The sequence below is a fragment of the Pseudomonas sp. GM18 genome, assembly GCF_000282195.1.
GTDB lineage: Bacteria > Pseudomonadota > Gammaproteobacteria > Pseudomonadales > Pseudomonadaceae > Aquipseudomonas.
This window is the reverse complement of record NZ_AKJT01000126.1, coordinates 1-46,889: the sequence shown is the minus strand read 5'-3', so window position 1 is coordinate 46,889 and position 46,889 is coordinate 1. Positions and strand designations below refer to the sequence as shown.

Genomic DNA, 46,889 nt, shown 5'->3' with positions numbered 1-46,889 from the left:
CCCACGCTCTGCGTGGGAATGCCTCAATGGACGCTCTGCGTCCGCTTCTGGGACGCGGAGCGTCCCGGGCTGCATTCCTTTGCTGCGCGTGGGAACGATCATCAGGCCGGCTCCGGCCGATACGCCCGCATAAACAACCCCACCACATCCTGCAAATGGGCTTCGGCAGCGTCCCCGGTTACCGGCTCGCCGCAGCCATACAGCAGCCGGAAATTCCCCGCGCCCTTGAGCAGGCAGAAAAAGTGCTCAGCGGCATTGCGTGGTTTGTCGATGCTTAGCACGCCACTCTGATCGATCTTGCTCAGCAACCGCTCCATGCCGTGCAGCATGCGTTCTGGCCCAGCCTCGAAGAAAATCTGCGAGAGTTTCGGGTCCTGGCTGCCCAGCGTCATCATCAGCCGGTGCAGGTTTACCGATTCATCGCTGTTGATCAGTTGATGAAAGCCGCGCGCGATGTTCAGCAGCACGGTTTCCACCGCTATGCCGTCCGGCAATTCAAAAAACAGCGGTGGCAGTTGCTCTTCGCATTTGGCCATCACGGCGGCGGAGAACAGCGTCTCCTTGTCGTTGAAGTGGCTGTAGACAGTCAGCTTCGACACGCCGGCCTCAGTCGCTACGGCATCCATGCTGGTGTTGGCGTAGCCCTTACTCAGAAACAGGATTTTCGCCGCATCGAGGATTGCCTGGCGCTTGGCCAGATCCTTGGGGCGGCCCGGACCGCTGGGTGGGGAAAGATTGTCAGACATTCTTCGCTTTAATACTGGACTGGTGAGTTTGCTATTAATAACATACTGGTCAGTATAATTATTCCAAGCACCATTAGCGAAAGGTCCTTCACCATGTTCCGCTATGTCTTGCCCCTCGCGTTGCCGGTCAGTCTGGCTTTTTTACTGTCTGCGTGTGGCCACGAAGAGGCGCCTCAAGTCACCGTCCGCCCGGCTATGGTCGTGCAGCCAGAGCCCTCGGCGCAGGCAATGGAAAGTTATCCCGGTGAAGTCCGCGCGCGGTATGAGCCGGACCTGGCCTTCCGCATTGGCGGCAAAGTCAGCCGACGACTGGTCGAAGAAGGGCAGCGGGTCAAGGCTGACCAGCCTCTGGCGGAACTCGATCCTCAGGACGTGCGCCTGCAACTGGAAGCCACCCGTGCCCAGGTCGCGGCCGCCGAGGCCAATCTGAGCCTGGTGCGCGCCGAGCGTGATCGCTACAAGACCCTGATGGAACGGCAGATGGTCAGCCGTTCGCAGTACGACAACGCGGAAAACCTCTACCGCTCCGGTGAGGCCCGCCTCAAGCAGATCAAAGCCGAATTCAACGTCTCGACCAATCAGGCCAGTTACGCGGTGCTGCGTGCGCCGCAGGATGGCGTGGTGGCCAAACGCGCGGTGGAAGTCGGGCAAGTGGTGGCGGCCGGGCAAACGGTGTTTACCCTCGCCACCGATGGCGAGCGCGAAGTGTTGATCAGTCTGCCGGAACAGAGCTTCGGCCGTTTCAAGGTCGGTCAGCCGGTCTCGGTGGAGCTCTGGACCCAACCCGACCAGCGTTTCCCCGGGCACATCCGTGAGTTGTCGCCTGCCGCCGACCCCAAATCCCGCACCTTTGCCGCCCGTATCGCTTTTACCGCCGGCAAGGTTCCCGCCGAACTCGGCCAGAGCGCCCGGGTGTTTATCCAGACAGCCGAAGTGGTGCCGTTGTCGGTGCCGCTGTCGGCCCTCACCGCAGAAAACGGTGCCACTTACGTGTGGGTGGTCGGCGCCAACAACACCTTGAAAAAAGTCCCGGTGCGGGTCGGTGCATTCGGCGAGAAAACCGTGCCGGTGCTCGAGGGCCTGAACGCCAGCGACTGGGTAGTGGCGGCCGGTGTTCATGTGCTTCACGACGGGCAGCAAGTGCGCCCGGTGGATCGCTCCAACCGCGTGGTCAATCTGGCGCACAAGGAGTAATCCCCGATGGGTTTCAATCTTTCCGAATGGGCGCTGCGTAACCGCCAGATCGTACTGTTCCTGATGCTCTTGCTGGCTGCGGTCGGCACGTTGTCCTACACCAAGCTCGGCCAAAGCGAAGACCCGCCGTTCACGTTCAAGGCCATGGTGATTCGCACCAACTGGCCGGGGGCCACGGCCGAGGAAGTGTCGCGCCAGGTCACCGAGCGTATTGAAAAGAAACTGATGGAAACCGGCGAGTACGAACGGATCACTTCGTTCTCCCGTCCGGGCGAGTCCCAGGTGACATTCATGGCTCGGGATTCGATGCACTCGGTGGAAATCCCGGACCTCTGGTATCAGGTCCGCAAAAAAATCAGCGACATCCGCCAGACCCTGCCACCAGGCATCCAGGGGCCGTTTTTCAACGATGAATTCGGCACCACCTTCGGCAACATCTACGCCCTGACCGGCGACGGTTTTGATTACGCGGTGCTCAAGGATTACGCCGACCGCATCCAGATTCAGCTGCAGCGGGTCAAGGATGTGGGCAAGGTCGACCTGCTCGGGCTGCAGGACGAGAAGATCTGGATCGAGCTCTCCAACGTCAAACTGGCCACCCTCGGGTTGCCGTTGGCGGTGGTGCAGCAGGCGCTTGAAGAGCAGAACGCGATGTCTACCGCTGGCTTCTTCGAAACCACCAGCGAGCGTTTGCAGCTACGGGTCTCGGGGAATTTTCAGACGGTCGACGAGATCAAGAACTTCCCGATCCGCGTCGCTGATCGTACGTTCCGCATCGGCGATGTGGCGAACGTTCGTCGTGGTTTCAACGACCCACCGGCGCCGCGCATGCGCTTCATGGCTGAGGACGCCATCGGTCTGGCGGTGGCCATGAAGGACGGTGGCGATATTCTGGTACTGGGCAAGGCGCTGGAAATCGAGTTCGCCCGGATCCAGCAAAACCTGCCGGCCGGCATGCAGTTGCGCAAAGTGTCCGATCAACCCGCCGCGGTGAAAACCGGTGTCGGCGAGTTCGTCCAGGTGCTGGTGGAGGCCCTGGCGATTGTGTTGCTGGTGAGCTTCTTCTCCCTCGGCGTGCGCACCGGCATGGTCGTGGCTCTGGCGATTCCGCTGGTGTTGGCGATGACCTTCGCCTGCATGTATTACTTGGGGATAGGCCTGCACAAGATCTCCCTCGGCGCGCTGGTGCTGGCGCTGGGCTTGCTGGTGGATGACGCGATCATCGCCGTGGAAATGATGGCGATCAAAATGGAGCAGGGCTTCGACCGGATCAAGGCCGCCAGCTATGCCTGGACCAGCACCGCGTTCCCGATGCTCACCGGTACGTTGATCACCGCTGCCGGTTTCCTGCCGATTGCCACCGCGCAATCGGGCACCGGTGAATACACTCGCTCGATCTTCCAGGTGGTGACCATCGCGCTGCTGGCGTCGTGGGTGGCCGCCGTGGTCTTTGTGCCTTATCTGGGGGAAAAACTCCTGCCGGACCTGGCGAAAATTCATGCCGCCAAACACGGCACCGGCGACGGCCAACCCGACCCTTACGGCACGCCGTTCTATCAGCGCGTCAGACGGCTGGTGGAGTGGTGCGTGCGCCGGCGCAAAACGGTGATCGTGTTGACCATCGTGATGTTCGTCGCGTCCGTGGTGCTGTTCCGTTTCGTGCCGCAGCAGTTCTTCCCGGCTTCGGGACGGCTGGAATTGATGGTTGATCTGAAACTGGCCGAAGGTGCCTCCCTGAGCAACACCGCCGAGGAGGTCAAGCGTCTCGAAGGCCTGCTCAAGGATCACGCCGGGATCGACAACTATGTGGCTTATGTCGGCACCGGTTCGCCGCGCTTCTACCTGCCGCTGGATCAGCAACTTCCGGCCGCCAGCTTTGCGCAGTTTGTGGTACTGGCCAAGACCATCGAAGACCGCGAAACCCTGCGCACCTGGCTGATCGAAACCCTCAACGAACAATTCCCGGCCCTGCGCTCGCGGGTCACGCGGCTGGAGAACGGCCCGCCGGTTGGTTATCCGGTGCAGTTCCGGGTCACCGGTGAACACATTGCGGACGTCCGCGCCCTGGCGCGTAAAGTCGCGGCCAAGGTTCGCGAGAATCCACACGTGGCCAACGTGCATCTGGACTGGGAAGAACCGAGCAAAGTCGTGTACCTGAACGTCGATCAGGACCGCGCGCGGGCACTGGGCGTGAGCACGGCGAACCTCTCGAGATTCCTGCAAAGTTCGCTGACCGGTGCCAGCGTCAGCCAGTATCGCGAAGACAACGAATTGATCGAGATCCTGCTGCGCGGCACGGTGCATGAGCGTACCGAGCTTGCGTTGCTGCCGAGCCTGGCCGTGCCGACCGACAACGGTCGCAGTGTGGCGCTGTCGCAGATTGCCACGCTGGAATACGGCTTCGAAGAAGGCATCATCTGGCACCGTAACCGCCTGCCCAACGTGACGGTTCGCGCCGACATTTACGGCAAGGAACAACCGGCGACGCTGGTGCAGCAAATCATGCCGACCCTCGATCCGATCCGCGCCGAACTGCCGGACGGCTATCTGCTGGACGTCGGCGGTACGGTGGAAGACTCGGCCCGTGGGCAGAACTCGGTGAAGGCCGGCGTGCCGTTGTTCATCGTGGTGGTGCTGACGTTGCTGATGCTGCAACTGCGCAGTTTCTCACGCACTGCCATGGTGTTTCTGACGGCGCCGCTGGGGTTGATCGGGGTGACGCTGTTTCTGATGGTGTTCCGTCAGCCGTTCGGTTTTGTCGCCATGCTCGGGACCATCGCCTTGTCCGGGATGATCATGCGTAACTCGGTGATTCTGGTGGATCAGATCGAGCAGGACATCGCTGCCGGGCTCAAGCCCTGGCAGGCGATCATCGAGGCGACGGTACGACGTTTCCGGCCGATTGTGTTGACCGCGCTGGCGGCGGTGCTGGCGATGATTCCATTGTCGCGCAGTGTGTTTTTCGGGCCGATGGCGGTGGCGATCATGGGCGGGCTGATTGTGGCGACGGCGTTGACGCTGCTGTTCTTGCCGGCGTTGTATGCGGCTTGGTTCAGGGTCAAGAAAGAGCCTGTTTGATCTTGGCGGCCTTCGGGCCGACCATTTGCTCCGGTATCCATCTGGGGAACGAGTGGATCAAGATCAAAAACCGGATCAAAAGATCCGCCTATGATTTCGAACGCGGCCCGAGCCTGCGGTAGCTCCTACGTCTATTTCAGAATCTTCTGATATTGAGTCAGAGGGTACGGAGTGCTGTACTCGAGACTCGGTTTCGTGAGTTTTTGAGACAGCAATGATGAAAAAGCCGCCCATGCTAAAGGGCAGATCCGACCCGGTGTTCGATCGGTTGGGGCAATCGCCCAATAAGGAACGCCTCTCGGACTACCTCGCACTGCTCAAGCCTCTGGACGATCAGGGGCGTTACCTTCCGTTCGATGACTTACGCTACCGCTGGGCGCCGGGGCTGGACTCGAATCTGTGCTGGGCCTTGGTCAAAAAAGCCCGGACCGCCCAGTACTCAACCCTTCTGCCATTGGGCGAGCCTGTCCAATGGGGCCGCTTCGTGCTCACGCCGCTGGCGCAGAAAGCGATTTCTGCCGTCGATCGGCAAGCGACAACGGCAGCGCTGGAACACATGACCAACCAGATCGGCGAGCATGCGCATTTCAGCTACCTGCTCAACGATCTGATCGAAGATGAAGCAATCAGCAGCAGCCAACTCGAAGGTGCAGCGACCACTACCCGAGTGGCAAAAGATATGCTCAAGCGCAAGCGGCTGCCGCGTACGCCGGATGAGCGGATGGTCATCGGCAACTACAAAATGATGAACTTCGCCTGGGAAAAGCGTTATGAACCCTTGAGCGTCGAGCTGATTACGGCGATGCATCGTGTCGGCGTCGAGGGTATCGACGACACTCAATATTCACCTGGGGCTTTCAGGGCCAACGATGATGTGGTGGTGCAGGATGGCGAGGGCAACACCGTGCATACACCGCCACCCGCAGCGGGGCTGGTGTCACGGCTGCAGGTGCTGTCGAATTGGATCAATCAATCCCACAACGACCCCTATCAAGTGGATTATCTTCATCCATTGATAAAAGGCATCGCCCTGCATTTTGCCTTGGGCTATGAGCATCCTTTTCGCGACGGCAACGGCCGGGTCGCACGGGCGCTGTTTTACTGGTTCATGTTCAAGAATGACTTCTCGGCCTTTCGCTACATAGCGATCAGCATTTTGTTGCGCAATGCGCCGGTGAAATATGGCCGCTCGTATCTGAATACGGAAGCTGATGAGCTGGACCTGACTTATTTCATCGATTTCCAGTGTTCAGTGATTCTGCGTGCTGTAGGTGGTTTTACTGAGGCTTATCGGAAAAGTCTGGCTTATGCCGAGAACTTTGATCGATGGTTGTTGGAATCCGGTTTTTTCGACCAATTGACCGAGAGACAGCGCGCGGTATACCAAGTGGCCAAGAGTGGAATGGCCAAGGAATTTACGGCGGTCAATGTGAAGGAGAATCTGGACTGCTCTTACAACACCGCGTCGGCGACCTTGAATGGGTTGGTTGAGTTGAACGTGTTCGAGAAGAGGAAAATGGGCAGGGAGTGGGTGTTCTTCTTGCGCGGGGCAGGCCTGTGACATAAATGAAAAGCCCGCTGACCCCTTAAAGGTCAGCGGGCTTTTTGTTGAGCCTGATTATTCCCAACACATGGAAACGATCAAGCTACGGCTCAGAACAATATCTTCGCCACATCCGCAAAGCGCTTGGCAAAGTGCACGGTAATCCCTTCTTTCAGGTATTCCGGCAACTCTTCAAAATTACCGCGGTTCGGCTCCGGCAAAATCAGTTCATTGATCTTCTGCCGACGCGCCGCGATGACTTTCTCGCGCACGCCGCCAATCGGCAGTACATGCCCGGTCAGCGTCAGTTCACCGGTCATGGCCACGCCTTTTTTCGGCGGCTGGTTGCGGGCGAGGGAGAGCAGGGCGCTGGCCATGGTCACGCCGGCGCTCGGGCCGTCTTTTGGCGTTGCGCCTTCCGGTACGTGGAGGTGGACGAAGGCCTCATCGAAGAATGTCGGGTCACCGCCGAATTGCTTCAGATGGGAGCTGACGTAGCTGTAGGCAATTTCTGCCGACTCTTTCATCACGTCCCCCAGTTGCCCTGTGAGTTTGAAGCCTCGGTTGAGGGTGTGAATGCGCGTGGCTTCGATCGGCAGGGTCGCGCCGCCCATGCTGGTCCAGGCCAGCCCGGTAATCACGCCGACGCCGGACAGCACTTGCTCGTTGCGGAACACCGGTCGGCCGAGTGAGGCTTCCAGGTCTTTGGGGCCGAGTTTGATCACGGCTTTCGGTTCGTCGAGCAGTTTCATCACCGCTTTGCGCACCAGTTTGCCGAGGTTTTTCTCCAGCTGACGGACTCCGGCCTCACGGGCATAGCCGTCGATCAGTGATCTGAGGGCGTTGTCGCTTATGGACAGGCTACCTTTGGACACACCAGCCTTTTCCAGCTGTTTCGGCCATAGGTGACGCTTGGCGATGGCGACTTTTTCTTCGGTGATGTAACCCGACAGGCGAATCACTTCCATCCGGTCCAGCAATGGGCCGGGAATCGAGTCCAGGGTGTTGGCGGTGCAGACGAATAGCACTTTCGACAGGTCCAGGCGCAAATCCAGGTAGTGGTCGAGGAATTCGACGTTCTGTTCCGGGTCGAGGGTTTCCAGCAGCGCCGAGGCCGGGTCGCCCTGGTAGCTCTGGCCCATCTTGTCGATCTCATCGAGCATGATCACCGGGTTCATCACTTCGACGTCTTTCAACGCCTGGACGAGTTTGCCCGGTTGCGCGCCGATGTAGGTGCGACGATGGCCTTTGATCTCGGCTTCGTCACGCATGCCGCCGAGACTGAAGCGATAGAACGGCCGCCCCAGGGATTCGGCGATGGATTTACCGACGCTGGTCTTGCCCACGCCCGGCGGGCCGACCAGCAAGACGATGGAGCCGCTGATCTCGCCTTTGTAGGCACCGACCGCGAGGAATTCGAGGATGCGGTCCTTGATGTCGTCGAGGCCGGCGTGGTGTTTATCCAGCACCTTGCGCGCGTGCTTGAGATCGAGTTTGTCCTCGCCGTACACGCCCCACGGCACCGAAGTCGCCCAGTCGAGGTAGTTGCGGGTCACCGCGTATTCCGGCGATCCGGTTTCGAGGATCGACAGTTTGTTCATTTCCTCAACGATGCGTTTCTGCGCCTGGGGCGACAACACCTTGCCCGTCAGGCGTTGCTCGAACTGTTCGATGTCGGAGCTGCGATCGTCCTTGGTCAGCCCCAGCTCTTGCTGGATGACCTTGAGCTGTTCCTTGAGGAAGAACTCGCGCTGATGCTCGCCGATCTTGCGGTTAACTTCAGCGGAAATCTCTTTCTGCAAGCGCGCGACTTCGACTTCCTTGCGCAGCATCGGCAGGACTTTTTCCATGCGCTTGAGCATCGGCACGCAGTCGAGCACTTCTTGCAGTTCGCTGCCCGTGGCCGAGGTCAGGGCGGCGGCGAAGTCGGTCAGGGGCGACGGATCGTTGGGGCTGAAGCGGTTGAGGTAGTTTTTCAACTCTTCGCTGTACAGCGGGTTCAGCGGCAGCAGTTCCTTGATCGCATTGATCAGCGCCATGCCGTAGGCCTTGACCTCGTCGGTCGGCTCGGTGGGCTGGTGTGGGTATTCGACTTCCACCAGGTACGGTGGGCGATGGTGTTTGAGCCAGGTTTTGATGCGCACCCGGGTCAGGCCCTGGGCGACGAATTGCAGTTTGCCGTTTTCGCGGCTGGCGTGATGGACTTTGACCAGGGTGCCGTATTCCGGCAGGGCCGAGGTGTTGAAGTGGCGTGGGTCTTCCTGGGGGGCGTCCATGAAGAACAGGGCCAGGGAATGGTGGTCGGACTGGCTCACCAGTTCGAGGGTTTCGGCCCACGGCTCTTCGTTGACGATCACCGGCAGTACTTGCGCCGGGAAGAAAGGCCGGTTGTGGATCGGGATGATGTAGACCTTGTCCGGCAGGTTCTGGCCAGGCAGGGTGAGGCCTTTGCCGGTTGAATGGTGTTCGTTTTTGTCTGTTTCGGCGTATTCGCTCGGGTCTTCGGGGAATTCTTGCTGGTCGGTCATGGGGCACCTGCGCAATAGGGTATGGATCTTAGATGGGGCAGGTGGGGGGTGGTTTCAATGGTCCTGGCTATTTCAGAGTGTGTGTTCAGGGTTTTGACAGGTCTTGGATCTCCAAAGGGCCCGCACTACTGTAGGAGCAAGCCTGTGGTGAGGGGGCTTGCTCCCACAAGGGGTTAGCTGTGCGGCGCAGGCTTCGGTACGTCGACGTTATCCAACACTCGATTCACTGCCAGCTCGGCGAGCATGATGACCTGCTGAATCGCCAGGAGCGTATGCCGCTGCGGAGCATCGACATAGGCGGCAATGTCGCTGGTCATGACGCTGGCCGACGCCAGTGATTCGCAGACATGAGCGAGCAGGCTTTCGTTGTCCATGTCCGGCGCAACCAGAAACATCTTGCTTGGCTTGCGGCCTTCGGGTTGTTTGGGAGGTGGCTTGAGGTAGTGGTCGAGCGCGCGGTCAGCGGCTTCGTTGAGTTTTTTTGAATCGGGTGATTCGTAAGGGGAAACATCGTCGGTTGCAGGGGGATTCGGTGTGGCTTTGAACATGGTGAAACTCCATTCGAGGATTTGGAGTTCGCCACCACTGCGACCAAGCAGGAGGGGGGCGAACCGTACGCAGGTTGGTCGACCAGGGAATGGAAACCCGGCAGGGCCAAAGCCCTCCCACGCACAGTTCGCCATGAAGCCAGCACGAAAAGTGCACCATTCTAAACCTGGGCGACCAAGCCCGGTCGCTGAATTTGCAGCGACCCCCAAAGCCTATCCACGCCACTTCCGAGCGACAACCGTCAAAACCTGTCGGAAAGTTCTCAAAAAATCACCACGTCTGTAGGACGGGGGAACCTGAAAAAACGAGCACAAAAAAGGCGACGCCCCTCACAGGGCGTCGCCTTTGTTTTAACTGCCGCTACCGCTTATTCCGACAGTTTGTACGCAATCACGTAGTCACCTTGCTTGGTGCCCAGCGATCCGTGACCACCCGCAACAACGAGCACGTATTGCTTGCCGTCTTTACCGGTGTAGGTCATCGGTGTGGTTTGCGCGCCGGCTGGCAGGCGGCCTTCCCACAGCTGCTTGCCGTTTTTCACGTCGTAGGCGCGCAGGTACTGGTCGAGGGTGCCGCTCAGGAAGGCCACGCCACCGGCGGTGGTGAAGGTCCCGCCCAGGCTTGGTACGCCCATGCTCAGAGGGATCGGAACCGGCGAGCTGTCACGCACGGTGCCGTTCTTGTGCTTCCAGATGGTTTTGTTGGTGGTCAGATCGACCGCCGCCACGTAGCCCCATGCCGGTGCCTGGCACGGCAGGCCCATCGGCGACAGCAGCGCTTCGAGGATCACCCCGTATGGCGCGCCTTTGTTGGGCTGCACGCCTTCGGTTTCGCTGACGCGTGGGCCTTGTTTGGCGATTTCGGCGGCCGGGATCAGTTTCGATTTGAACGCCATGTAGCTTGGGTTCACGAAAGCAATCTGACGCACCGGGTCAACCGACATGCCACCCCAGTCGAACACGCCGAAGTTACCTGGATAAACGATCGAGCCTTGCAGCGACGGCGGCGTGAACATGCCGTCGTAACGCAGGGATTTGAAGTCGATCCGGCACAGCATTTGATCGAACGGGGTCACGCCCCACATGTCGCGTTCCTTGAGGGTCGGCGGCACGAAGTTCAGGTCGGACATCGGTTGGGTCGGCGAAGTGTGGTCGCCTTCCACCGCGCCTTGCGGCACCGGGATTTCATTGATCGGTACGATCGGTTGGCCGTTGCTGCGGTCCAGCACGTAGATGCTGCCTTGCTTGGTGGACGCGAGCACCGCCGGTTTCACACCGTCTGCGGTTTTCAGGTCCATCAGGGTTGGCTGGCCACCGACGTCCATGTCCCACAGGTCATGGTGAGTGAACTGGAAGTGCCAGCGCACTTTGCCGGTGGCGATGTCCAGCGCGGTCAGGCCGGCGGCGTGCAGTTCCGATTCCGGGGTACGCGTGCCACCGAACTGATCCGGAGTCTGGTTGCCCATCGGCAGGTACAGCATGCCGAGTTTTTCGTCGACGCTGAACATGGACCACATGTTCGGCGAGTTGCGGGTGTAGACCTTGCCTTCGGCAATCGGCGTAGTGTCGTCCGGGTTGCCGCTGTCCCAGTTCCACACCAGTTTGCCGGTGTGCACGTCGAACGCGCGAATCACGCCGCTTGGCTCGTCGGTGGAAACGTTGTCGGTGACATGGCCGCCAATCACCACCAGGTCTTTGGTGACCGCCGGTGGCGAAGTGGAGTAGTAACCACCAGGGGTGAAGCCGCCGATGTTGGCGGTCAGGTCGACCTGGCCACCGTTACCGAAGTCTTCGCACATTTTGCCAGTGTCGGCGTTCAGGGCGATCAGGCGGGTGTCAGCGGTCGGCAGGAAGATCCGGCGCGGGCAGACGCTGGTCACTGGCGGGTTGGCAGTGCCGGTCGGGCTCTGCTCGGACGCGTAGGTGGCATCATCGTGATAGGTCACGCCACGGCAGGTCATGTGCGCCCAACCCTTGAAGTTCGCCGCCTTCTGCGTGGAGAGCTTCGGATCGAAACGCCAGATTTCCTTGCCGGTGTCCGGGTCCAGCGCGATCACCTGGCTGTGCGGCGTGCAGACATAGAGCATGCCGTTGGCTTTGAGCGGGGTGTTTTCGGCGGTGGTTTCGCCCGGATCGTTTGGCCCCGGCAGGTCGCCGGTGCGGTAGGTCCAGGCGGGGACCAGTTTGCTGACGTTCTGCGGCGTGATCTGTGCCAGTGGCGAGTAACGATCGCCATGGGCGCTGCGGCCGTAGGAGTTCCAGTCACCGTCCGGCATGGCCGGGGCGGTGTTGCTCATGCCAGGCACGGCGTCGCGATCCAGATGGCCTTTGATTTCACCCGGGTTGGTGAACAGGCTGGCCAGCGCGGCGATACCGGCGATGACCACGGCAGCGCTCAGTGCGCCGGTGCCGACCGGGTTGAACTCACCTCGATGCAACGGGCGGCGAACCCACGGCAGCAGCAGGACGATGCCGAGGGCAAAGAACAGCGCCAGGCGCGGCACCAACTGCCACCAGTCGAGGGCAACTTCCCACAGCGCCCAGACGGTGCTGGCGAACAGCACGGCTGCGTACATGCCCAGTGCCGAGCGGCGGGCAGCGATCAGCAGACCCCCGGTCACCGCCAGGCCGATACCGGCCAGCACGTAATACAGCGAGCCGCCGAGCATGCTCAGCTTGATCCCCCCGGCCAGCAAGGCCAGGCCCATTAGTAGAAGCAGAATGCCGAGCAGGGTCGGCAATAGACGGCTTCGACTCAAAGCACCATCAGTGCTCATAGTGTGGTTCTCCGTGACGTTTTAAGTAGTCCCGCGCAGTAGTCACTGTAGATGACGATCTGGTGTGGGCATGGTTCATATAAAAAACTGTTTGACGCCGCATTCCCTTGTAGGAATTGTGGTGATTCTTAGAACGACGATTGGATCTTGATCCCGCCAATCAGCGCGTCGTCGACCTTGTCCACGCCACCGGGGTGGCGGATGTATTGCAGGTTCGGGCGCACGGTCAGCCAATTGGTGACGTGTACGCCGTAATAGAGCTCGCTGCTGTATTCGGTGTCTTGCGGTGGCAGGAACGACGGGTCGTCGAAGTCCTGGACGGCGCGGGCCTGATTGGTCGCCGCGGCGTTCTTGCGGTAGGCCGGGTTGACGTGGACACGGGCCAGCGCGAAGCCGATATCGTCTTTGGCGCGGGCATCGAACAGGCCTTTGTAGACGACGCCGGCCTGGACATAGTTGTCGATGGCGTTGGTCTTCTTGTCGTGCATCGTGGCGTTGGCGAACACACTCAGGCCGCGTGCGTTGTCGCTGGCGCGGCTGGTCAGTTGCTGCTGAACACCAAGCCACACGCCATGCTTGCTCGATGCACTGCGGTAAGCCTCGCCGCTCAGGGCGGCCGGCTGGCCATTGCTGTCCTTATAGACGTCGCTGGCCTTGGCGCTGCTGTAGTAGTAACCGGCGCGGTATTCACCCGGCAGGCCATTGAGCTTCGGGGTCCAGACCAGTTCCACCGGCAGGATTGCGCCCTGAGTGCCGCTGCCGCTGAGCTTGAAACCGTTATCGCGATCCAGATTGGACGGGTTTTGCTCGTAAGCCCCGACTTGCGCGTAGAGCTCTGGCGTCAGGTGATATTTGACGCGGATGGCCCACTGGCTGACCGGCCAGTTGTACCAGATGCCACCGACCCAGTTACCGACCTGGGAGCCGCAGAACGCCAGGTTCTGGAAGTCGCAGGGGAAGCTGTTGAAGTCTTCGCCTTCGCCGAATCGGCCGACCTTGATGTCGAGCTTCTGGTCGAAGAGTTTCTGCTGATACCACATCTGCGTCAGGCGCCAGGTCTGGCCACGGCCCCAGACTTCCTGAGCCGAAGTGAAACCGCCAACACGCGGGTCGTTGATCCGGTCGTTGCTGATGTTGTTGCCGTTGCGTTCAGTGATGGTCAGCTGAAATTCAGCGTCGTCCCAACCCAGAATCTTCTGCAAGTCCAAATGGCTGCCAAAGCCAAACTGGTCGCTGTAGCGCGCGGTGCGGTCATGGTCGTAGCCGCCGTGCAGGTTGCTGCCCATTTCACCGGTGTAATCGACTTTGAAGTCGTAGCCTTTTTCCGAAAGTTCGGTGCGAGTGCCGTTCCAGTCACCCAGCATCCACGGCGAGTCGCTATCGAAGGCTGGCGCGGCCTGAGTGCAGGTGGCAAGGCCCAACGCGGTGAACCCGCTGATCAGGTTCAGGGCTTTTCGATTGGCCGCAGAGGGAAAGACAGCGCTGTCTCGCGAAGTTTGAACATCAGGCATAGAGAAGGAATTCTTGGTTTTTTAAAGGGGGGTGAGCTGAACGCAGCAGGAATGCAGCAGGGGGAGAAGCGTTTCAGCTAGACGGGCGTAAGGATAATGTTCTGTAACACATTGAGAAAGGGCTTTTACTGACATGGATCCTTTCGAATTTGGTAACAGTCGGCTGCGACCGGTCGCCGCAGTGCCAGTGGGGGCCAAAAAAGGGCGGACTGAAGCGTCCGCCCCCGTATGCGTCAGTACCGTTAATTCAACAGATAGACCGGGAAACATTCACACAAATGCATCACCCGCCGACGCACATTATCCAGCAGCGCTGCATTGGTCGGTTGCTCAAGCAGGTCGGCAATCAGGTTGGCCACTTCGGCGCATTCGGCTTCACCGAAGCCCCGCGTGGTCAGGGCGGGTGTGCCAATGCGAATGCCGCTGGTGATCGCAGGTTTTTGCGGATCGTCGGGGATCGCGTTCTTGTTCAAGGTGATGTGGGCGCTCTCGAGCAACGCCTCGGCATCTTTTCCAGTGATGTTCTTCGCGCGCAGATCGAGCAGGAACATGTGGCAGTCGGTGCCCCCTGACACCACCCGCAGGCCCCGTCGAGTAAGGATGTTCGCCATGGTCCTGGCGTTGTCGATGACGCGTTGCTGATAGTGCTTGAACTCATCACCGAGGGCTTCGTTGAACGCCGCGGCCTTGGCAGCGATAACGTGCATCAGGGGGCCACCCTGATAGACCGGGAATATCGTCTTGTCGAGCAACGCCGCATGTTCGCGTTTAGCCAGGATCAGACCGCCCCGTGGGCCGCGCAGTGTTTTATGAGTGGTCGAGGTGACGAAGTCGGCAATGCCGACCGGCGAGGGGTACAGGCCGGCTGCGATCAGTCCGGCGTAGTGCGCCATGTCGACCATCAGGTACGCCCCGATTTCATCGCAGATGTTGCGAAAACGCTGGAAGTCGATGGTCCTGGAATACGCCGAGGCACCGGCAATGATCATTTTCGGTCGGTGTTCCCGGGCCAGGGCTTCCATCTCGGCGTAGTCGAGGGTTTCGCTGTGTTTTTCCAGGCCGTAAGAATACGCGGTGTAGAACTTGCCGGAGAAGTTTACCGAGGCGCCATGGGTCAAGTGGCCGCCATCGGCCAGGGACATTCCCAGAATCGTGTCGCCAGGGTTGAGCACAGCGAGGAACACGGCCTGGTTGGCCTGGGAGCCGGAGTGCGGCTGGACGTTGGCATATTCGCAACCAAACAGTTTGCAGGCACGTTCGATGGCGAGGCTTTCAATCTCGTCGACCACTTTACAGCCACCGTAATAGCGCTTGCCCGGGTAGCCTTCGGCGTACTTGTTGGTCAGCACCGAACCTTGGGCTTCCAGCACTTCTTCGCTGACGTAGTTTTCCGAGGCGATCAGCTCCAGGTGGGTTTCCTGGCGGTTGCGTTCGCGGCTGATCAGGCGTGCGAGGGTGGGGTCTAGATTCTGCAGGCTCATGGGGGCATTCCTTTAAATAAGTGCTTCGGCCAAGGGGGCTGGCGCGTGATGCGGCAACACCCGTGACTGGCTTTTGCTGGTGTCGGAAAGAAAAATGGACGTGTCTTTCAGGCCGCTGCCCGTGATCAACACCACGGCGGTCTGCGGCGTGTCGGGGTGTTCTTCGGCGTACTTGAGCAGACCGGCGAAGGCGCTGGCGGCCCCGGCTTCGGGGAAAACGCCGGTGCTGGCGGCCAGTTTCGATGCCGCTGCGACAATGCTCGGGTCACTGACACAGATGAACTCGCCCTCGCTGGCGGTTACCGCGCGCAAGGCCTTGAGACGATCGCGCGGCAGGGCCACATTGATGCTGCTGGCGAGGCTGGTGGGTGCAATGCGTTCGGTTTGCTGCATCGGCTGGTCGCTGCGCCAGGCCCGATACATGAAATTGCTGTTTTGCGCCTGTACGCCGATCAGCCGAGGCATGCGCTCAATCCAGCCCAGTTGCAGCAGATCGAAGAAGCCTTTGTACACCGAGCCCAGGATGCAGCCATTGCCGACAGGGACAAACACCAGGTCCGGGACTTGCCAGGCGAGCTGTTCGCACATCTCGAAAGCCACGGTTTTCTTGCCTTCGCTCATGTACGAATTGATGCCGGTGGTGCGGTTATACCAGCCATGGGTTTCGCAGGCGTCGAAGCATTGTTCGAACGCTTCGTCGTATTGCCCGTCGACCAGTACGATCTCGGCGCCGTAGCCCAGCATTTGTGCGAGTTTCTCGCGGGGAGCACTTTTTGGCAGGTAAATCACGTTGCGCAAACCCAGGCTCGCGCTCATTCCGGCCAGCGCCGAGGCTGCGTTGCCAGTGCTGGCGACGGCGATGGTACGCGCACCGGTTTGCATCGCGTGGGCTACTGCCAGGGCGCTGGCGCGATCCTTCAATGAGCCGGTAGGTTGCCGGGATTCATCCTTGATGAATACCTTGATCGGCGCGTCTTTGCCGAGCAATTCGGGGCGTGAATACAACGGCGTGTTACCCACCAGTAATGGGGGAATGAACTGCGTGGAGTTCAGCGGCATCAGCCGGTCATAGCGCCACATTCCCCGGGCATGGTCGTGAGCCAGGCTATCCCTTGACCATTCGCGCGCCAGTGTCGGGTAATCGTAGAGCGCATCGAGAGCGCCATCGATTTTGCAATGGGGGCAGTAGTAGCTGACTTCATGTGGCTGGTAGCTGCGTTCGCAAGCCAGGCACTGCAATACATACTCTCTGTAAGACTTCTTCATGGCCAACCCTTGAAAGTACGCTTCCCTGACAACGTCGGTTCAGCGCAGAACCGCGGATCACTCCAATGCGCCGGACCGACGGGTACTTCGCTATCTGAAGGTTTTTTTTCAGACCACCATGATGGCGTCGATGGCGACCAGGGTATTGCGCGCCAGGGCGCTGGCGCCGGCGGTGGTGCGGGCTGGATAAGGCTGGGTGAAATACTCTTCCATGACCCGGTTCAGGGTCGGGAACTCGCTCAGGTCCGTGATGAACGCAGTGACCTTGACCACGTTCGCCAGGGTGCCGCCCGCGGCTTCGGCCATCTGCGCCAGATTGTCCAGGGTCTGACGCAGTTGCCCTTCGAAATCCTGAGCCAGCACTTCATTGTTCAACGCCGAGACCGGGGTCTGTGCCGACAGGTAGATGGTCTGCCCGTGACTGACCTTGATGCCTTGGGAGTAAGTGCCCAAGGGCAGCGGGGCCTTGTCGGTGAAGATGACGTTTTCTTCGCCCAGGAAAGGTTTGGCCAAGGGCTGGAGTTGAGCGTTGGTCTGCATGATGACGATCCTTGTTAGTGGGTTGAGGGGTTAGTGCAAATCGGCAACCTGTCGCACGGCCAGGGCCGAGAATTCCTCGTCGCGGCAACGCGCCGGGGAAAAGTGCTGGTAATTGAGGTGCAGGGCCGCCAGGTCGGACGGCATCGCGCTGCCCAGTGCGGCGTGGCTGCACAACCGGGCAATGGCCGGTGCGGCCTGAATGCCGTAGCCGCCCAGTGCGGCAAGCCAGATGAAACATTCCTGCAACGGGTCCTGGCCCAGTACCGGCGAACGGTCGGCAACAAAGGTGCGCAGGCCTGCCCATTTGTTGATGATCGAGCGAGGGCGCAGCCGCGTCGTGCTTTGCAGGCGATCCATGGTGATGGCCAGGTCGAGTTCATCCGGCAGGGCATCGCAAGGCAATGACGGGCTTTCATCGCAAGGCGAGACGATCAGGCGTCCGGCTTCCGGCTTGATGAAAATGTCTTCGTCGACCGTTCCCAGGTACGGCGTGCGGTGCACGTCGCATTGCGGATCGACCGCCAGCACCGTGCGGCGCAGTGGCCGCACACCGACCTTCGGCAAACCGCAGCGCTCGGCGAATTCATCGGCCCAGGCGCCGGCGGCATTGACCACAATCGCGGCCTCGAGGTGCTGGCCATCCTGGGTGTGCAACGTCCAGTGACCGGCACGGTATTGGCCTCGCTGCACCTCGGCCTCGCGTTTGACTACACCGCCGCGGGCGCGCAGGCCGCCAAGATAGGCGCTATGAAGGCCGTGTACATCCAGATCGAAGGCGCTGGGTTCGAAAATCCCCGCACTCCATGCGCCCTCTGCCAAGTAAGGCACCAGTTCAAGGACTTGTTTCTCGTCGAGGAACTGCGCCGTTGGCACCTGCCCGAGAACCGCGGTGAAACGGGCGGCCAACTTATCCACACGTGCTGCCTGGGCCACGATCAGCGCACCCCGCGGTGCCCACAATGGATGTTCGGCGAGCCCCTTGGGCGGATTCTCGAAAAAGCTCCGGGAAGCACAGGTCAGCGAGCGGATCTGCTGGTTGCCGTAGCTTTCCATGGAGATCGCCGCCGAACGCCCGGTGGTGTGGTAGGCCAATTGCTGTTCGCGTTCAAGCAGGCAAACGCTGCCGTGAGCCGCCAGTTCATAGGCGGCGGATACCCCGGCAATCCCGCCGCCGACCACGATGAAGTCGTAACGATCGGTCATGGTCGGCTGCCCTCGGCGACGGTGGCGGCTTTGCTTTCCCGGGTGTAGGTCAGTACGAAATGTGCCACGAGCCCGAAGATCAGCCCCCAGAATGCAGCGGCCAGCCCCAGGAAACTCATGCCCGAGGCGGTGACCAGGAAGGTGATCAGCGCCGCTTCACGCTGTTTCTCGTCAGCCATGGCGCCGGTCAGCCCGGCGCTGATGGCACCGAACAGGGCCAGGCCGGCGAGGGAGGCGATCAGCTCTTTAGGCAAGGCAGAAAACACCGAAGCCAGGGTCGCGCCGAAGGTGCCCATCAGAATGTAGAACACTCCGCAGGCGATCCCGGCCATGTAACGTTTGTCGCGATCCTCATGGGCTTCGCGACCAGTGCAGATAGCGGCGGTGATGGCCGCAAGGTTAAAACCATGGGAGCCGAACGGCGCCATCAAAATTGAACCGATGGCCGTGACCGAAATGATCGAGCGCGCGGGGGTGTTGTAGCCTGAGGTACGCAACACCGCCATGCCCGGCACGTACTGCCCGGTCAGGGTGACGAGGGCCAGCGGCAGGCCGATATTGATGATCGCGTGCCAGCTCCACTGCGGGGCGATGAAGATCGGGTGGGCGACATCGATGGTGATCGAGCCTGTGTTGAGTTCACCGAACGAGGCGGCCACGGCGCAGCCGACAATCAATACCGACAGGATGGCGTAGCGCGGTGAAAAGCGTTTGAAGATCAGGTACGCCGCGATCATTGACAGCACCAGGCTCGGCTGCAGCTTGATCGAGGTGAAGAGTTCGGCGCCGAAACGAAACAGGATGCCGGCGAGCATGGCGGCGGCGATGGCTTTTGGCAGGCGACTCATCAGTTTGTCGAACGCACCGGACAGGCCGACCACCGCGATAATCACCGAAGCCACCACATAGGCGCCGATGGCCTCGGGCAGGGAGACCGTGGGCAGCATCGACACCAGCAACGCCGCGCCCGGTGTCGACCAGGCCGTAATCACCGGAACCCGCAGACGCCAGCTCAACAACAGACCGGTAATGCCGCTGCCGATGGAAATGGCCCAGATCCAGGACGACACTTGATCATTGGGCAGGTGCGCCTCCCGGGCCGCCTGAAACACGATGATCAGCGGGCCGGCATAGGAAATGATCACGGCGATGAAGCCTGCAATGACCGCTGACAGGGATAAATCCTTTCTGAGTGTGTCCATGATGTCTCGACTTGGCGTGGCGGGCACGCGGTGATTCAGAATTGAGATTGAGTCGATTGATTCGATTCGAGATGAGTGTATTTGAATGAATTGAGTTGATTCAATAGGTGAGGAGGTTGTTACGAGATGTTTTTTTGCTATCAAGGGGCGTTTATCAGGTTTTTTTCAAATAACTATTTGATTTATAAATAAATATTGCTTTTGAAAAATATTTTGCATGAAAGATGTTTTTCGATTCAATCGCCGAATCAATCGACTCAATTTATTGATTGAGTCCATTTATTAGTTGCCTAACCACCATGTGATATGCTCGGATATTCATCATTTCTACGATGGGTAGCGATCATTCATGTGGGTTCCTCAGCTAAGCGAGTTCAGCCAGCCGATGTATTTGTCGATTGCCGACGCGTTGGCGCGCGATATCAGCAACGGCGTGTTGAACGAAGGTGATCGTCTGCCGACCCTGCGGGAGCTGGCCACCACGCTGAATGTCACGCCCGGTACCATCAGCCGTGCTTATAGCGAAGCCCATCGGCGGCGTCTGGTGCAGGGGGAAGTGGGGCGTGGCACTTATGTGCTCAACCAGAAGCAGTTGGAACTGCCGGCCAGCAACAGTGCCGTCTCGCTGAATCTGGGACAGTCTGAATTACTGGATCTTTCGATCATCAAGCCTTACAGCGAAACCCTGGAATACTGGTTGCGCGGAGCCTTGGTGGGCATGGCCAAAAGCACGGATTTTGCCCATGCCCTCGATTACGCCCCCGATGGCGGTCATCCGGCTCATCGCGAGGCGGGCGCGCAATGGCTGCGTCATTCATTGCCCGATGCGCAATGGCAGCAAGTGGTGATCACCGCCGGCGCACAGCATGGTTTGATGGTCGCGATGAGTGCGCTGACCAACGCCGGTGATCTGGTGCTCTGCGAGGCGCTTTGCTACCCCGGCATCATTTCCCTTGCCCATGGACTGGAACGACGTTTGCGCGGCGTGCCAATGGACGATGAAGGGATCATTCCCGAAGCGCTACGCGAACTGTGCCAGCGCGAGAAACCGGCGATGCTTGTCTGTGTGGCGACCTGTCAGAACCCGACGGCCGCGATCATGTCGCAAAAACGCCGGGCGCAAATCGCGGCATTGGCCGAGGAGTTCGACTTCATCATCCTGGACGATGACATCTACGGTTTTCTGGCCACCGACCCGTCGATCAAACCGCTGTCGGCGTTTGCCCCGGATCGTTCGGTGTACCTGACCAGTCTGTCGAAGTCGGTCATGCCGGCCCTGCGGATTGGCTATCTCTATAGCCCGCCGAAACTGCTGTCGCGCCTGACCTCCATGGTGCGCAGCAGCGTCTGGATGCCGTCGCCATTGACCGCTCAGTTGGCCAGCAATGTGATCACGGAGGGGTTGGATAAAAAGCTGATCCGTATTCAGCGCAATGAAGCCGCCGGGCGGCAGGCTATCGCTCAGGAAATCTTCGCCAATTTCGAGCTCAAGACCCAGCCGTATTCCTACCACGTCTGGTTGACGTTGCCCGAGCCCTGGACCAGCGACGAATTCACCATGCTGGCCCGTGCCAACGGTGTGCTGGTCCTCAGCGGCACCCAGTTCCAGGCCGAACGTAGCGGCATTACCCGCTGCGTGCGATTGGTGTTGATGTCGCCCACCAGCCAGGACGAATTGAGGTTTGCCCTGACCAAGCTGGCCAGTCTGATCGATTCGGACCCGCGTCGTTATTACTGAGCCCAGGCGCTATCCGCTGATGTTTGTCCCTCAGAGGATGGCCAGCTCGCCTACAGTTAATTCAGCATCTGACGAATGCCTCTGTCCGGAGCTCTTCCACCGGACGAACGCCTCCGCTAAGGTGCGCGGCTTCTCATCCTTTCATCGCTCAAAGGCCCGGCATGACCGAACAGAACACCAATCCCCTGCACGGCGTGACGCTGGAGCAAATCCTCAACGCCCTGGTTGAGCACTACGAATGGTCAGGGCTGGCCGAGCGTATCGATATCCGCTGCTTCAAGAGCGACCCGAGCATCAAGTCGAGCCTGACATTCCTGCGCAAAACCCCGTGGGCGCGGGAGAAGGTCGAACGCCTGTACGTGAAGCTGATGCGCACCAAGCGCCCGGTCTGAGCATGGTCATACCCTCGACCGCGAGGCGTCGTTGTGTTGCCGTCGCGGCGATTCTGGGCTGGGCGGGCTTAAGCATTCAGATGTACCTGATTCTTTATGCCCGCTGGAGTATCTCGGCCAGTCTGCTGGGCGGGCTGGTGAGTTTTTTCAGCTTTTTCACTGTGTTGACCAATACGCTGGTGGCGGTGGTGCTGACCTGTGAATTGACGTCCCGCGAGTCAGCGGCGCGACGCTGGTTTTTGCAGCCGTGGGTGAGCAGTGCAATTGCGGTGAGCATCGCCGTGGTCGGTTTGGCGTACAGCCTGCTGTTGCGCCATTTATGGCATCCCGAAGGCTGGCAATGGCTGGCCGATGAGCTGATGCATGACGTCATGCCGCTGCTGTTCCTGGTGTATTGGTGGTTCTGTGTGCCCAAGGGAACGTTGCGGCTGCGGCACATTGCGTTGTGGGCGATCTATCCGCTGGTGTACTTCGGCTATTCGCTATGGCGTGGGCATCTGCTGGCGGTTTATCCCTATCCGTTCATTGATGTCGACAAACTGGGTTATCCACAGGTGTTCGTGAATGCCGGGGGATTGTTGGCGGGGTTTGTGCTGATTTCACTGCTGGTGATCGGGCTGGATCGGTGGCACACGTATCGCATGTGAACACTGATTGTGGCGAGGGAGCTTGCTCCCTCACCACAGAAAGCATGCACAGCGGTTACTCCTCGTCGCTGTTATCCAGCCGCCAATAGCCGACAGCCTTCACGAACTGCTCGTTCAGCCCATGCTCATCGAGCAATACCCGGCGAATCTGCCGCGACACTTTGGTTTCGGTCGCCACCCACGCATACAGATTGCCAGCGGGCAGCTTGATCTGTTGCACGGTAGTCAGCAGATTGTTTTTGCTGCCCTCACGCAGCACCCAGATCACATCGACCTGCGCGGCGCTTTCCAGGCGTTGCTGTTCGGCGCCGTTTTCCACTTCCACGATCACCAGCGCACGTCGATTGGCGGCCAGGCCTTCGAGGCGGCGGGCGATGGCGGGCAGGGCGGTTTCGTCGCCGATCAGCAAGTAACTGTCGAAGATGTCCGGCACGATCATCGAACCCCGAGGCCCGCCGATGTGCAGGAACTGACCGGGTTTGGCCTGCTCGGCCCAGGTCGAGGCAGGGCCGTCGCCGTGCAGCACGAAGTCGATGTCCAGTTCCAGCGTATCCAGGTCGTAACGACGAGGCGTGTAGTCGCGCATCGCCGGCATCGGCCCGTTGTCCTTGCCGGCCCCGAGTACCAGGGTTTCCAGCGCTGCTTGTTCCGCTGCGTTCTGCGGGAACAGCAATTTGACGTGATCATCCGTGCCGAGGCTGACGAAGCCCGCGAGCTCAGGCCCACCCAGGGTAATCCGGCGCATGCGCGGGGTCAGGTCGACCACCCGCAACACTTGCAGACGACGGCGTTTGATTTCGTGGCTGACACGGTGAATGGATTGGGTTGGCACGATAACGTCGATCATTCGGCTTCCTCTTGAGCGGGTGGAACGACTGGGCCATCGACGATGGCTTTGGCCGTATTGTTGAGCAGGTCGCGTACCCGCAGGATTTCTTCCGGGCTCCAGCGACCATGGTGCATCTGCAAGGCGTGACGCAGGTTGTGCACCGCTTCGTGAATTTCGGCCGGGCGGTCCTGGCCGCGCAACGAGCGCTTGCTGACTTCGATGCGCATGCGCACGCCGTCCAAAGCAATCGCCTGCTCGCTTAATGACAGACGTCCGGCGTCGGTGATGCTGTAGCGTTTTTTCCCGCCCTCGGCGTCGCCCAGGATCATTTCGCTTTCTTCAAGGAAGGTCAGGGTCGGGTAAATCACGCCGGGGCTGGGGCTGTAGGCGCCGTCGAACATGCCTTCGATCTGGCGGATCAGGTCATAGCCGTGGCAGGGCTGCTCGGCGATCAGCGCCAGCAGCAATAATTTCAGGTCACCGGGGGCGAATACCCGTGGGCCTCGACCGCCGCGTTCTCGGCCGGGGCGTTTCTCGAAGCCGTCGCGGCTGTCGCCGTGATCGCGGTGGGGGGAATGATGGTCTCTCATTTTTGCCTTCTCTCGTCGTGTTTAGATACAACTTAAGATATATCTTACGGAAAAGGCAAGCGGACAGGACCGGCGGTCGATGTCACCGTAATGCCGGGCGCTGCCTTCGAGAATGCGTCATTCGCCGCTTGTTATTTTAGAGTGTTTGATCTATTCATGAGACGCGAACGGCACTATCTTGCTTATATAATAGTTGCCCTGTAGTCCATCTCTTACGGACTTATAGTTAACTTTCGCTGTGTGCTTTTTTAGTTAAAACTGTGTGTAGTATGGTTCTGACGGTCAAACAGTTTGATTGCTGTTTTTCATCGTTTTTTCCGGGTGGTTGTGGGTGGTTGTTACTACGTGTGCTTCGGAAGTTACGTACTTACTTTCTCAGGAAATTGGCCGATCATTCTCTGGCGTTGAAAGTTGATAAAAGTTTTTCTGTGCACAGCAGTTGCATGGATTGCTCATACTTTCCTCGGACCAATCCTTTGAAAAAACAGGTACTCAATAATGTTCAAGAAGTTTGCAATCGCCGTTCCGATGACCCTCCTGGCCCTGAGTTCTTCGATGGCGTTCGCTGCGGAGGAGTCGCGCACCTCCATCAACATTACCGCTGAAATCCCGAGCAGGTCCTTCCATGCTCTGCCTGTAAACCCAGACTTCGGTAAAGACGAAAGAATGCACTACGACGTCAGTAGCCGTAGCCTGACTGATGTCCGTGGCACCTTTGATGTCAAACACACCAATGGCTCTGTGGGTGCTTATGTCGTAGGAGGTCCTACACCTCTATTCAACGGTGATCCGGCTGCGATCATTCCCCTGACCTACACCTTCAACGGCAAGGTGCTGACTGCCACCTCTCAGGAAGTGGTCGGTGATGAAGAGTCCAACTACGGTATGCGTGCAGACCTGGTGATCACTGCCGGCAAGGTGTTCGATAATCACGTGGGGCTCTACACCGCCAACCCAGTCGTCATGTTTGATGCCATTCCGCGCATCTAAACCAGAACGCGTTCTGTAAGTAAGTTCTGTCTTACTTGGCAACGTTCACCGATCGCCAGGGCCGCCTCCCTGTCGATCGGGTTCCACCGTCTTTATCCATAGAGTATTTCTTTCATGTTCCCGATGACTCCCATCGCGACGGCGCTTGCCCTGTGTTTTTGTGCAACTGCCCTGGCTGCGCCAACGGACAACGGCCATACACCCCGAAGTTTGCTCGCGCAATCCAAGGGTTTGCCGAGCGAATTCGAAGAGCATTTCTTTGATGTTCCGCTGGCGGTGCGCGTGGAACTTGATCAACAGTTTCTCGGTGAGGCGATGGTGGTATTAACCCGCGACGATCGCATCACCCTCGTTGACTTCGCCGATGTCAGCGACAGCACGATCAAAGCCAGTGAGCGCGACATTTGGTCGAATTATTTAAAACAAGGCGTGGTGCTGGGTGGCTGCGAGGCGAAATGCCCCGAGCAACTGCTGGCCGTGCATTACAGCCTAGAAAATTCACTGGTGTCGATCCTCACGGAAAACGCCGAGCGCGACGAACAGGTGCAGCGTTATTACAACCAGCCCGAAGGAGGCAGCACCGGGTTGATCGTGCGCAACCAGTTGAACCTCAACGGCGGCCAGAACCAGGACCTCGGGGGGCGTTACGGCCTGGAAGCCAGCAGCAGCCTGGGCAACTGGACCCAAGCGGCGAACATGCAGTTGTCCCGCCTGGGCGGTGTCGATAACAAGCTCTATCACGCCATGCACGAGCTCTATACCCAGCGCGAACTGGAAGGCAATTTTTTCCGGCTGGGCTTATTCACGCCCACCTCGGAAGGCCTGAGCCGTCAGCCGCGCTCCTTTGGCGCCAGCCCCGACACGGCGGTGGGCGTCATGTATGGCAGCTCCGACAGCCTGGCCATCAACAACCCGAAACCGGCGGTCTATCCGATCTACGTCACGGCCAATCGCCAGGGCTCGGTGGAAATCTATCGCGACGGTTTGCTGATCAACACGCAATCGATGCCGGCCGGGTTGCAAACCCTCGATACGCGGCCGCTGCCCGGCGGCATTTATGAGGTGGAAGTGCGCCTGATCGAAGACGGCCAGATCACCTCCAGCACTCAGGAGCTGGTCTACAAACCCAACAACTGGCGCAATCATGACGAGCGCTGGCGCTACAACCTGTTCGCCGGGCGTGAATCGAAACTGCTCAGCAACTGGAATGAGCAGGCCGACGGCGACATGACCGCCGGCGCCGCGTTCAACTTCCTGCTGCACCCGCGGGTGATCCTTGGCCTGTCGGGTCGCCAGGTGAAAGACACGCTGCAATACGGTACGTCGGTCGACTGGGCCATCGTCAACAACGCCAGCGTGTACGCCAACGTCTATCAAACCCAGGACTACGGCACCGGCCTCGATGTGCAGGGGCTTTACTCCTATGGCAGCGGCAGCATCGTCGCCAGTCATAACCGCAGCTGGCTCGACACCACCCGGCTCTACGACACCCTGCCCGACGGCACGCGGGTGCGCCAGCGCAACGTTTTTATCGGCCGGACCAGCAACTCTTCCTTATCGGTGAATCATCGACTCACCAGCAAAAGTTCGGCCAATGCCCGGGTGTCCCACAGCGAAGGCAACACCGAAGGCGTGGGCGTGGATTTGGGGTGGACCCAACGCACGCAACTGTTCGGCAGTGACGCCAATTGGCGCTTGTCGTTGTTCGACAGGCCGGGCAGTTTCAGCTCGGGAGATGATCGCAATCGTGGCCTTGATCTGAGCGTGAACATCGCGCTGGGTGGCCCGGGCGAGCAGCTGTCCGGCAGCATCGGCACCCGTACCGATCGCGACGGCGGGCGCGATAACAATGCCTCGATCACCTACCGCAAAACCTTGCAGGATCACCTGCTGCAAAGCGTTTCCGCCACGGCCATCACCGACACCTATGGCATCGGTTTGAACGCGCTGGCGACGATGCAATCGGACCTGGTCAACGGCGATGGGTTTATCCAGCGCTCGTCCTTCAACAACGACCTGACCGGCGGCCTGAACCTCGATAGCACCGTGGCGGTTGGCGGGCAGAAAATGATCATGACCAGCCAATACCACCGTAACGGTGCGGGCATGATCATCGATGTCGAATCGGACATCGACGACATCACTTTGCGCGCCGACGATTTGAGCGGCGGCAGCGCGGTCCTCAAGCCCGGGCGCAATTTCGTGCCGATCACGGCGTACAAAAGCAGCTCCGTCAGTTTCGATTTCGAAGGCAACCACGTTCCTGCCGCGACCATCCAGCCGGCCCGTTCCAGCTATCACCTGAACAAGGGCGGCGTGGATTATCGCCAGGTTCGCGTGATGCGAACCCTCACCGTTCTCGGTCGCCTGATCGACCCCCAGGGCAATCCGCTCAAGGGCCATCACATCATCAACCACGCCAGTCGCGGGGTGAGTGAGGTGGACGGGTTCTTCTCCATGGAAATGAACGCCGGTTCACCGACCCTGGAAGTGCGCCACGGCAACCAGTTGCTGTGCCAGTTCCGACTCGATCCGGGCAGCGGGCGCACGGAAAACAACGTGCTGATGATCGGCGATTTGCGTTGCACGCCGGATACGTTGGCGGACCTGACGCTTGAGGCGCCGACGGCAGGCTGATGCCCGGCAAAACGCACTTTTTCTATTGAGGTAAATGACGATGAAACGTCGGTTGGCACTGATTGGTTTTTGTTTGTTCACCCAGACGGCGCACGCCGGGCCGAGCATCAATATCGGCACGGTTTACGACTACCTGGACGGCGACAAAAGTACGTTCTTGAAACGCGTCTTCAACGGCGGCGACAGCACTGCCTTCGTCAAGGTCAACATCCTTGAAATCCTCTACGACGCCGATGGCAAGTCCCAGGAAATACCGCTCAAATCCAGTGCCGACGGCACCACCCGAGACGGTTTGATGGCCAGCCCGGCGCGGCTGATCGTGCCCGCCAGCGGCATGCAAGGCACGCGATTGCTGTACATGGGCGAGCGCGACAAGGAACGCTATTTCCGCGTGCGTTTCGTTCCGGTAGTGCCCGAGAAAGAAGACGAGTTCGCGGTTTCCGGTGAGGAACGTGAGGAATACAAGAAAACCCTTTCCGCCGGGGTCACGGTGCTGGCCGGTTATGGCGCGGTGTTTTTTGTCCGCCCCAAGGACACGCGCTACGTCAGCGTGATCGAGAACGAGGCGGCCAGGTACCGGATCCGCAATAACGGCAACACCGTGGTGGTGATCGATGAGTTCAAGGATTGCTCGGTCAAGAACGAGCAGGACTGCCAGCCAACCACCAAGCATCACATTCTGGCCGGGCGCAGTTTCGAGTTCGAGAAACAGGCCGGCCGCGAATACCGCTTCACCCTGGTTGAAGGCGAGAGCCGCAAGAAACTCGATGTGAAGGGCTGATGACCATGTTCAGAAAACTGACTGTGCTGTTGATGCCTGCATGGGCCCTGTGGGCCAGCAGTTCGGCGTTTGCCGCCCGTGAAGTGCAGCACTTCGAAGTGTTCGTGACAATCCCGAGCCAGGCGTTCTACGTCATTCCCGCCGACCCCGACTGGATTCACCGCGAACAGCGATTGCCGTGGAATCTGGCGACCTCGACCCTGGGCGGCTTGCGCAAGTATTTCGATGTGAAGAATGAAGCCGGCTCCATCGAAGCCCGCCTCGAGGGCAGGCCCTACTTGTCCAACGGGACGGATGCCCATGACATTGGTTTGCGTGTCCTGTTCAACGACAAGTTGTTGAGCGAGGGGGAAAGCAGCGAGGTGGTTTCGATGGGTGAAGCGGCGCAGGGCAAGCGGGTTTTACTGGAAGTGGTGCCCGTGCCACCTGGCGATGGGGTTTATAAACCGGGCAGCTATTTCGGTAGCGTCAACATGGTGTTCAACGCGGTGCTGCCGGGTGCGTGATGTCAAGCGGGCCGGAAACCGAGAGCAGACCTCAACTGTTTCAGGGGGAAAAATGATTCTTTTGCGGGTTTTTCTTCCAGTGATGCATGTGTGCGTCGCTGCGGGATATTTACTGGGGATGACAGGCACTTCGGCTTGGGCGGAAGAAGTATCGATTCTGGCGTCGTTCAGACCGGATTCTGCAAACCCTCAACAGAACAAATTCAAGAATGACACGCCTCCCAGCGGTTATTGCGCGAGTTATCCTGCGCAGTGCAGCGACAATCAGATGTTCAGCCTGCGCGTGCCCATTCAGTTCAACTCCAATGCACCGATTGAAGCAAGGCATGATTCGCCTCGCCAGGGCGCAACTATCCAGGTGCCTGCTCAGTGGCGGGAATTGTCCGTGGTCCATGAAGCGACGGGTGAACCCGAGACGGTCAGGGTCCGGATTGCAGGTGTGGGCTCTACGTATGTCACGGAAGATGTCATCAGTCTTGTCGGTGGCGGGAGCGACTATCGACTCGCCCACAATCAACTGTGGGGCGCCAGTTGGGTGAATGCGCCTGCCCCCTGCCTGTACAGCGGCGTAGGTTTTTACGGTAATACGCATTACGGTTTTTTTTGGAAAACACCGACGGAGGGTAGCTGTTCGAAGCAGGCACAGTTCGACGTGCCCTGGTTGCGTTACGACTATCTGGATTTCGCTTATGAACTGGTCACCCCCAACCCGTTGGGCATGTCTTCGGGCCGTTATTCGGGAAGCCTGACCTACAGCATCGGACCGCACGGCGATTTCGACATGGGCGATGTCATGGAGCCGACCGATTCGGCGTTGACCTTGAATTTCATCCTGGAAGTGCAACACACGCTCAAGGTCGAAATTCCACCGGGCGGCAATCGCGTCGAACTGGTCCCGCAGGGCGGCTGGCAAGCCTGGCTGACGCAGGGGCGCAAGCCGACACGGCTGTTTCGTGATCAGACGTTCAATCTCTCTTCGTCGAGTCGTTTCAAGATGAACCTGGATTGCCAGTACAGCCTGGATGGCAATCGTTGCTCGGTGCGCGACCCGGTTTCAGGGCATGTCGTGCCGCTCGACGTCAGCGTAACCCTGCCCAATGGCCTGGTGGATGCCGCCGCACAACCGGTCAGCCGCCGGCCGTTGCGGCGCGACGGCAGTGGTACCGAGTTGTTCCAGCCGCGCTTTTATGTGGATCGCAAGCCCGGAACGTTGCACTTCGAGATTGCCCGGGACCAGGTCGACGAAATGCTCAAGCCCGGTGTCGCCCGATCTTACTCGGGTAATGTCACGGTGATTTGGGATTCGGAAGTGGGTTAAGGGTTGAACCCTGATGCATCAGCTGACGCATCAGGGTTTGCCGATTACGGCTGTGCGTCTTTTTGCAGCGCTGCGCGGGTCAGTTTTCTGCTCAGCTCTTTCTCTTCGTAGCCCATGTCCTGAAGCAATCGGCCATAGACCTCATCGCTCATGTCTTCATCGGTAAGCACCACGCTGTCATCGACATCCAGTCGCCGTGCGAGGTCTTGCAGGCGCTGTTTAAGCGCTCGTCGCTGCGCAATCTGCTGGCCTTTGGAGCTGGCCCAGGCGTGTTGAGCTTCGCGCAACTCATCCAGCAAGTCGCTCTTGGTTTCGTACAACCGGGCATTGCGCCTGAACTCGTTCGGGTAAGTGTCATGCAAGTATTTCTGCCAGAACGGCATATCGATCATGTCGTTGATCAACCCGTCGCCGGCCTCCATCGACATCACCGTATCGAAGGCGGTGTCGAGAGTTTTGGCCTTTACGCCGGCCAAGGGGCGATACAGCATCGATTCCGATTGCCACGGTAAACCGAGACGCTGGGCAAGGCCGGTTTCGTAGGCAAGGTACACCTCCACCTCATCGGGATTGCCCGGCCGGCTGCGGACATCGGCGCGGGCAATGTCATCCACCCGCGCGAGGCGAGCGGCACCTTTGGCCAGGTTCACCAATTTGCTTTCAAGCACGGCGTTGGACGTCGACAAGGCGTAGGCTTCGGACGCGAGCACCTTGATGCCCATATGGTTGAACACCTGAGCCCCGGCATCGGCGCAGGTGGTGGGCGCCCTGGACATTTCGAACAGTTCCTTGCGCAGTTCGGTGTCCAGGTCGATGGCTTCGACCATGCGCCATACCCGGCTGCTGAGCTGTTGACGCAAATCACCACCGGCCCGGTAATCGGCCGAGAGCGTCTGTTTCTGGATCAAGGCAAAAAAATCTTCAGAGCCAGGCTCGGTCATCAAATCGTGCCAGGCTTCCTCCCGGAAAGTACCCAGCCCCGAGACCTCGGCACTCCACCACACGGAATCATCCTTTGTTGGCCACAGGTTCATCGCATCGGTCGCGGCATCGGCGTAGACCTGCTTGGGAGCGATGCCGACTGACCGTCGATAGGCTTTGAAAATAACCAGGTTTGCATCCGAGAGTTGCTTTTCGAACAAGCGGGTCCGCGCCACGAGGAAGGCATCCTCCGAGCCGGGCACGACGGTTGGAATGAGGTCGATCGGGTTTTCCTGCAGATCCAGAAAGAAGCCACGCGGTCGACGCTTGTTGAAAGGCCCGAACAGGCCATCGGGCCAGGTGGTTGCCCCGGTGTTGCTCAAACTCAGGATTTTCAGTTTGGGCATGCGCCCGACGTCGGGGAGCCTGCCCAGCCGCGTGTTGTCATCGAGCCTGAGTGTTTCCATGTGGGTCAGGTTTCGCAGTTGCTCGACAGCCGACGGCGTCAAGGTGATGTCGTTGTTCATCAGCCGCAACGTACGCAGGTGGTGCATCTTGCCGATGGTTTCGGGGAGTCGCGTCAACCCGCAGTTCCGGGCGCTCAGTTGCTGAAGATGAGGGAAGTCGCTCAACAGGCCGGAAGTGTTTTGGGAAAAGTTCGTGCGGTCCAGGTTCAAGGTGCTGATCTGATCGAGGTAGTGCTTGAGATCCGGCAGCTCCTTCCACCAGCGTTCGAGATCGGGCTCATCGAACTCTACGGACAGGTCCAGCGCATAACCGCCGTCGGCAGTGATACTGCGTTCACCAAATACAGTGGGCTTTCGTTTGAAACAATCGATGAGCCGTTCGGCAATATGCAGCCCGCCACCGCGCACGAACCCTTTTCGATCTGGCCCCCAGGTATCGGGTCGCTGGTTTTGCCACCGATTGAGCAGCTTTTGAAGGTCATAAAGCTCTCGGTCCAGCCTCGCCAGTGTTTGATGCCCTTGCTCCTGCGAGCCCAGAGAGCGAACGAAGGTATTGACCTCCCGTTCGTTGAAGTGGGGGTATATATCCTGCACCCGTTCGGTGAGCGTGGCGGCGACGGTCGAGAAGCCGGGACCGCGCAACAGCGTCATGTCTTCATGGTTCGCCATCGCACGGATCGGCGGTGCGGCGAGTGCGGTGCGGCGCTGCGCAGGTGTCTCGGTCTTTGCCATCACCCATTGCTTGAAAAATTCACCCTGGCCCGGCCGATAGCCCAGCTGCGCTCGCTTGTTTTTCGGCAAGGCATTGAGCACGGCTTCGTAAAAGTCAGTGGCTTCGTGCAGTTTGTGGTTTTCGGCGTCCCAGACTTCGAACCGGTTCACGTCATCCTTGACCAGCACCCGAACGGTCGAGGCGTCCTGCGCACCCACGCTGCTGCGCAGGGGGCCGGCATCGCTGCCTTCGCGAACCTCGATGCGCAACTCAGCGAACGCGTCGGTATGAATCCTCAGTGCGTTCAGCACCAGGCTTTCGGTTTGCGCCACCCACTGCGCACCGTCATGAAAACCTTCATAGGCATGATTCGTCTGGGCTTCGAAGGCGGCTTCACGCGCGCGGCTTTTGAGGCTCAACGGTAGACGCTGCTCCTGGTTCATGCGTTTGAGGTCGGCAGCGTCGGCACTGTTCAGCAACGTCTCTGCCGCACGGGTCGGCAGCTCGGGAAAGGTCTGGCGAAGGAGTCGGATCTGCGAATCGTCGGACGCTTCTGCGCCCTGGTAAAGCTGATTGACGATGTCCGCGTTCATTCGATTGGCTTCGTCTGCCAGCCGATTGCGCAACGTTTGCACTCGTTCACTTTTGGCGGTTGACCGGCCGAGCATCGCTTGCAGTTCTTCTTCGCTGAGAAACTCGACAAGGCTGGGCGCGAATTGCTCGCTCATGAGGTTGGACAAACTGGTGGACAGCGTCTGCTGGTCGGTTGCGTCGGCATTACCGTACTGACGGAAGCGGCCGCTCATGTCAGCGTTTTGGTAAACCTTGAGCGCTTTATCCGCAGGCCAGCCGTCCAGATAAGTCACCAGCGGTTCAAACCAATAGGAGGAAGGATCCAGGGGCTGACCCGAGCGAATCCGTTCAATGGCCTGGCGGGCCTGGCGCTGGATTTTCAAGCGCGTGAGGCTGTCGTCCAGCAGCGGTGGCGGCGCCGTGTTGTCGACGTACATCCGGCGCAGCGCAGCGTCATCGGTGCCGCTGGCGATACGAACGGCCTCGAGTTCCGCGTCGCTGAAGCCGTCCACGGAGTGGCCGAGACGACGCATCAATGTCGGGCTGTCCCAGGCTCGCGGGTTTTCGGCTTCGTGGGTCCAGGCGCCGAGGTCGTTGTGTTTCAACTCGGGCAGATAAGCATTGTCGCGATGAGGGTGTTTGACGCGGTAGTTGCCGGTTTGCGGGTCCTTTTGCACGGCATAGTGCTTGTCATCCAGTGGCAGAATGTCCTGGCCTTCGTGGGCGTGAAGCCCCTTCGTGTCAGGGCGGGATTCAGCCGGTAGCTTTACATCCGGCATCTCATACGGTTTGAGGTCGGGATGCCACAGCCGTGGTTTGCCATTGGGCAGTGTCACCGGTTTCATGCCTTCGATCAGCGGCGACAGTTTCAAGCGCGCAACGTTGCCAATCTTCGCACCGGCGGCAAACGCCACCAACTGAAGAAAGTTAGTGACCGCACCGAGAATATGTTCGCCAGCTTCGATTCTCAGCCCCAGGGTCAAGTCGACGATGCCTTCGATGACGTCGCTGGTCATCTGGTACACGGAGTAGACCATCATCAATTCGCCCAGCCCCGGAACGAACGGCGTGACGACCATCAGGGCGATGTTGAAGAGGTCGGAGACTATTTGCTTGAAGTTCTCCCACCAGGCCCATCGGGCATTGGTATCGGCATCGGCGGTGGACACGGCGATGTGTCGGGCGTCATTGAGGACCTTGTTGAGCTTTTGCTCAAAGAGGTACTCCCAGAGCTCATCGGGGATCGGTGCGGCTTTGAAATGCAGATTGGGATTGGTGACGGCAACTTCCCGCCAGCTCGGCCCCTGCTCCAGTGGCTCTTTCTGATGCCATTTCACTTCGAACAGGCGTTGTTGCAGCCCGCCGAAAAAATGCCCGCGATCGGATTGATCGACGAACCGGCTGAAGTATTGCTGGTAGGTCATGCCGGTGGAAGACACGACGTCGTTGTCGCGCAGCTGGCGCGTCAGTTCATTCATGAAGGCGACGGTCGAGGGGTACTCTTTCAATGGGTGTTCAGGGTCTTGCGGGACGTAAACAATCACCGGGGTAACGTCACGAAGGCGTTGTTCCAGCCTCGGTGTGATCAACACGATTCCGGTCAGCAGGCTGTCGAGGATGGACAATTCGGCGAATTGCATCACCCGGCCTTTACGGGTGAGGTTGCGCTGGCCATCGAGCATCTTCAGGATCAGGTCACTGGCATCGGCGTCGATGTCGCCCGTCAGAACGGCCAGTTGAGCGGCTGCCTTAAACGCGGCTTTCTCGCTCTCGACGATTTTGAGTTTCAAATAACCCTGGGCGAGACCGTCACGGGGCAGTAGCTGTTCTTCGAGGTATTTCCTATAGCGGGCGCCAATGTCCAGCTGGCGACACAGGGTCTGGAACTGGGTGATGGACATTTTGCGTTTGATCGGCAGGATATCGAAGTGCCCGCGCGCATCGGGCTGGCTGATGAAGTTCGAGCCTGCCTCGCAGGTTTCTGTACTTGCGAAGTTGTGCAGGGCCGCGTCCAGCAGTGAAACGGTTCGGGTCACAACACCGCCCAGGTCGCTGGCATACCAGGGAAGCTTTTTCGGTAGATAAAGATATAAGTAAGTTGTTGTTACATCAACGTCGACACCGAACTGTTTAAGTAACGCCTCGGTCAGTAACGGTTCGGCGAATTCATAAACACCTTGTACCTTATCCATGACCCGGTCGACTGTGTTTTGAGCGGACCAGAGTTTAAAGTTGGCTTCTTGTAACGGCGTGTGATCAAAGTCAGTGGCGGTCTTTATCCATGGTCCAGAAGCCGTTCGTGTGAGGCTCAGCTCCCGAATCCGTTGCACGGAAGCGCCTTTGAACGTGGGGTGGATCCGGCTCTTGATAAACTCGTAGTGGCGACCTTTATTGTCGCCCGCCTGCGGTGGTAGAACAGAGTTACTTCCTTGTAAATCAGGCATGCTTTTTATAAACCTTGAGCATTAATAGGAGTCACCAGCCTAACTCCCGAGGCTCAAAGTAAAAGTCTGAATTACTGCTGATTAACCAAGTGTTCGCGCCCATAAAGCATTGGAATTATCAATGCCGAAAATAATTAATTACCACCCGTTTTAATTAACTCGCGACACTTCCACAGGCAGGCACTGCGTATGACTTCCCGGTTGGAGATATGGCATCAGAATCGGAGCCATGCCCTTGAGCACTTGCACCGGCAACGCCGAGGTAAATTTGAAAGCTTCGGCCGTGCGCCCCGGCACGTAGGCGGTCAAGGTGCCGAAATGGTTATCGCCGATGTAGAACACGAACGTTGCGGTGCGGTTGATCGATTTCGAGCTCAGGATCCGGCCACCTGGACCAATGGCTTCGATGCGGTTGTCGCCGGTCCCGGTTTTGCCACCCATGGCCAACGGGGTGCCGTTGGCCAGTTTGAAACTGCCTGCCACGCGTTTGGCCGTGCCGGCATCCACCACTTGCGACAACGCCTCGCGCATGGCGGTTGCCACCTCGGAAGGCATCACGCGTTTGCCGACTACCGGATTGTTGATCAGTTGGGTTTCATAGGGCGTACCGGCCGCGAAGTGCAGGCTGTCGATACGCAGCGTCGGCAGGCGTACACCGTCGTTGAGGATGGTGCCGATCAGCTCTGCCAGCGCGGCGGGGCGGTCACCGGAGCTACCGATGGCGGTGGCCAGCGAGGGCACCAGGTGATCGAACGGATAGCCGACTTTCTGCCAGCGCTGGTGAATATCAAGGAACGCCTCGATCTCCAGCATCGTGCGGATGCGGCTGTCACGGGCGCCCTTGTGGCGGCTTTTGAACAGCCAACTGTAAACCTCCTGGCGTTCAAATTCGCTGGCTTTGACGATCTGGCTGAACTTGGCGTCGGGGTTGTTCAGCAAGTAGCCGATCAACCACAGATCCAGCGGGTGGACCTTGGCGATGAAGCCCTGATCCGGCAGGTCGTAGCTGCCTGGGCCGTAACTCAGGTACAGGCGTTCGAGGCGTTCATCGGTGAGTTTTTCCGTGAGCTTGGCGCCCTTGAGGTGTGAGCGCACGAAGGTGTTGAAGCTCTCCTGGTCGGCCTGCGGGAATAGGTAGCGATGCACGGCAGCCATGCGAATCGGTGTCGGGTGCATGCTGTCGAGGAAGGTCTCCAGGCGTGTCTGGGTGTCTTTGTTCTGATACTTCTTCCAGAACCGCAACAGGAATGCGGTGCCTTCGCGGTCGGCGAACTGGGCCAGGTATTCCTGACGCCGCGGGTCGCGGTCGTCCTTGAGCAATTCGGCGCTGCTGTTGGGGCCTGCGTAGGTGCTGTAGCGCACCAGATCGCGCATCAGCCGAATGAACGGCAGGTTGATCGACTCACGAATGGCATCGCGCAGGGTAGGCATGCGGCCGTTGTCTTCCTTGCGGAAGTTAACGAACGTGTGCAGCCCGCCACCGGTGAAAAAGGCCTCGCCGGGGCTGGCGGAATATTTGCGATCCAGTGCGGCGCCGAGCATTTTTGGCAGGCTGCGGTCGGTGTTCTGAATCATGTAATCGACAGCCCAGCTGCTCAGGCGATCCTGTTCGGCGACTTCGGTTTTCTTCAGTTCGGCAACGGTCATGGCTGCGTAGCGATCGTGCAATTCGGAGATGATCTGCAGGTAAGTTGTGAGCACGCGCATTTTTGCGGTGGAGCCCAGTTCCAGCTTGCTGCCTTCGTTGATGTCGAACGGTTGGTCGGTGCTGTCGGTCTGCACCCGTACCCGCGAGCCGTCCGGGGTCAGTTCGAACAGGGTGAAGCTGTAGCGCACCTGCGTGGTGCTGGTGGGGGTGAGCAGGCGCTCGCCGATCAGGCCGATTTCCGCTGCATAGGCCGGGTCGGCCAGATGCTTGAGGTACGCGGTGGCCTGGGTTTGTAGCTCGCCTTGCAGGGTGCTGGTGGCGGAAAGGTCGAGGCGGTCGAGGTCATACAGCGGACGGTTGAGCAAACTGCCCAGGCGACTGCGCGCGACACTGATGCCTTTGTTGGTTTCGATCGGTTGGATGGTGGGCTGCGTCTGCCAGTCGCGATAGGTCACTTGGCTGGCCAGTGCCGCCGCCGCGAGCGGCGCATCGATCACGCCATTTTGTGACAGCAGGCGAATATGGCTGTCGGTCAGACTGGCCAATTCATCGCGGCCCTTGGTCAAGTAATGGGAAGGGCGGCGCTGAGCAATCATCAGCGACAGCATTTCACGCAGGGCCAGGCCTTTTTCCGCCAGGCTTTTCTGATCGGTATCGGTGCTGGCCAGCCGTTCGTTGGCCTTGTTGAAGTCGGCGCCGTACCACACACGCAAACCTTCGGCCATGCCATGCACTTCACCGTGGCCCGGCACCGCCGACAGCGGAACACTGTTGAGGTAATCACGAACCACATTTTGCCGTACCTGGAGGGTTTCCGGCCCCGTCTGATAGGCCCGCACGCTGGCGGAAATCATTTGGCGGATTTTTTCCGCGCCCGACACCGTCAAGCCATCGGGCGAGTGTCGATATTTCTCAAGTTGCGTCGCCAACGTACTGCCGCCCGCCGACTGGCCGGGCAGGCGCAACAGCTTGGCCACCTGGGACCATGCCGCCATGCCGAACCTCGGCCAGTCCACGGCGGGGTTGGCCAGGGGTTGGCGCGGATCGAGCAGAAAGCGGTTTTCGATGAACAGCAAGCTGTTGACCACCACCGGCGGGATCGCGGCAAAGCTTGAATAAAGTTGTTGTGGATATTTGAACTGGTACAGCGGGGCCGCGCGGCAATCGGTGATCGACAGCCCGGCCTGGATTTTCTCTGTATAGGGAATGAAAAAGCCCTTGTCGCTGTACTTCAGCAGTGCTGGCGAAAAGCGGGTTTGTGACGCCACCACGTAATCGCGCTTGAGCAGGCGCGGCAGAAATTCATCCAGGGCGCTGTAACCCAGACGCTGATCGAACGGGCCTTCGCCAGGGTAGCGAATCGCGTCGCTGGGGCCGGGTTGCAGTTCATATTTCAGCGAGGCGGCATATTTGCTGATTTCCCGGGCTTGAAACTTGGAGGTGCGCATTTCCTTGGCCGCGGCCAGGCCCAGGACAATCAGGATAATCAGCAGCAGTAACCAGAACGCCCCCCAGCCGTGCCGTGAGCGACGGGGTTTTTCAGGTAAAGGCGCTTCATCCTCACGTTCAGTCGGAACCACAGTGTCACTCGAATCGGTTTGCCACAAAGCGCCCATAGTCGACTGATCCATTCACGCAGATTGATCGGACTTGTTTGAAGCTTAGACGGTGGTTGGCGTTGGTGAAAAAATTGTGAATAAGGTTGTCACGAGTTTTCTGGATCCACCCTGACTCCCTGTAGGAGCTGTCGAGTGAAACGAGGCTGCGATCTTTTGACGTTGCTTTTTGCGGCAGCACTGAAGAGCAAGATCAAAAGATCGCAGTCTCGTTTTACTCGACAGCTCCTACACAGCTCCTACAGGGGCAGCGGGTGGTGTAGTTGCTAGAAAGGCTTGAAATAGAGCCATCGTGAAGCAAATCTTGCTTGGGCGGGGGCATGACGATGCACCAATGCTGTGCAATACTCGGCGCCGTTTCAGCCGCGAGTAAACGCGGGGAAAGCCAGTTAATGCCCCTCCGCAAACCGGGCTTTTCCCGAGAGCTCTCGCTGAATGTTGCGATGTATACAGTGAAAAACCCTGTCGCGAGCTTTTTATACTGCACGCCCCGCTGATCTTGCAGGTTTTGTCCTGCAAGACGGTTCTGCCCACGAAGCAGGTCCGGTTTCAGGCAAGCACTGGCTTATCGGTCGGTGCTTCGACACTCGGTGGTCATATCCAATAACAAGGAGGTTGTACCCCTATGCCTGTCGGCAATCACCTGCCTCACGGCGAGACCGCTCAGGGCGGCCCGCTTAAACGCGAACTCGGCGAACGGCATATTCGCTTGATGGCGCTCGGTGCCTGCATCGGCGTCGGCCTGTTCCTCGGTTCGGCCAAGGCCATCGAAATGGCCGGCCCGGCCATCATGCTCTCCTACATCATCGGTGGTCTGGCGATCCTGGTGATCATGCGCGCCCTCGGCGAGATGGCCGTGCACAACCCGGTCGCCGGCTCGTTCAGCCGTTATGCCCAGGATTACCTCGGGCCTTTGGCGGGCTTTCTGACCGGCTGGAACTACTGGTTCCTGTGGTTGGTGACCTGCGTTGCGGAAATCACCGCGGTGGCGGTGTACATGGGCATCTGGTTCCCCGACGTGCCGCGCTGGATCTGGGCACTCGCCGCGTTGGTCAGCATGGGCTCGATCAACCTGATCGCGGTGAAAGCCTTCGGTGAGTTCGAATTCTGGTTCGCCCTGATCAAGATCGTCACCATCATTGCGATGGTTGTCGGCGGTATCGGCGTGATCGCGTTCGGCTTCGGCAACGACGGCGTCGCCTTGGGGATTTCCAATCTCTGGGCCCACGGCGGCTTCATGCCCAACGGCGTGCAAGGCGTGCTGATGTCCCTGCAAATGGTGATGTTCGCCTACCTCGGCGTCGAGATGATTGGGCTGACCGCTGGTGAAGCGAAGAACCCGCAGAAGACCATCCCCAACGCGATCGGCTCGGTGTTCTGGCGGATTCTGCTGTTCTACGTCGGCGCCCTGTTCGTGATTCTGTCGATCTACCCGTGGAACGCCATCGGCACCCAGGGCAGCCCGTTCGTGATGACCTTCGAGCGTCTGGGCATCAAGACCGCCGCCGGCATCATCAACTTCGTGGTGATCACCGCGGCGTTGTCGTCCTGCAACGGCGGCATCTTCAGCACCGGGCGCATGCTCTACAGCCTGGCGCAGAACGGCCAGGCCCCGGCCGGTTTCGCCAAGACGTCGAACAACGGCGTGCCCCGTCGCGCGTTGCTGCTGTCGATCGGTGCCTTGCTGCTGGGCGTATTGCTCAACTACCTGGTGCCTGAGAAGGTCTTCGTCTGGGTCACTGCGATTGCCACCTTCGGCGCGATCTGGACCTGGGCGATGATCCTGCTGGCCCAACTCAAGTTCCGCAAAGGCCTGAGCGCCAGCGAACGTGCCGGCCTGAAATACCGCATGTGGCTGTACCCGGTCAGTTCCTATCTGGCGCTGGCCTTCCTGGTGCTGGTGGTCGGCCTGATGGCGTACTTCCCGGATACCCGTGTGGCGCTGTATGTCGGGCCTGCTTTCCTGGTATTGCTGACGGTGTTGTTCTACGTGTTCAAGCTGCAGCCGACCCATGTGCCGCAAGGCGCGGTGCGTTCGGTTTCGTAAGTTGTAGCGCCAGCCATACACAAGCCCCGGTCAGAATGATCGGGGCTTTTGCATTTGGAAGATCTTTTGCTTTTAAGCTGCCACCACCATCGCGCGATTCAACCGCTTGTTGAAATCCAGCCAGGCCCCCAGCAATGCCATCAACCCGACCCCCAGCATCGCGCTGAATAGCTGCATCGCCAATACGTTCCCGCCCAAGGCATTGAGCATGTCCGCCAACGGCGCCAGCAACACACCAAAACAAAACACCTCCAGAGAATATCGGCCCATGCGACAGCTTTGTCGCGCCAGCCAGTGTTGCGTCCAGCCCGTGTCCGGCAACAACCTGGCGGTGACGTAGGCGAGGGCGAGGAAGTGCAGCAGGCGCGCCGGCGAGAGGTTGGTCTTGCTGATCGGATAGAGCCATTCGCCGAGCCATTGGGGCATGAACGCGTCATGCACGGTCGGCCATTTCCACGACAGCGCGATCATCCCGGTCATCACCAGATAGGTCAGAGCCGCGATGAAAACCGGCTGCCGAGTCAGCGGTCGGGGTTGCGGTGCCCGAGGCCTTTGTCCGTGAATCGCCGCCGCGCCCCCGAGAATAAACAGCAACTGCCAGGCCATCGGATTGAAAAACCACACGCCTCCGTCGGTACCCGCCAGGTTCCACTGCAGCCATGGCGCCAGCAGATACAACAGCACCGACAGCCCCACCACGTATTCAGCCTTGCGCAGCAGCATCGGCAGTACCAGCGGCAGGCCGAGCAACAACAGAATGTACAGCGGCAACGGGTCCATCAGGTTTGGCTTGAAGCGCAGCAGCAACTCATCCATCAACGCCTGCTGCGGATGGCTCAGGAAATACTGCAAGCCCATTTCCTGTACCAGATCGCGGGTTTCCACGTGGCTGTTGGCGAAAAACACGATGCCCATCAGCAGCGCCAGCAAAAAGATATGCACCACATAGAGCACCCAGGCGCGTCGCAGGATTTTCACCGTGGCGACCATGAACCCGTCGCGCCGAGCGATCTTGCCGTAGGCCAGTACGGCCGCGTAACCGGCCAGGAACACGAAAATCTCCGCCGCATCGCTGAAGCCAAAGTTACGCACCGTGAACTGCGCGAGCGGGTTCTGTGGCACGTGGTCCCAGAAGATGAAAATCAGGGCCAGGCCGCGGAAAAAGTCGATTCGGTGATCGCGTCCAGACGTCATGAAGGCGGGCTCTTGAACGGGGTTGTTGGGTAGGAGCGAGCGGCGCGCAGGGTGCCGTGATTCACCGGTAATTGCAAAAGGCTGGATATTACCGAATGTCTCAGCTGCTTATAGCGAACGGATCGAACGGCGTGGCCGTCGGTCTGCCGGACTGTTCGCGCACCAGAACTCCCCATGATGGCATCTGGCGAGCATCTACACTTCGGTTCTCAGGAGTGTGAAACGTGAAGGTTTCGCTGATCGTTCCGGTATTTAACGAAGAGCAGGCGATCAGTCTGTTCCACCAAGCGGTGCGCCGTGAGTTGAAACTTGACCCTTATGAAGTCGAGATCGTGTTCATCAACGACGGCAGTACCGACCAGACGGCTGAGCAGGCCAAGGCGCTGGCCCAGGTCGATGAACAGGTATTGCTGATCAATTTCTCGCGCAACTTCGGCAAGGAGCCGGCGTTGTTTGCCGGGCTGGAATACGCCACCGGCGATGCGGTGATCCCCATGGACGTGGACCTGCAGGATCCGATCAGCGTCATCCCGCGGTTGATTGCCGAGTGGCAGAAGGGTGCCGATGTGGTACTCGCCAAACGCCGGGATCGGGCCAGCGACGGTTATCTGAAACGCCACAGCGCGGCAATGTTCTACCACCTGCTGAACAGGATTTCCTACACCCGTATCGAAGAGAACGTCGGGGATTTCCGGCTCATGGACCGTAAGGTGGTCAATGTGATTCGCGCACTTCCCGAGCATCAGTTGTTCATGAAGGGCGTTCTGTCGTGGGCCGGTTTCACCACCGTGGTGGTGGAGTACGAGCGGGCCCAGCGAGTGGCGGGACGCAGCAAATTCAATGGCTGGAAGCTGTGGAACCTGGCGCTGGAAGGCATTACCTCGTTCAGCACCGTACCCTTGCAATTGTGGACTTACATCGGTGGCGGCATTTCAATCTTCGCGGTGCTGTATGCGGTGTACATGGTGCTGGACAAGATTTTCTTCGGCAACAGCGTCCCCGGTTACCCTTCGTTGATGACGGCCATATTGTTTCTCGGCGGTGTGCAACTGATCGGCATCGGCATTCTTGGTGAGTATGTCGGTCGCATTTACATCGAAGCCAAGCATCGGCCCCGGTATGTGATCAAAGACGTCATCGGCGGCAAAGACCGGATCGGGCTTTAGCATGGGCAGATTGAGCGATTTTTTCAGCGGCGAAATCGGGCGTCGTCGGGTCTGGCTGTTTTTCCTGATCGCAGCCCTGATTTATGTCATTCCGCTGATCCTTGCGGACTATCCCTACATCGATGACAACTGGCGCTCGCTGTCGGCCGGTACTGCCTGGGCGGAGCAAGGACGGATGTTCACCGAGCTGTTCTACAACGCGCTGACCTTCAGCGATGCCGCACTGAACATCTTTCCGTTGCCGCTGTTGATCGCCACGCTGGCCATGGCCTTTGCGTTGACCAGCCTGACGTTCCACTACTACCCGCAGCCGACGATATCCTGCTGCCTGGTGGTGTTGCCGCTCTGGTACAACCCGTTCTTTCTGCAGAACCTGTCGTATCAATACGACGGGCCGGCCAATGCCTTGAGCCTGGTGGCGGTGATCTACGCGATCACGTTTCGTCATCCTTCGCGCATCCTGCAATGGCTGGTGCCGGCCTTCCTGATTGCACTGGCGCTGGGGCTCTATCAGGTGAGCCTGAATGTGTTTCTGGGCCTGTGTTGCCTGGAACTGCTCAGGGGCGCGAATGACAAATGGGCCTGGCCGCAATGGTGCGAGTTGATCGGCTGGAAAATCGCGCAGGTGGTGCTCGGCGGGTTGATCTACAGCGTCACGGCTTATCCGTACATGAATCAGAACCGCGCCTTGTTCCTGAACTGGGCGGCAGCGCCCTGGCTGCAGCTGGAAATCAACATCGGCCGCGTGCTGGAAAAAGTCGCTCTGCTGTTTCACGGGGGATTCGTCTGGGTGTCCGCCGTGCTGCTGTTGTGTGCCATCGCGGGCTGCGTCCGGCTGGCCGGGAACGTGGTGGCACGCCAGGACACGGCGTTGAAAAAAGTGCTGATGGGCCTGGCGTGTGTGCTGAGCGTGCCGGCCGTGATCTTGCTGGTGTCGGGGACCGTGCTGTTTTTCCGGGATTTCAATGAAGGCGCCAGAACTCTGATGGGGTTCGCGGTGCTGTTGGTGCTGCTGTTCTATTTAAGCCATCTGGCGCTGGCACGCATTCATGAGCGGCTGACGCTGCTGTTGATGGTTCCTCTGTTGGCCATGCTTTCGCTGTCCTACGCCTATGGCCGGGTGCTGGCGGTGCAGAACACCTTTGCCTCCAGCGCGTTGTTTTCCCTGGGGCATGACATTGCATCCCATCGGCAACTGCGCGAGGCCAAGCGCATTTACATGTCGGTGAGTTATTCCGATCACTGGCTGGTGGAGGCTGCGGGCTCGTTCAAGCAGATGCCGGTTTTGCATTATTTGCTGAACATCAATTTCTACATGCTGGCGGAAAACCTGCCGAAAGCGGGCATCACCAACGTGGTCGCGGAGAGGGAGCGACGCAATGCGACGCTGGTGGGTTATCAGGGTTATCCACCGCTGGTGGAGAGCAAGTTCTACAACCTTTATCTGTTGGGTGACTACGGTTTCATCGTGATGAAAGAGCCGACGCCGATCGCCGCGCTTGCGTGGTGAAACCGGTGAGCGCCTCTTCGATCGATCTCAAAAGCGTTCCATCCAGGGTGGCCGAAGGGGCCGGTCTGCTGGCGGTGCTGGCGATCGCGCTGTTCGCCAGGTTTCACGTCATCACCGTGCCGGTCATCTGGTACGACGAGGCCTACAGCATACTGCTGGCCGAGGGCTCGCCTGCGTACATCTGGGCCACGACGGCTCGGGATGTTCATCCGCCGCTTTACTATGTCTTGCTGCATTACTGGATGTTGCTGTTCGGCCATGGCGTGTTGTCTGCGCGGTCCCTGAGTGCACTGGCCGATGTCGGCACGCTGTTGCTGGGCATTAAATTGATGAGCCTGTTGGCGACGCGAAGGGCGACCTGGATCGCAGCATTGTTGTTGGCGTTGCTGCCGATATCGGTGCGCTACAGCCAGGAAGTACGAATGTACACCTTGCTGGGGTTCTGGCTGATGGGCGCGACCGTGGCGCTGGTGTGCTGGGTCAAGGCGCCGGATCAACAGCGTTACCCGGTCTTTTACGTGCTGCTGATGACGGCGGCTTTCTACACGCACTACTTCGCCGCATTGTGCGTGTTGGTGCATTGGCTTTTTTGGTGGCGAGTGCGCATGGTCCAGGGCACGGTACCCGTACGTGCGTGGATACAGGCCAACAGTGCCATCGTCGTGTTGTACCTGCCGTGGGCACCGCCTCTCATCAGTCAATTATTGCGAATGGACGGGCTCGAATGGATACCGCCGCTCACCTGGCCAACGGTGCTGACTTTCGTTTGGCAACTGGTGGTGATGGAAGGTTCGCCCAGTAACTTATGGCGCATGACTCCCTTGGTCTTGATCCTTGTCTGCGCCGCTGCGGTACTGCTCAAGGCACACAATGAGCGACCCTTCAGCATTTTGCTGGTGGGCTATTTTTTTGTGCCGGCGCTGACCGTGTTTCTGGTGTCGCTGATCGTTCCGGTTTTCAATGCCCGGTACCTGGTGTTCGCCGCCGCTGCGTTGCCCCTTATCGTTGCGCTCGCGCTGGACGAATTGAGCCACCGCCACGCCGCCCTCGCTGCTGTCGCCATGGTTTTTATTGTGTTGGTGGAACTCCACGGGCTGTCGGCGATTTACGCACAAACGGATGAGATGAACGGCACCAGTATTCGCAGAGACGCGAAGCTGGATGCCGTGGTCGCCGGCCTCGGCCGTGAAGCCCATCCGGGTGACGAAATCGTTGTGGATAACCTGTATTGGTACTTGCCGTTCATGTACTACAACTCGACAGGCATTCAGCCGAGGCTATACGTCTTCAAAACAGCGACCGGCACCCTGTGGGGAACCGCCGAATACGGTGGCTGGGCACTCATTCCCCGCCACCTGCACTCGATTTTCTTCAACGATTTTTCGACCCTGAAGCTGAATACCAGGAGAGTCTGGTGGGTAACGGGTACGGCTCGTCCTGAACATGACGCCTTGTTTCCCAGAGACTGGAAACAGGTGCTGACGCTAAGGGAAGGGGACAGTGAGGCTCGTTTGTTCATCGTGGAGGACGCGCCAATCCCTGAGATTGGCGCGCAAACACACTCTATGCGGCAGCCGCATCATTAGGCTCAAAACTGTCCGCCCGCGCCATCTGCCACATCCGCGAGTAAAACTCGCCGTTCACTTCACCGGTGAGCAACTCCCCCGGTTTCAAGAACACATGCAACTGCGAGAACAGTTTGATTTCGGTCGCCGACATGCGTCGTACCAGATGCTTGGCCGACAGCTGTGAAGGATGATCGAGACCTGCGGCGGCGAGCATTTCGGCCAGGGCCTTCAGCGTATTGCGATGGAAGTTGTACACGCGCTGGGCCTTGTCCGGAACGACCAGCGCGCGTTGGCGCAGGGTGTCCTGAGTGGCGACGCCGGTCGGGCATTTGTTGGTGTGGCAGCTTTGCGACTGGATGCAGCCGATGGCGAACATGAAGCCACGCGCCGAGTTGGCCCAGTCGGCGCCGATGGCCAGGACGCTGGCGATGTCGAAGGCGCTGACGATTTTGCCGCTGGCGCCTAGTTTGATCTTGTCCCGCAGGTTCAGGCCCACCAGGGTGTTGTGCACGAACAACAGGCCCTCGCGCATCGGTACGCCGATGTGGTCGGTGAACTCCACGGGGGCGGCGCCGGTGCCACCTTCCTTGCCGTCGACCACGATGAAGTCCGGGAGGATGCCGGTTTCCAGCATGGCCTTGGCGATGCCCATGAATTCCCACGGGTGGCCCAGGCAGAACTTGAAGCCCACGGGTTTGCCGCCGGACAGTTCACGCAGTTGCGCGATGAAGTGCATCATTTCGATCGGCGTGGAAAACGCGCTGTGGCGCGACGGCGAAATGCAGTCTTCGCCCATCGGGATGCCACGGGTTTCGGCGATTTCCTGGGTGACTTTGTGCTTGGGCAGAATCCCGCCATGGCCGGGTTTGGCGCCTTGGCTCATTTTGATTTCGATCATCCGCACTTGCGGGTTCTGTGCCTGGGCGGCGAAGCGGTCCGGGTCGAAACGGCCATCGGCGGTGCGGCAGCCGAAGTAGC

Annotated in this window: 31 protein-coding genes; 15 read left to right on the top strand and 16 right to left on the bottom strand. The window is 59.2% G+C overall.

What is annotated here, in order from left to right; genetic code table 11:
• Positions 1–101 precede the first annotated feature (101 nt).
• Positions 102–746, bottom strand: coding sequence for a TetR/AcrR family transcriptional regulator (locus PMI21_RS01870; RefSeq protein WP_007941734.1), 645 nt, complete (start codon positions 744–746; stop codon positions 102–104).
• Positions 747–839: 93 nt separating this feature from the next.
• Between PMI21_RS01870 and PMI21_RS01875 the strand changes: the two genes are divergently transcribed.
• From PMI21_RS01875 to PMI21_RS01885, 3 genes are all read left to right on the top strand, one after another.
• Positions 840–1,940 carry an efflux RND transporter periplasmic adaptor subunit gene (locus tag PMI21_RS01875; protein ID WP_007941733.1) on the top strand — a complete coding sequence of 367 codons (1,101 nt, stop codon included), beginning with the start codon at positions 840–842 and terminating at the stop codon, positions 1,938–1,940.
• A 6-nt stretch (positions 1,941–1,946) separates the two neighbouring features.
• Entirely contained in the window at positions 1,947–5,018 is a 3,072-nt protein-coding gene (locus PMI21_RS01880) for an efflux RND transporter permease subunit (protein ID WP_007941732.1), read from the top strand.
• 217 nt (positions 5,019–5,235) lie between these two features.
• Positions 5,236–6,579 carry a Fic family protein gene (locus tag PMI21_RS01885; RefSeq protein WP_033064252.1) on the top strand — a complete coding sequence of 448 codons (1,344 nt, stop codon included), beginning with the start codon at positions 5,236–5,238 and terminating at the stop codon, positions 6,577–6,579.
• Between the two features lie 92 nt (positions 6,580–6,671).
• On the opposite strand, the gene lon is transcribed toward PMI21_RS01885, so the two are convergent.
• From lon to PMI21_RS01930, 9 genes are all read right to left on the bottom strand, one after another.
• Positions 6,672–9,089, bottom strand: coding sequence for an endopeptidase La (lon, locus tag PMI21_RS01890; protein ID WP_007941730.1), 2,418 nt, complete (start codon positions 9,087–9,089; stop codon positions 6,672–6,674).
• Between the two features lie 173 nt (positions 9,090–9,262).
• On the bottom strand, positions 9,263–9,637 hold the full coding sequence (locus PMI21_RS01895) for a DUF6124 family protein (protein ID WP_007941729.1): 375 nt from the start codon (positions 9,635–9,637) through the stop codon (positions 9,263–9,265).
• 368 nt (positions 9,638–10,005) lie between these two features.
• Positions 10,006–12,414, bottom strand: a complete 2,409-nt coding sequence (locus PMI21_RS01900) for a glucose/quinate/shikimate family membrane-bound PQQ-dependent dehydrogenase (protein WP_007941728.1) — start codon at positions 12,412–12,414, stop codon at positions 10,006–10,008.
• 128 nt (positions 12,415–12,542) lie between these two features.
• Positions 12,543–13,925, bottom strand: coding sequence for a carbohydrate porin (locus PMI21_RS01905; protein ID WP_007941727.1), 1,383 nt, complete (start codon positions 13,923–13,925; stop codon positions 12,543–12,545).
• 242 nt (positions 13,926–14,167) lie between these two features.
• The gene (gene glyA / locus PMI21_RS01910; RefSeq protein WP_007941726.1) at positions 14,168–15,406 is read right to left on the bottom strand and encodes a serine hydroxymethyltransferase; all 1,239 of its coding nucleotides are present in this window, start codon (positions 15,404–15,406) and stop codon (positions 14,168–14,170) included.
• A gap of 12 nt (positions 15,407–15,418) precedes the next feature.
• Complete coding sequence (thrC, locus tag PMI21_RS01915) at positions 15,419–16,672, bottom strand: threonine synthase (RefSeq protein WP_007941725.1); 1,254 nt, start codon at positions 16,670–16,672, stop codon at positions 15,419–15,421.
• A gap of 108 nt (positions 16,673–16,780) precedes the next feature.
• Positions 16,781–17,212 (bottom strand): Rid family detoxifying hydrolase, encoded by a 432-nt coding sequence (locus PMI21_RS01920; RefSeq protein ID WP_007941724.1) that lies wholly within the window; start codon positions 17,210–17,212, stop codon positions 16,781–16,783.
• A gap of 30 nt (positions 17,213–17,242) precedes the next feature.
• Positions 17,243–18,415 carry an NAD(P)/FAD-dependent oxidoreductase gene (locus PMI21_RS01925; protein ID WP_007941723.1) on the bottom strand — a complete coding sequence of 391 codons (1,173 nt, stop codon included), beginning with the start codon at positions 18,413–18,415 and terminating at the stop codon, positions 17,243–17,245.
• Complete coding sequence (locus PMI21_RS01930; RefSeq protein WP_007941722.1) at positions 18,412–19,617, bottom strand: benzoate/H(+) symporter BenE family transporter; 1,206 nt, start codon at positions 19,615–19,617, stop codon at positions 18,412–18,414. The genes PMI21_RS01925 and PMI21_RS01930 overlap by 4 nt, the downstream gene beginning before the upstream one ends.
• Before the next feature lie 349 nt (positions 19,618–19,966).
• Here PMI21_RS01930 and PMI21_RS01935 point away from each other — a divergent pair, with 349 nt between their 5' ends.
• The 3 genes from PMI21_RS01935 to PMI21_RS01945 all read left to right on the top strand — a co-directional run bounded on the left by PMI21_RS01935 (position 19,967) and on the right by PMI21_RS01945 (position 22,394).
• The gene (locus PMI21_RS01935) at positions 19,967–21,355 is read left to right on the top strand and encodes an aminotransferase-like domain-containing protein (RefSeq protein ID WP_007941720.1); all 1,389 of its coding nucleotides are present in this window, start codon (positions 19,967–19,969) and stop codon (positions 21,353–21,355) included.
• A 161-nt stretch (positions 21,356–21,516) separates the two neighbouring features.
• Positions 21,517–21,747 carry a VF530 family DNA-binding protein gene (locus PMI21_RS01940; protein WP_007941719.1) on the top strand — a complete coding sequence of 77 codons (231 nt, stop codon included), beginning with the start codon at positions 21,517–21,519 and terminating at the stop codon, positions 21,745–21,747.
• A gap of 2 nt (positions 21,748–21,749) precedes the next feature.
• Complete coding sequence (locus PMI21_RS01945; protein WP_007941718.1) at positions 21,750–22,394, top strand: Pr6Pr family membrane protein; 645 nt, start codon at positions 21,750–21,752, stop codon at positions 22,392–22,394.
• 55 nt (positions 22,395–22,449) lie between these two features.
• On the opposite strand, the gene PMI21_RS01950 is transcribed toward PMI21_RS01945, so the two are convergent.
• Positions 22,450–23,241, bottom strand: a complete 792-nt coding sequence (locus PMI21_RS01950; protein WP_007941717.1) for a siderophore-interacting protein — start codon at positions 23,239–23,241, stop codon at positions 22,450–22,452.
• Positions 23,238–23,813 (bottom strand): PadR family transcriptional regulator, encoded by a 576-nt coding sequence (locus PMI21_RS01955; protein WP_007941716.1) that lies wholly within the window; start codon positions 23,811–23,813, stop codon positions 23,238–23,240. Before PMI21_RS01955 ends, PMI21_RS01950 begins: the two co-directional genes overlap by 4 nt.
• A 498-nt stretch (positions 23,814–24,311) precedes the next feature.
• Here PMI21_RS01955 and PMI21_RS01960 point away from each other — a divergent pair, with 498 nt between their 5' ends.
• From PMI21_RS01960 to PMI21_RS01980, 5 genes are all read left to right on the top strand, one after another.
• Positions 24,312–24,803 carry a CS1 type fimbrial major subunit gene (locus PMI21_RS01960; protein ID WP_007941715.1) on the top strand — a complete coding sequence of 164 codons (492 nt, stop codon included), beginning with the start codon at positions 24,312–24,314 and terminating at the stop codon, positions 24,801–24,803.
• A 114-nt stretch (positions 24,804–24,917) separates the two neighbouring features.
• Positions 24,918–27,440 carry a TcfC E-set like domain-containing protein gene (locus PMI21_RS01965; protein ID WP_007941714.1) on the top strand — a complete coding sequence of 841 codons (2,523 nt, stop codon included), beginning with the start codon at positions 24,918–24,920 and terminating at the stop codon, positions 27,438–27,440.
• Between the two features lie 40 nt (positions 27,441–27,480).
• Positions 27,481–28,221, top strand: a complete 741-nt coding sequence (locus PMI21_RS01970) for a hypothetical protein (RefSeq protein ID WP_007941713.1) — start codon at positions 27,481–27,483, stop codon at positions 28,219–28,221.
• Positions 28,222–28,226: 5 nt separating this feature from the next.
• Complete coding sequence (locus PMI21_RS01975; RefSeq protein WP_007941712.1) at positions 28,227–28,727, top strand: CS1 type fimbrial major subunit; 501 nt, start codon at positions 28,227–28,229, stop codon at positions 28,725–28,727.
• A gap of 82 nt (positions 28,728–28,809) precedes the next feature.
• Positions 28,810–30,045, top strand: a complete 1,236-nt coding sequence (locus tag PMI21_RS01980) for a hypothetical protein (protein WP_033064251.1) — start codon at positions 28,810–28,812, stop codon at positions 30,043–30,045.
• 44 nt (positions 30,046–30,089) lie between these two features.
• Here PMI21_RS01980 and PMI21_RS01985 read toward each other — a convergent pair whose 3' ends face one another.
• Together PMI21_RS01985 and PMI21_RS01990 are read right to left on the bottom strand one after the other, a co-directional pair.
• Entirely contained in the window at positions 30,090–34,910 is a 4,821-nt protein-coding gene (locus PMI21_RS01985; protein WP_338010003.1) for an NEL-type E3 ubiquitin ligase domain-containing protein, read from the bottom strand.
• Between the two features lie 402 nt (positions 34,911–35,312).
• Entirely contained in the window at positions 35,313–38,426 is a 3,114-nt protein-coding gene (locus PMI21_RS01990; RefSeq protein ID WP_007941708.1) for a transglycosylase domain-containing protein, read from the bottom strand.
• A 625-nt stretch (positions 38,427–39,051) separates the two neighbouring features.
• On the opposite strand from PMI21_RS01990, the gene PMI21_RS01995 reads away from it, so the two are divergent.
• Positions 39,052–40,473, top strand: a complete 1,422-nt coding sequence (locus tag PMI21_RS01995; protein ID WP_007941706.1) for an amino acid permease — start codon at positions 39,052–39,054, stop codon at positions 40,471–40,473.
• Positions 40,474–40,545: 72 nt separating this feature from the next.
• Here the strand turns inward: PMI21_RS01995 and PMI21_RS02000 are convergent, their stop codons facing one another.
• Complete coding sequence (locus PMI21_RS02000; RefSeq protein ID WP_007941705.1) at positions 40,546–41,667, bottom strand: OpgC family protein; 1,122 nt, start codon at positions 41,665–41,667, stop codon at positions 40,546–40,548.
• A gap of 224 nt (positions 41,668–41,891) precedes the next feature.
• Here PMI21_RS02000 and PMI21_RS02005 point away from each other — a divergent pair, with 224 nt between their 5' ends.
• From PMI21_RS02005 to PMI21_RS02015, 3 genes are read left to right on the top strand one after another with little or no spacing between them, the layout of a single operon-like run.
• On the top strand, positions 41,892–42,833 hold the full coding sequence (locus tag PMI21_RS02005; RefSeq protein ID WP_007941704.1) for a glycosyltransferase family 2 protein: 942 nt from the start codon (positions 41,892–41,894) through the stop codon (positions 42,831–42,833).
• Position 42,834: 1 nt separating this feature from the next.
• Positions 42,835–44,343 carry a glucosyltransferase domain-containing protein gene (locus PMI21_RS02010; protein ID WP_007941703.1) on the top strand — a complete coding sequence of 503 codons (1,509 nt, stop codon included), beginning with the start codon at positions 42,835–42,837 and terminating at the stop codon, positions 44,341–44,343.
• Entirely contained in the window at positions 44,340–45,929 is a 1,590-nt protein-coding gene (locus tag PMI21_RS02015; RefSeq protein WP_007941702.1) for a glycosyltransferase family 39 protein, read from the top strand. The genes PMI21_RS02010 and PMI21_RS02015 overlap by 4 nt, the downstream gene beginning before the upstream one ends.
• Here PMI21_RS02015 and PMI21_RS02020 read toward each other — a convergent pair.
• The coding region (locus tag PMI21_RS02020; RefSeq protein ID WP_007941701.1) for an FMN-binding glutamate synthase family protein at positions 45,907–46,889 on the bottom strand (983 nt) is incomplete at its 5' end. The genes PMI21_RS02015 and PMI21_RS02020 overlap by 23 nt on opposite strands.

Coding starts and splice junctions, on each gene's coding strand:
- PMI21_RS01870 (WP_007941734.1), bottom strand. CDS start 746: ATGTCTGACAATCTTTCCCCACCCAGCGGTCCGGGCCGCCCCAAGGAT.
- PMI21_RS01875 (WP_007941733.1), top strand. CDS start 840: ATGTTCCGCTATGTCTTGCCCCTCGCGTTGCCGGTCAGTCTGGCTTTT.
- PMI21_RS01880 (WP_007941732.1), top strand. CDS start 1,947: ATGGGTTTCAATCTTTCCGAATGGGCGCTGCGTAACCGCCAGATCGTA.
- PMI21_RS01885 (WP_033064252.1), top strand. CDS start 5,236: ATGAAAAAGCCGCCCATGCTAAAGGGCAGATCCGACCCGGTGTTCGAT.
- lon (WP_007941730.1), bottom strand. CDS start 9,089: ATGACCGACCAGCAAGAATTCCCCGAAGACCCGAGCGAATACGCCGAA.
- PMI21_RS01895 (WP_007941729.1), bottom strand. CDS start 9,637: ATGTTCAAAGCCACACCGAATCCCCCTGCAACCGACGATGTTTCCCCT.
- PMI21_RS01900 (WP_007941728.1), bottom strand. CDS start 12,414: ATGAGCACTGATGGTGCTTTGAGTCGAAGCCGTCTATTGCCGACCCTG.
- PMI21_RS01905 (WP_007941727.1), bottom strand. CDS start 13,925: ATGCCTGATGTTCAAACTTCGCGAGACAGCGCTGTCTTTCCCTCTGCG.
- glyA (WP_007941726.1), bottom strand. CDS start 15,406: ATGAGCCTGCAGAATCTAGACCCCACCCTCGCACGCCTGATCAGCCGC.
- thrC (WP_007941725.1), bottom strand. CDS start 16,672: ATGAAGAAGTCTTACAGAGAGTATGTATTGCAGTGCCTGGCTTGCGAA.
- PMI21_RS01920 (WP_007941724.1), bottom strand. CDS start 17,212: ATGCAGACCAACGCTCAACTCCAGCCCTTGGCCAAACCTTTCCTGGGC.
- PMI21_RS01925 (WP_007941723.1), bottom strand. CDS start 18,415: ATGACCGATCGTTACGACTTCATCGTGGTCGGCGGCGGGATTGCCGGG.
- PMI21_RS01930 (WP_007941722.1), bottom strand. CDS start 19,617: ATGGACACACTCAGAAAGGATTTATCCCTGTCAGCGGTCATTGCAGGC.
- PMI21_RS01935 (WP_007941720.1), top strand. CDS start 19,967: ATGTGGGTTCCTCAGCTAAGCGAGTTCAGCCAGCCGATGTATTTGTCG.
- PMI21_RS01940 (WP_007941719.1), top strand. CDS start 21,517: ATGACCGAACAGAACACCAATCCCCTGCACGGCGTGACGCTGGAGCAA.
- PMI21_RS01945 (WP_007941718.1), top strand. CDS start 21,750: ATGGTCATACCCTCGACCGCGAGGCGTCGTTGTGTTGCCGTCGCGGCG.
- PMI21_RS01950 (WP_007941717.1), bottom strand. CDS start 23,241: ATGATCGACGTTATCGTGCCAACCCAATCCATTCACCGTGTCAGCCAC.
- PMI21_RS01955 (WP_007941716.1), bottom strand. CDS start 23,813: ATGAGAGACCATCATTCCCCCCACCGCGATCACGGCGACAGCCGCGAC.
- PMI21_RS01960 (WP_007941715.1), top strand. CDS start 24,312: ATGTTCAAGAAGTTTGCAATCGCCGTTCCGATGACCCTCCTGGCCCTG.
- PMI21_RS01965 (WP_007941714.1), top strand. CDS start 24,918: ATGTTCCCGATGACTCCCATCGCGACGGCGCTTGCCCTGTGTTTTTGT.
- PMI21_RS01970 (WP_007941713.1), top strand. CDS start 27,481: ATGAAACGTCGGTTGGCACTGATTGGTTTTTGTTTGTTCACCCAGACG.
- PMI21_RS01975 (WP_007941712.1), top strand. CDS start 28,227: ATGTTCAGAAAACTGACTGTGCTGTTGATGCCTGCATGGGCCCTGTGG.
- PMI21_RS01980 (WP_033064251.1), top strand. CDS start 28,810: ATGCATGTGTGCGTCGCTGCGGGATATTTACTGGGGATGACAGGCACT.
- PMI21_RS01985 (WP_338010003.1), bottom strand. CDS start 34,910: ATGGATAAGGTACAAGGTGTTTATGAATTCGCCGAACCGTTACTGACC.
- PMI21_RS01990 (WP_007941708.1), bottom strand. CDS start 38,426: ATGGGCGCTTTGTGGCAAACCGATTCGAGTGACACTGTGGTTCCGACT.
- PMI21_RS01995 (WP_007941706.1), top strand. CDS start 39,052: ATGCCTGTCGGCAATCACCTGCCTCACGGCGAGACCGCTCAGGGCGGC.
- PMI21_RS02000 (WP_007941705.1), bottom strand. CDS start 41,667: ATGACGTCTGGACGCGATCACCGAATCGACTTTTTCCGCGGCCTGGCC.
- PMI21_RS02010 (WP_007941703.1), top strand. CDS start 42,835: ATGGGCAGATTGAGCGATTTTTTCAGCGGCGAAATCGGGCGTCGTCGG.